The following is a 55,212-nucleotide window of genomic DNA, read 5'->3' as shown; positions in this document are numbered from 1 at the left end:
GACCAGGATCTTGTAGGGATAGGCTTCCGCATGCCGGCCCGGCGTGTGGAACAGGATCTCGTCGCTATACCGGTCGGTCATTTTTGCGCAGGCCGATGATGCAATCTGTTGCCTGCGTTGTAGCGGCATGTGGATGACGATGCGAGTTTTATCCATCATTGCGCGACTGCGGTGCATTCCTATCGGCAGGATTGCAGCTAGCCTGGGCAGGCTGCCGCATAGCGGCGGCAATCCATATCCATTGGAGCGACCAGATGGCGACCGCTACCCCAAAGGCAAGCGTATCCGGCACGGCATTCGAGCCGCTGTCGACCGCCTTCGCCCAGAACCCGTACCCGGCCTATGCGGCGCTGCGCGACATGGGCGAGCCTCAGTTCTTCCCCGATTTCGGCATGTGGCTGGTCGCCCGCTTCGACGACGTCGCTGCAATCGCCCGCGACAATTCCATGGTGCGCTCGCCCGAGTTCTTCATGTCGCATCAGGAGATCGAGGCCGAGAAGCGCGCCCAGAACTGGCACGACATGCCGCACCATTCCCGCTTCGTGCAGTTCTCCATGCTCGACAGCGACGGCGCGGTGCACGACCGGCTGCGCAAGCAGGTGTTCCGCGAGTTCACGCCCGCCTTCATCGCCCGCCAGCGCGGCATGATCCAGAGCTTCGTCGACAAGCTGATCGACGGCCTGATCGACAAGGGCGAGATCGACTTCGTCGAGGACCTCGCCGCCCAGGTGCCGGGCCACATCATCGGCCGCGTGCTCGGCGTGCCGGACGAGGATTGCCCGCAACTGCGTGGCTGGTCGGAAAAGGTCGTGCAGTTCTTCGACATCAACCGCACCGACGTGCGCAAGGCGCTGGCCGAAAAGGCGACGACCGAGTTCTATCACTATCTGCAGAAGCTGATGGCCGAGCGCCGCGCAGCCCCGCAGGAAGACCTGATCACCCGCCTGATCGCGGCGCAGGATGCCGGCCACCTCAACGAGGACGAACTGGTCTCCACTTGCATGCTGATCCTGATGGCCGGCCACGGCTCGACCATCGACGTGTTGGGCTCGGGCATGCATGCGCTGCTGCGCTTTCCCGACCAGATGGAGCGCCTGCGAACCGACCCGGGCCTGATCCACACGGCGATCCAGGAGATGTTCCGCTTCGAATCGCCGCTACCGTTCTTCCATCGCTATTCGACCACCGACTGCGTCGTCGGCGGCAAGACGTTTGCGCGCGGCACCAAGTTCGGCCTGCTCTACGGTGCGGCCAACCGCGACCCCCTGGCCTTCGGCGACGATGCCGGCAGCTTTGATGTAGGCCGCAACCCCAATCGTCACCTCGCCTTTGGCGGCGGCGCCCATTTCTGCCTCGGCAATCATCTGGCGCGCCTCGACATGGAGGTGATCTTCACCACGCTGATCAAGCGGCTGAAGTCGGTCTCGCTGGCCGAAGCCGAACCCCAATACAAGCCCGGCCTGTCCGTGCGCGGCCCCAAGGCGCTGCGCCTGACGCTGACCCCGGCCTGATCAAGGAGATAGTTCATGTACCGCGTAACCTTCGTCGACGCCGACGGCCAGGCAACCGAGCTTTCGGCCAATGAAGGCCAGAGCGTCATGTCGGTGGCCGTCGCCAACGGCATCGACCAGATCCTTGCCGAATGCGGCGGCTCCTGCGCCTGCGGCACCTGCCATTGCTATGTCGACGACAGCTGGACCGGAAAGCTTCCGGCGCCCGACGATTCCGAGCAGGGCATGATCGAGTGCCTGATGAACCCGACGGAACGCAGCCGCCTGACCTGCCAGCTCAAGATGTCGGCCGCTCTCGACGGCCTCGTCGTGCACCTGCCGCGCGAGCAATATTGAGCGTGGCCGCCCCGGCCTAAAGGCGCTATCTCTAGGGCTTCCCGGCAACAGGAGGCTCTGATGACGCTGCAACTGACGGGTATCCACCACCTGACCGCGATCACCGCCGACGCCCCCGGCAATTTGCGTTTCTACACGCAGGTTCTGGGCATGCGGCTGGTCAAGAAGACCGTCAACCAGGACGACACCAGCGCCTATCACCTGTTCTACGCCGATGGCAAAGCGAGCCCCGGCTCGGACCTGACCTTCTTCGACTGGCCGGTGACACGCGAGCGTCGCGGCACCCACAGCATCTCGCGCACCGGCCTGCGCGTCGCCAGCGAGGCATCGCTGTCCTGGTGGCGCGCGTATCTTTCCGACAGGGGCATCGAGGCGTCGGAGATCAGGGAGGTCGGCGGCTACCGGTCGGTCGATTTCGACGATCCCGAGGGCCAGCGCCTGCGGCTGGTCGACGATGGCGGCAAGGGGCCGGCCAACGAGTGGTCGGGCAGCAGTATTCCGTCGGAGCACCAGATCAGGGGGCTCGGGCCGATCACCATCAGCGTGCCCGACCTAGCCAACACCGAGCTGGTCCTGACGAAGGTGATGAACCTGCGTCAGGTGCGCGATTTCGCCTCGCCCGACGGCGAGGGCCATGTCCATGCCTTCGAGATGGGCGAGGGCGGGCCGGCGGCCGAACTGCATGTCGCCGTCCAGCCGAAGCTCAACCCGGCCATGCAGGGCGCCGGCGGCGTCCACCACGTCGCCTTCCGCACACCCGATGTCGAGCAGATCCGCCAGTGGACGGCGCGGCTGCAGGAATTCCGCCTGCCGTCGAGCGGCGAGGTCGAGCGCTACTATTTCCGTTCGCTCTATTTCCGCGAGCCCGCCGGCGTGCTGTTCGAGATCGCCACCGACGGCCCGGGTTTTGCCGTCGACGAGCCGATGGAGACGCTGGGCGAACGCCTGTCGCTGCCGCCGTTCCTGGAGGGCAAGCGCGCGGCGATCGAGGCCAAGCTCAAACCGCTCAGCTAGCGCATCGTCGTCGCTAGAGACCGCGGGCGGCGACCCACCCCCTGACGATCCCGATATCGGCGTCCTCGATGGCGTGACCGGAGGAGATCGTGCGGGCGTCGACCTCGGCGCCGGCATCGCGCAGCATGCCGGCAAGTTCGGGGCCGTAGCTGCTGAACACGTCGACGTCGCCCGACACCAGCAGCACCTCGGCATCCGACAGGTCCACGGCAGGCGGCTGCTCCAGCACCATCGCCGCGCGTAGAAGCGCGGCGCGGCGGATGACGTGCGGGTGCAGCAGCATGGTCGCGGCAATCATGTTGGCGCCGTTGGAATGGCCGAGGAACACGAGTTTTTGCGGGTCGAGCCGGTAAGCCTCGACGGCGCCCTCGACGAAGGCGGCAAGCGCCTCGGCCTCCGACCTGACATCCGCCTGGTCGAACCTGTTGGCCGAGAAGCGGCGGAACCAGCGCGGCGTGCCCTCCTCGGTGGCGCGGCCGCGCAGGGCAAGCAGCGTGGCGTTGGGCGCGGCCTTGGCGGCGAACGGCAACAGGCTGGTCTCGTTGCCGCCGGAGCCATGCAGCAGCACGATGGTCGTGCCGTCGGGATTTTCCGGCGTGTAGAAGCGGTGCACGAAGGGCAGGTCGCGGTAGATGACGCGCTCTTCGCCCGGCCAGGAAAACTGCGGCAACATCGTCTTCAGCTCATCGATCTTGTCGGCGCGTTCGGGCGGCACAAACAGATGCATGCCGAGTTCTGACGGAGCCTCGTCCACCGCCATGCCCGGCGCGTCGGTCGCCAGCTCGAACAGCGTGCCGCCCGGCTCGCGCACATAGAGCGAGTAGAAATACTTGCGGTCGTGCACGTTGGTGATCGAGGAGTTGCCCTTGGCGAGCTCGGCATGCACGGCCTCGACTTCCTCCGTGTCGCGGGCACGGAAGGCAATGTGGTCGATGGTGCCGGTGCCCGGCGCGCTCGACCAGAAGCCCTTGGCGTCCCTGACGTCGATGATGTCGCCGGAATCCGAGGCCAGCCGCCGGATGAACTCGGTGCTCTTCTCCGGCCGGTAGCCGAAATGCCTGGTGACGAAGCTCTCGGTCAGCTCCGGCACCTCGGTCATGATGGTGGCGCCGCGGATGCGGCGGATGGCGTGCTCCTGGGGAACGGTCGAGCCGTCCCAGTCCGCCGGAGCCGGGAAGCCGGTCACGCCGACCAGCTTGACGATCACCCCGTCGGGGTCCTTCAGCCGCAGCGTCGGCTCGCCCATCTCCTCGCTCGGCCCAGAAATATCGACGTGGTGCGACAGTGCCCGCGTCAGCCAGAAGCCGATGCTGGCGGGATCGATGGCGAGAGAGATCTCGCTCGGTTGGCCATGGCCGACACGCCCAGGGGCGCCGTCTTCCCAGACCAGGAAAGTGATCAGCGTGCCCGGATTTGCCGCGCCGTCGCCGTAGAACACGTGCAGCTGCGTGGCGTCCTCATAACCGCCGGTCTGCTTGACCAGCCGGAGCCCGAGGAAGCCGACATAGAAATCGACATTGGCCTGCACCTTGCGGGTGATGAGCGTGATGTGGTGGATGCCCGCGCCCATGACGCACCTCCGGCCGATTTGCTTCCGGCCGACATTCCATCAGCGGGACCAACCGCGCAACCCGGCGAGCCATGGAGCCAAAGAGAAAGGCCCCGACGAGGGGCCTTTCGATCTTGCGCCTCTGCCTCAGGCTGACATCGCCTTGGCCTCGCGGCGGCGGGCGTGCAGCACGTGCTCGGTGTAGCCGTTGGGCTGGGTGCGGCCCATGAACACCAGGTCCTCGGCCGCCTTGAAGGCCGGGCTGTCGAAGCCTGGGGTCAGCGGCCAGTAGCCTTCGGTCGCGGCGTTCTGCCGGTCGACCACGGCCGCCATGCGCCGCATCGTCTGGCGCACCTCGGCCTCGCCGACGATGCCGTGGTGCAGCCAGTTGGCGACATGCTGGGAGGAGATGCGCAACGTGGCACGGTCTTCCATCAGCCGGACGTCGCCGAGGTCGGGCACGGTCGACACGCCGACACCCTGGCCGACCCAGTGCACGACATAGCCGAGCAGGCCCTGCAGGTTGTTTTCGAGCTCGGCCTCGATCTCGTCGGTCGTGTAGCTGCGGGTCGCCAGCGGGATGGTCAAAAGGTCTGCGAGCGACGCCTGCTCCCTGCCGCGCAGCTCGTCCTGGACCGCCGACACGTCGACCAGATGGTAGTGCATGGCATGCAGCACGGCGGCCGTCGGCGTCGGCACCCAGGCGGTGCTGGCGCCGGCGCGGGGGTGGGCGATCTTCTGCTCGACCAGTTCCGCCATCTGGTCGGGTGCCGCCCACATGCCCTTGCCGATCTGGGCGCGGCCGGGAAGGTCGCGGGCGATGCCGACGTCGACATTGTTGGCCTCATAGGCCGCGAGCCAGACGGTGTCCGCCATCTCGCCCTTGCGCAGCATCGGGCCCGCTTCCATCGAGGTGTGGATCTCGTCGCCGGTGCGGTCGAGGAAGCCGGTGTTGATGAAGACGGTGCGGTCGCGCACCTTCGACAGGCAGGCGGCGAGGTTGGCCGAAGTGCGGCGCTCCTCGTCCATGACGCCGATCTTCATGGTGTATTTGGGCAGGCCGAGCAGTTCCTCGATGCGCTTGAACAGGAGGTCGGAGAGGCCGACCTCGTCGGGGCCGTGCATCTTGGGCTTCACCAGATAGACCGAGCCGGTGCGGCTGTTGCGCATGGCGTTCTCGCCGCGGATGTCCTGCGCGGCGCTGGCAACGGTGACGGCCGCGTCGAGGATCGCCTCGGGCACCGGGTTGCCGGCCGCGTCGAGCACGGCGTCGGTGAACATGTGGTGGCCAACATTGCGCACCAGCATGGTCGAGCGGCCATGCAGCGTGAGCGTGCCGCCGCCGGGGGCGGTGAAGACGCGGTCGCCAACCAGCCTGCGGCTGACGGTCTTGCCGCCCTTGGTGAACTCCGAGCTCAGGCTGCCGTCCATCAGGCGCTGCCAGTTGCGGTAGACGATGACCTTGTCCTCGGCGTCGACGGCGGCCACCGCGTCCTCGAGGTCCATGATGATCGAGATCGCCGCCTCGATGACGATGTCGGCGATGCCGGCGGCATCGAGCTGGCCCACCTGATGCTCGCGGTCGACCACCAGTTCGACATGCAGCCCGTTGTTGACCAGCAGCACGCTCTTCGGCTCGTGGCGCGGGCCGGTGAAGCCGGCGAACTGCGCCGCCGACTGTAGCCCGGTCTTCGTGCCGTCGGCCAGCGTCACCTGCAGCCTGCCGCGCTCGACGATGTAGCTGGTGGCATCGGCATGGCTGCCCGAAGCCAGAGGTACCGCCTGGTCGAGGAAGGCGCGGGCACGGGCGATGACGTTTCTGGCGCGGGCCGGGTTGAAGGCCGCGCCCTTCTCGGCGCCGTCGGTCTCGGCAATGGCGTCGGTGCCGTAGAGCGCGTCGTAGAGCGAGCCCCAGCGTGCGTTGGCCGCGTTCAGCGCATAACGCGCATTCGACAGCGGCACCACCAGCTGCGGGCCGGCAACGGTGCCGATCTCGGCGTCGACGTTCTTGGTGGCGACCCGGTAGGCGTCCGCCGCCGGCGCGGGCACCAGATAGCCGATGTCGCGCAGGAACTGCTCGTAGGCGCTCGCGTCGTGTGGCTTGCCCTTCCGCTCGCGGTGCCATGCGTCGATCTGCGCCTGCAGGTTGTCGCGAATGGCAAGCAACTCGCGATGGCGCGGCGCCAGGTCGCGAACGATCTCTGCCAAGCCCAACCAGAAGGCCGCCGGATCGACGCGAGCGCTCGGCAGGACTTCATCGTCCACGAAGGCGCGCAGGCCCGGGTCGACCGACAGGCCGGCGACGCTTTCATAATTCCTGGTCATCTGGGGCTCCTTCCAAACTCGGTTCTGTCGATGCTGATGGCAAAGATTGTATCCATTGACAAGGATTTTATGATACAAGATAGTGCACATACGCTGCAAATGCCAGCCGCGTGACTGTGGCTCGCGAACAGGGCGTGGCACATCCAGAGTTTGTCCGACGAGGTCGCAGCATGATCGGCATCATCAAGAGTTCCCTGCCGAACGGCCGCACACTCAAGGCGACCGAGGCGCTCCGCCAGGTGGCGGAACTTGGCCTGGAAGGGCTCCTGTTCAATTCGCTCTTCGACGTCAGTGCGACGCTCGACGCGGCCGAGTTGGCGATCGTCCGTGCCGAGGCCGACAGGCTGGGGCTCGAAATCTCGTCCATGCTCGGCATCGTCAATCCGGCGCTGCCGGCTCGAAGCAAGCCGATCGTCGAGGCGGGCCAAGGCGACATGCAGGCCGGTATCGAGCGCTTGGTGGAACTGGCGGCCGGCATCGGCATCCGCGACATGTTCTTCATCATCGGCATGATCGAGGACCGCTTCGAGGCCGATGTGAGTTGGCAGGCACAGCTCGACGGCGTTGCCGAGTTGCTTTTGCGATGTGCGCCCGTCCTGCGCCGGTTTGGCTCGAAGCTATTGCTCAAGACCCATGAGGAGATCGCGACGGCCGAGATCGTATCCCTTGTCGAGCGGGTCGGCCCCGACGTGATCGGCATAGCCTTCGATCCGGTCAACGTGCTTTGCCGCCTCGAGGATCCGGTCGCCGCCGCACGGCGCGTCGCGCCCTATGCCGGCCAGATCTATGTCGACGACGCGGTCCTGCGGTTCCAGGAGGACGGGATCCGGCGCTTCCTCGTACTGCTGGGCGACGGCTTCGTCGATTGGGACGCGATCCGATCCGTCCTTCCGGGCAGCAGGGTCTGGTTCGAGATGCATGCCGGCCAGTTCGCCATGCCGGTCTTCGATCGGGCTTGGCTGAAGCGGCAGCCGCCCGTCGCTCTCGAGGAGTTTGCAGCGGTCTTGGCAATGGCCGCAAAATTCGGGACGCGCGACGTTCCGTGGGACCAGGCCATGCCTGTCGCGCGGTTGCCGCAGGCTATCACCAACTGGCCCCGATAGGCTTTCCGCCGAATGTTCGTCGACGATCTCAGGCAACGATTTCAGCCCGCTACTGGGCGCCCACACCTTACAAGCACCAATTTTGCGCGGTAGGCGACCGCGCCGTCACCGAAGGAGAGCCGAGTGTCCGTCAGTCCCTCTAGCAACAGCTCAACCCAGCCGCTGCCGTCGCGGATGCAAAGACAGGCATTCCTCGAGACGTTCGGCAATTGCTTCCGCAATGGAACGACGCTGGCCGGGCGCGCCTTCGACAAGGGGACCGATGCTGCCGCCGACACGTCTCACGGTCTGTTCGAAATCCTGCGCGCGGAATTTCGCGCCGCAAGCGACGCCGAGAAATTCGATGTGCTCAAGGGCTACACGCCGCTCGACCCGCGGATCGAGGCGGCGAAGATCGTCGCCGACGAAAGCCAGTCGGCGAGCCTCGACGCCATGACCGCCGATCAGAAGGGCCGCCTGCTGGAACTGCTCGGCGCCTATGTCGAGAAATTCGGCTTCGACGCCATCTTCGTGGTGCGCAACTACACGACTGCGCAGCTCCTGGCCGCGCTGGAGGCGCGCATGCAGACCGATCGCCAGACCGAACTCGCCGTCACCTATGGCGAGGTCGAGCGGCTGGCCGAGATACAGGTCTCGGCGCGCTTCGCGGGCCAAGCCTCGAAGGACGCACTGAAGACGGCTCAGGCGTAGCGGGCCAGGATCTCGCTGAGATTGCGCTTGGTGCGCTTGGTCTGGCCGATATTGGCCTGTTCGAACACCTGCTGCAGGTGATCGACGATCGCCGCGGCACTCGCCTGCGGGTCGCGGGCCCGCAATGCCTGCAGGATCGCGACATGCTCGTCGACGCTGCAGTCGGTCTCCTGGTGCGTGCTGTGCTGCGCGAGGATGAGCGAGGTGCGCGAGATCAGCGACTTGAGGAAGCCGGCGAGCACTTCGTTGCCGGCCATGTGCGCGGCAAGCAGGTGGAACTCGCCGGACGCCACGATGGCTGCGGTGTGGTCGCCGGAATGGCTTATGCTGTGCTCCCTTTCGAGGTGCTCTTCCAGCATGGCGATCTGCTTGTCGGTGATGATGGCGGCGAGCTTGGAAAAGATCTCGCGTTCGATGGCGTTGCGCGCCTCGAACACCTGCCGCGCCTCGTCGGGCGTCGTGCTGGCGACGAACGCGCCGCGGTTCTGCCGGAACTCGACGAGCGATTCGGAGTGCAGCCGGTTGAGCGCGGCGCGCACGATGGTGCGGCTCACCGAAAACAGCGACCCGATCGATTCTTCGCTGAGCTTCGTCCCCGGCATCAGCTCGCGCGCCAAGATTGCCCTGAACAGCGCCTGGTAGATCGAGTCGATCTTAGAGCCGGCTTTGTCGTCGAAATCAGTATTCGCAGCTTTTGCCATTCCAACACCAGACAATGTTACACGGGCAGCACGCAAGAATGCCACGTCTCAGATGCATCGGCTGGGGGCTGAAGACAAGAAGAATGCTGGCTCTTGCCATGATCCCGGTAATGCTCTAGCCGGACTGAAAACGCCGCCTGCTGCTCTCCCTTGCAGCAGCCCGCTTCGCTGGCCGTCAGAACCTGCAGTCGCCAGGACGGTTTGCGGCGTGCGGCTACCAAGCTGCGCAGCGGCACTTTAGCACAAGTTGACGGATACAATAGAGAAAACTATCGCGCTCAATATATAGGTGTTTTGAATACGATTTTATAATGACGCATTTCGGCGCCAATGCGTTCCCTTTTCCGTAGGTCAGCGGCCGCCGGCCATGCGTCGAACCGGGGCGGGCGATTTGCCGAGAAGCTTCGCGAGGTGCGGCGACAGACCCGAGGTCTCGCTTGCGGCCGGCGTCGCGCTCGTGACTGGTCGCGGCAGGGCCGCCAATCTAAGCGCCTTGCCGATGGCGACGCGATGTGGGTCGAGAACCGGCATCGGCGACAGCTCGGCCACCTCCGGCAGCGACGGAATCAGGCCTGCGCCGCCCAGCACGATGCGTTCGGCACCCAGAGCCTCGGCCTCGTTCGCCAAAAACGCGGCAACGGCCGTTAGGTCGTCGGCGACATCCTCGATTGAACGGATACCGGCTATTCGGTCGCCGATGCCGAGCTTCAGCACCAGTTCGGAGAGCATCTCGCACCAGACGGTGCCGTTGGTGGCGACGAGAGATGTTCCCGGCAGATCGACTGCCGCCAGCAGCCCCGCTTCGGCGAACCCGACGACCGGAAGCCCCGTCATCTCCACCAGTGCCTCCCGGCCAGGATCGCCGAAGCAGGCGAGCAGGATCGCGTCGGGCGCAGCGCCTTCGGCGATCGCCCTAGCTGCTGCGTCCAGAACAGCATGCGCGGCAATCGACACCGCCGCGCGCGTGGAGATGTAGCTGAAGCCGAAATCGGCCGTCACGGTCCGGATGTCGGCCAAGCCTGCCGTCTCGGCGCGCACGAGCGTGTCGATCGTGTTGCTGACGCCGGTCGACGTGTTCGGATTGATGACGAGTAGGCGACGCATCGATTCCCTCGGAAAGCAGCGGACGGTGGCCGCACCAGTGCGGCGCGCGGCCGGCGATCTGGGCTGACCCTCAGTGTTGCACCGCTTTTATCATTGTATCATATAGTATGTAAAGTTTGTATCCAAATTTGCCTGTCGCCCGCTTCATGTATGCGACGGTAGGCAGATGTATGATTTCCGGATTTGGACATCCGGAAGCGCATGAATTGAGCGCCTGACATGGTCAGAATCCGTGTCCAAGCTTGCGGATCGCCATGTCCGAAATAAGTATAGTCATATTAAGGCATTGAGTCTGAACGGAAATTTTCTACGTGCCCGCTGTCGGAATCATTTTGCATCCGCAGGATAATATTTGTGTATCCACTGATGTGGAAATCGGATACAAAAGCTCTAGGGAGAGCCTTTGCCAAAAGGCAGTGTCAGTTCAGCCAACGGGAGAGACAAACATGCATTCGTTCCTGTCCGCCTTTTCCACGCTGTCGCATGGGCGGCGGCAATTCCTCGCGACCGTTGGAGGCGCGGCGATCGCCGTGGCGATCGGTTTCGGCGGATCGGCCGCAATGGCGGCCGATCGCGAGCACACGATCATCGTGGGCCTCGGCGGCCAGATCAACACGCTCGACCCGCTGCGCGCCGACTACAACCAGACCAACACCATCATCAGCGCCGTCTACGATACGCTGGTGACGTATGACGAGACCAAGCTCGTCGGATCCCTGGCCACCGAATACGCCTATGGCGCCGATGCCAAGTCGATCACTTTCACCCTGCGCCCCGACGTGAAGTTCCATGACGGCTCGGCGCTGACCGCCAAGGACGTCGCCTACACGCTCGATCGCCTGAAGCGCCTCGGTACCGGCGTCGCCTCGCTGATCGGCGGCTACGAATCGACCGCGGTGACCGACGACAGGCACCTGACCATCAATCTCTCCAAGCCCAACACGCTGTTCCTGCCGTCGCTGAGCAAAGTGTACATCGTCAACTCCGCGATGGTCGAAGCCAACAAGGGGGGCGACGACGGCCAGGGCTGGCTGCAGGCGCATGACGCGGGCTCGGGTCCCTATGTGCTGGGCGACCAGTCGCAGGCCGTGGTGATCGACCTGTTCCCGGGCTATTGGGCCGCCGAGGCCGGCCGTCCCGAATCCATCGTATTCCGCCGCATCGACGAAAGCGCGACGCGCCGCGACGAACTGCGTGCCGGCAGCATCGACGTCGCCTTCGGCTTCGCCGACCGCGACGCCGCCGCCATGGCCACCGATCCGGCACTGAAGGTCGTGCCGATCAACACCAGCTACCAGACCGAGGTGCTGTTCAACACCAAGGTCGGCCCGACCGCCGATCCCAAGGTGCGCAAGGCGCTGCGCATGGTCTACGACTATGCCGGCGGCCTGCGTGGCATCCGCGGCGGCAATGGCAAGATCGCCAACGGCCCGCTGCCGGCACGCCTCGACTGCCGTCCGGAACTGCCCGAGGTCAAGCGCGACCTCGACGCCGCCAAGGCGCTGCTGGCCGAGGCGGGCGCTGCCAACCTGAAGCTCAAGATGAACTTCCAGCCGGTGTTCGAACTGCAGAAGCAGGAAGCGACGCTGTTCCAGTCGAACCTGCGCGAGATCGGCGTCGAGCTCGAACTCGAGCCCATCGCCTTCCCGAACTACCTCGCCAGCCTCAAGGACCCGAACTCGATCCCGCAGATGATGCTGCTCGAGGACTTCGCCCAGTTTCCGGATGCCGGCATCATGCTGGTCAAGGGCTACAAGTCGGACGCCATCGGCACCAACCGCACCGGCTATGCCAATCCGGAAGTCGACAAGCTGCTGGACGAGGCCCTCGCCACCGCCGACGACGCCAAGCGCTGCGACCTCTACAGGCAGGTCCAGACCATTCTCGACAATGACTCCGTCATGGTCGACATGTATGGTGTCTACAAGCCGGCGGCCTATCGTGTCGGCACGCTCGCCGACCTCAAGGCCAGCATGCTCGCCACGCCCGCGGAGCCGGCGGATTTCCGTCTCGCCAAGCCGTAAGCGAGGCCGACAATGCTCGCGTTCCGCGCCTACTCCTGGTTCCTGGGTCGACGCCTGGGCCTGACCCTGCTGACCCTTTGGGGACTGGCGTCGCTGGTCTTCCTGATGATCAAGCTCATGCCCGGCGACGAGGCCCAGATGGCTGCCGGCGCGGACGCCTCCGCCGCCCAGATCGAGGCGGTGCGCGAACGGCTGGGGCTCGATGCCCCGGTCGTCATGCAATATCTAAGCTTCCTGGGTCGCCTCCTGCGCGGCGACCTGGGCACCTCCATCGTTACGCTCCAGCCGGTTCTGGCCGACCTTGAAAAGGTCCTGCCGAGCACGCTGGAACTCGTCTTCATCGCCATGCTGCTCAATCTGGCGGTGGCCATCCCGGCCGGCATCGTGGCGGCCTACCGTCAGGGCGGCATCTTCGATTCGACCAGCCGCATCGCGGCCGTCATGCTCGGCGGCATGCCCGCCTTCTGGCTGGCGCTGGTGCTGCAATATGTGCTGGGCAGCGTCTGGCGCGTGGTGCCGATCTCGGGCCAGCAGGGCTACGGCATGAACTCGCCCGTGGTTTCCGGGGCGCCGACGCTCGACGCGCTGATGGCCGGTAACTTCGCCGGCTTCTTCGACGCGCTCCACCACATCATCCTGCCGGCGGCGGTGCTGGCCGCGCTGTTTGCCACCCAGATCTTCCGCACCCTGCGGGCGGCCCTGCTCGGCGTGTTGCGTTCGGATTTCATCATGGCCGTGCGCGCCAAGGGGGCGACGGCCCGCCACATGCTGGTGCGCCACGCGCTGCCCAACAGTCTGAACCCGGTGCTGACGCTGTCGGGCACCCAGGCCGGTGCCATGATTGGCTCGGCCGTGCTGGTCGAAACCGTCTTCGCCCGCCAGGGCATCGGCGCCTACATGTTCAATGCGGTGGCCCAGAAGGACGCCTTTGCGGTGCTGGGTTCCGTGATGTTCATCGGCACCGTCGTCTGCCTCGTCAACCTGATCGTCGACATCCTCCAGCTTCTGGTCGACCCGCGCATCCGCGCCGCACAACTGGGGAGCCAAAGCCAATGACCGCCCCCACCATCGCCCCGCCTGCAACCGCCCGCCGCAAGGACGGCTTCACGCCGTTCGAGGCGTTCGTGATCGCGCTGGTGGTCGCGCTGCTGGCCATTGCCATCGTCGGCCCGTTCTTCGCGCCCGACAGCGTCTATAACTCCGACATCGCCAACTCGCTGATGCCGCCCTCCGCGCAGAACTGGTTCGGCACCGACGACCAGGGTCGCGATGTATTCTGGCGCCTCATCGTCGGTGCCCAGATGACGCTGCTGTCGGCCTTCCTGGTGGTGACGCTCTACTCGCTGATCGGCGTCACCATCGCCACCGTCGCCGCAGCCGGCCCGCGCTGGCTCGACGAGGGCCTGATGCGCCTTACCGACATCGGCCTGGCGCTGCCCGGCATGATCGTGGCCCTCGGCTTCGCCGCCGCCATGGGCGCCAGCCTGCGCTCGGCCGTCATCGCGATGGCCATCACCGGCTGGCCGATCACCGCCCGCATGCTGCGCGGCATCATGCGCCAGACCATGGAGCAGCCTTTCGTCGCCGGCGCCCAGGTGCTCGGCGTGTCGAAATGGCGGCTGATGACCAAGCACGTGCTGCCCAACTCGCTCGACGTCTTGATCGTCAAATGGGCCGGCGACATCGGCACCACGGTCCTGGTCCTTGCGAGCCTCTCCTTCATCGGCGTCGGCGCCCAGCCGCCGAGCGCCGAGTGGGGCGCCACCATCGCCGCCGCCCGTGGTTACGTTTCGACCGCCTGGTGGACCGTCGTCGCCCCCGGTGCCGCCGTCGCCATCACTTCGATCGCCTTCGGCCTGCTCGGCGACATCATCCAGGTCCGCCGCGACCCGTCGCTCAGGGGCAACTGAGATGAGGACCGTGCACCCCATGCCCGACCAGTCCACCCTCACCCCCGTTCGTCCTCCTCTCGTCACCGTCGACAAGCTCACCGTCGACATGCCGCTGGGCCGCAGCGGAGCCAGCGTCCGCATCGTCGACGGCGTCGACTTCACCATCGGCGTCGGCGAGCGCGTGGCGCTGGTCGGCGAGTCCGGCTCGGGCAAGTCGCTGACGGCACGCGCCCTGATGCGGCTCGACCGCCTGGCCAAGCTGTCCGGCCGGGTCGACTTCGACGGCACCGACCTGCTCAAGCTCTCCGACCGCGACATGGGCAAGCTTCGCGGCAGCTCCATCGCCATGGTCTTTCAGGACCCGATGAGCTTCCTCGACCCGCTGATGACCATCGGTGACCAGGTAGCCGAGACGCTGCGCATCCGTGGCATAGGCAAGGTCGAGGCACGCAAGCGGGCGCTGTCGGTGCTCGACGAGCTCGGCGTCGACCGCGCCGCCGAGCGGCTCGATTCCTATCCGCACGAATTCTCGGGCGGTATGCGCCAGCGCGTCGTGCTGGCCATGGCGCTGGTGGGCGAGCCGCGCCTTTTGATCGCAGACGAGCCGACGACCGCGCTCGACGTGCGCGTCCAGGACCAGGTGCTCGACCTGCTCGACGACGTCTCGACGCGCCGCGGGCTGGCGGTGCTGTTCATCACCCACGACCTCGGCGTCGTCGCCGGCTTCGCCGAGCGCGTCATGGTCATGTATTCGGGCCGCATCGTCGAGGACGGCGAGGTCGGCAGCGTCTTCGCCAGGCCGAGCCATCCCTACACGCAAGGCCTGATCAAGGCGGTGCCGCGCATCGACCAGGATCTGGCCACGCTCTACGCCATCCCCGGCGCGCCGCCGCCGCCGCTGGCGCGGCCGAGCGGCTGCCCGTTCCACCCGCGCTGCGACCAGCGTTTCGACCGCTGCGACCGGGAACTGCCGGCGCTGCTGCCGGTCGGCCGGACGCGCGTCGCCTGCCACCTGCATGACGGGAAGGGTGCCTGACCATGCTCATGTCCATCGACCGCATCAGCAAGTCCTACCACGCCTTCCCCAACCCGCCGGCCAAGGTGCTGCACGACGTCTCCATCGACGTCGACACCGGCGAGGCCATCGGCCTTGTCGGCGAATCCGGCTCGGGCAAGTCGACCATCGCCAAATGCATGCTGGCACTGATCAAGCCGGAAGAAGGCGCGATCACCTATGACGGCATCGACGTGACCCACGCCAAGGGCGAGGATTTGCGCCGCTTCCGTCGCGAAGTGCAGATGGTGTTCCAGGACCCCTATGGCAGCCTCAATCCGCGCATGACGGTGGAAGAGCTGATCGGCGAGGGCCTGCTGATCCACAAGCTCGAGGCCACCGCGGCGGCACGACGTGCCCGTGTCGCCGAGATGATGGAGATGGTCGGCCTCAACCCCAACGACATGGACCGTTACACGCGCTCCTTCTCCGGCGGCCAGCGCCAGCGCATCGCCATCGCCCGCGCGCTGGTTATCCGCCCGCGCATCCTCGTTTGCGACGAGCCGGTGGCGGCGCTTGACGTGTCGGTGCAGGCGCAGGTCATCAACCTGCTGCAGGACATGCAGAAGAAGCTCAACCTCGCCATCGTCTTCGTGGCGCACGACCTCGCCGTCGTCCGCCACCTCTGCGAGCGGATCGTCGTGCTGCACAAGGGCAAGGTGGTCGAGCAGGGCACGCGCGAGGAGATCTTCGGCAACCCGCAGCAGGAATACACGCAGTCGCTGCTGGCCGCCGTACCCGTGCCCGACCCTGTCGTCGGCCGTGCCCGCCGCGCGGCGCGCCACCTCGAGCCTGCCAACTGACATAGAGAACAAGGAGACTGCCGATGCGTATCGGTGTCGACGGCCGCAAGATTCCCGAAGCCGCCAAGCGCGGCCCGGTGGCCAGCTTCGATCATGGCAAGGAACTGGGCATGGAGGGCCTGTTCTTCCGCACCGTGCTCGACATGAGCCCGACGCTCGACGCCGGTTATCTCCTTGAGATCAAGCAGCGCGCCGACGAGCTCGGCATGTATCTCGAAACCGGCCTCGGCAAGGTCAATCCCTACGCGACGCCGGAAGGACCCGAGCTCCGGCTGATCGGCGACGGCGACATCGTGCTCGGCTTCCGCCGCATGATGGAGGCGTGCGCCGCCATCGACTGCCGCGAACTCTGGGTGGCGACCGCCAACTACAAGCCGGCCTATACCGGCCGCTTCGCCTATGACCGCTTCCGCACCGACGTGACCTGGACCGAACAGCTCCAGGCCACCGCCCGCTTCCTGAAGAAGCTCGCGCCGATCGCCCGCGACCTCGGCATCCATATGAACCTCGAGACCCACGAGGAGATCACCTCCTTCGAGCTGGTGCGGCTGGTCGAGGAGGTCGGGCCCGACACGACCGGCATCGTCTTCGATACGGCCAACGTGCTGCAGCGCGCCGAGCATCCGGTCTGGGCGGCGAAACGCGTCGCGCCCTATGTCCGCCAGACCCACATCAAGGACGCGCTGATCGCCTATGACGGCGAGGTGCTCGATTTCCAGATGCGCCCCTGTGGCGGCGGCGTCGTCGACTTCCGCGCCATCATGCCGATCCTGGCCAAGGCCAAGCCCGACCTCAACCTGTCGATCGAGAACTACGAGTCCTTCTCCGACCGGCCGCGCAACCCGCCGAAGATGATCATCGAGATCGCCGACCCGAAATGGCTCGAAGGCCATCCCGACCTCGGCGTCGAGGAATATGCCGACTACATGAAGATGGTGCAGGACTATGCCGCCCGCATCGCTAGCGGCGAGGTCATGGACCGCGAGAGCTTCGCCGCCTGGGCGGTGAAGAACTACCACTATGATGAGACGGTCGCATACATCAAGCAATGCGCCGCCCACGTCAGGGGCATCTGCGAGGAGCTCGGCCTGCCGCTGAAGAACGCGGCGTAAGCCGGCTCAGCGCGTGTGAATGCCAAAGCCCGGGGAAGGCAGCTTCAGCAGTCTGAAGGCCGCGCACTGGGCGCGGCCTTTTTCGTCTTCAGCAGGTGCGAAACCCTACCATTCCAGCACGATCTTGCCGGCTTCGCCGTTGGCGGCGTTGTGGAAGGCGGTCTGGTAGTCGTCGGCCTTCATGCGGCTGGTGATCACCTTGCGGATGTCGAGGCCGCTTTCCAGCATCGCCAGCATCTTGTGCCAGGTCTCGAACATCTCGCGGCCGTAGATGCCCTTGAGCGTGATCATCTTGAACACGATCTTGGCGAGGTCGATGGGGAAGGGCTTGGCCGGCACGCCGAGCAGCGCGATGCGGCCGCCCATCAGCGTGTGCTCGATCAGTTGGTCGAAGGCGGCGGGCGAGCCGCTCATCTCGAAACCGACGTCGAAGCCCTCGCGCATGCGCAGGCGGGCCATCGCGTCGCGCAGCTCTTCCTGGGCGACGTTGACTGGGGTCACGTCGGCCACCTGGGTGGCCAATTCGAGGCGCTTGGGGTTGACGTCGGTGATGACGACATGGCGTGCGCCGCAATGGCGGGCGACCGCCGCACCCATGATGCCGATGGGCCCGGCACCGGTGATCAGCACGTCCTCGCCGGCGACGTCGAAGGAGAGCGCCGTGTGCACGGCATTGCCGAGCGGGTCGAGGATGGCGCCGAGCTCGTCGTCGATCGAATCGGGCAGCGGCACCACGTTGAAGGCGGGAATGCGTACATATTCGGCAAAGGCGCCTGGCAGGTTGACGCCGATGCCCTGTGTTTCCGGATCGAGGTGGAAGCGGCCGGCCCGGCTGGCGCGGCTGCGCATGCCGATGACGTGGCCCTCGCCCGAGACGCGCTGGCCGACCTTGAAGCCGCGCACATGGGCGCCGAGCTCGACGATCTCGCCGGCATATTCGTGGCCGGTGATCATCGACACCGGCACGGTCCTGGCCGCCCATTCGTCCCACTTGTAGATGTGGATGTCGGTGCCGCAGATGCCGGTCTTGTTGACCTTGATCAGCACGTCGTCGGGGCCGACTTCCGGCACGGGCCGATCTTCCATCCAGATGCCGGGTTCAGCCTTGGCCTTGACCAGTGCGCGCATGGGGAAACTCCTGAATGTCAGATGATGCCGAGCGACTTGCCGGCGTCGGCAAAGGCGTCGATGGCGAAGGTGATGTCCTGGTCGTCGAGGGCGGCCGACATCTGGGTGCGGATGCGCGCCTTGCCCTGCGGCACGACGGGATAGAAGAAGCCGGCGACATAGACGCCGCGCTCGTCGAGCGCCTTGGCCATTCGCTGCGCCAGCACCGCGTCGCCCAGCATGACCGGGATGATCGGCGTCTCGCCGGGCAAAAGCGTGAAGCCGGCCTGGGTCAGGCCCTCGCGGAAGCGCGTCGTGTGGCGGCCGAGTTTTGCGCGCAGATCGTCGGCGCCGCGGGCGATCTCGATGGCCTTGAGCGACCCGGCGGCAACGGCAGGAGCGAGCGAGTTGGAGAACAGGTACGGGCGGGCGCGCTGGCGCAACAGGTCGATGATCGGCTGCGACGCGGCGATGAAGCCGCCCATGGCGCCGCCAAGCGTCTTGCCCAGCGTGCCGGTGACGATGTCGACGCGGTTGCCGGCGCCGGTCAGCACCGGCGTACCGCGCCCCTCTTCGCCGATATGTCCCGTCGCATGGCAGTCGTCGACGGCGACGATCGCGCCATAACGCTCGGCGAGATCGCAGATCTCTTTGAGTTTGGCGATATGGCCGTCCATCGAGAACACGCCGTCGGTGACGACCATTTTGAATCGGGCGCCGTCGGCGTCGGCCTGCTTGAGCTGGGCCTCGAGGTCGTTCATGTCACCCTGGGCGTAGCGGAAGCGTTTGGCCTTGGAGAGGCGCACGCCGTCGATGATCGAGGCGTGGTTGAGGCTGTCGGAAATGATCGCGTCCTCGGCGCCGAGCAGCGGCTCGAACAGCGCGCCGTTGGCGTCGAAGCAGGCGGCGAACAGGATCGCATCGTCCTTGCCGAGATAGTCGGCGATGGCGCGTTCTAGCTCGCGGTGGAGCGTCTGGGTGCCGCAGATGAAGCGCACCGAGGCCATGCCGAAGCCGAACTCGTCGAGGGCTGCGGCCGCCGCCTTGCGGATATCGGCATTGTCGGCGAGGCCGAGATAGTTGTTGGCACAGAGATTGACCATCTGGCGTTCGCCCGCCGCACCCTTCACCTTGATGCGGCCGGCCTGCATGCCGGCGATTTCTCGCTCGCGCTTGTAGAGGCCGTCGGCCTCGATGCCCCGGAGAAGGTTCGATATGTGGGAAAGGAAATCCTGGCTCATCGGCGTCAAAATCCATTAAGATGGAAATTCCGATATATTGGATGATTTGGAAAGTCCAGTGGAATCGCTGTGGCGCAGGCGAGGCGGCAAATGGCTCGCGACGCGCCTGCCGCAGTGCTATCAGTCGGCCCGCATGAGGGGATCGAGATGGAACTGAACGACGCGCCGAAGATCGGCCCGGTGATCCAGAAGGAACGCAAGGAGCGCCACCTGACGCTCGACCGGCTGGCGGCGATCTCGGGCGTGTCGCGATCAATGCTGTCGCAGATCGAGCGCGGCGAGGCCAACCCGACCTTCGCCGTGCTCTGGGCGCTGACCCAGGCGCTCGGCATCGACTTTTCCCAGCTCGTCGCCGGTGGCGTCGCCCAGCAGAGGAAGGCGGATGCCATCGAGCTGGTGACGGCGGCGCTGACGCCCGAAATCAAGAGCCCCGACGGCGCCTGGCGCCTGCGCATCCTGAGTTCGCCGGCGCTCGCCGGCCGCATCGAATGGTACGAGGTGGAGATCGCGCCCGGCTCGAAGCTGCAGAGCGCCCCGCATGCGCCGGGCACCTTCGAACACCTCACCGCCCATAGCGACGGACTGACCGTCGAGACCGAATACGGCACCCAGGCGCTCGCCACCGGCGAAACCGCCCGATACCGCGCCGACGTCGCTCACGAGATCGCCAATAGGGCCGACCATACCGCGCGGGCATTGATGGTCGTGCTCTACGACCAGGGCGGCTGATGGCCGCCGCTATGCTCCCGCGGTCGACGACGCGCGCCGAAATCGGGGTAAGAATCAGTTCCGGTAAGCCGGTTCCTGCTCGTCGAGGATCGCCTTGAGCTCGGCGAGATGACGCTCGGCCTGGCCGGGGTAATCTTCCTGCTCCAACGCCGCCTTTTCGGCGATCTCGTCGGACAGCACCCGCAAGGGTCGGCCGGTCCACAGCGCCTTGATGTAGGTCTCGCAGGCGCGCTCGAAATAATAGAGCCGGTTGAAGGTGTCGGCGACGCTGTCGCCGATGACCAGCACGCCGTGGTTGCCCATCACCATCACCTTGACCTTGGGGTCCGCAAGCAGCTGCGAGCAGCGCTCGCCCTCCTCCTCGAAGGCGAGCCCGCCATAATGGCCGTCGACGACATGGCGGCGGAAGAAGATCGCCGTGTTCTGGTCGATGGGCGGCAGGGTGGAATCGGCGAGCGATGCGAGCACCGTGGCGTGGATCGAATGCACATGCATGACGCAGCGCGCGTGCGTGCAGTTGCGGTGTACCGCGCCGTGCAGGCCCCAGGCGGTGGGGTCGGGCGCGTTGGGCCCAGTCATCGTTTCGGGGTCGTTGGCGTCGATGAGCAGAAGATCGCTCGCCTTGATGCGCGAGAAATGCACCTGGTTGGGGTTCATCAGGAACTGCGTGCCGTCGTCGTTGACGGCGAGGGAGAAATGGTTGGCGACCGCCTCGTGCATGTTGAGCCGCGCCGTCCAGCGGAAGGCGCAGGCGAGGTCGACGCGCTCCTGGTAGAATGGAAGGTTTGTCTGCTTGAGCTGCGTGACGGCCATCACTTCCTCCCTCTGGCTGGAAGGAAGAATGCCGCGCCGGGGCCGGCGCGGCAACCGCCGTTCAGGCGGATTTCCGCTGGTCCAGCCTGAGCCCGCCGGTTTCGACGATGAAGTCGATCACCGCCTCGAGCCCCTTGCCGCGCGAAAGATCGGTGAAGCCGAACGGCCGCTTGCCGCGCTGGCGGGCGGCGTCGCCCTCCATGACGTCGAGATCGACGTTCACATAGGGCGCGAGATCGCTCTTGTTTATGACCAGGAAGTCGGAGCGGGTGATGCCCGGGCCGCCCTTGCGCGGGATCTCCTCGCCCTGGCAGACCGAGATGACGTAGAGCGTGATGTCGGCGAGGTCGGGCGAGAATGTCGCCGCGAGATTGTCGCCGCCGGATTCGATGAAGACGATGTCGAGGTCGGGGAACTTCCTGTTCATCTCGGCGATGGCCTGCAGGTTGATCGATGCGTCCTCGCGGATGGCGGTGTGCGGGCAGCCGCCGGTTTCAACTCCCATGATGCGCTCTTCGGGCAAGGCCTGGAGGCGCGCCAGGATCAGCGCATCCTCCTTGGTGTAGATGTCGTTGGTGACGACCGCGATGGAGAATTCGTCGCGCAGCGCCTTGCACAGCTTTTCCGTCAGCGTCGTCTTGCCCGAGCCGACGGGACCGCCGATGCCGATGCGAAGCGGGCCGTTTTTCGAGGTCATGACTGGAATCCGTTGATGGCGAGGATGACGAAGCCCGTGCCGATGAGCAGGCAAAGCGGCGAATAATACTGCCGGTCGAGCCGGGCGAAGGGCATTTCCGGCGTCAGCCTGCGCCATGCCGGCGTGAAGCCGGCGATGCCGCGGCCGAGGAACACCAGTGCGATCATCAGCGCCGAGGCGGCAAGGCCCGCCTTGGGGAAAGGCGTGGCGAAGACGCCGACAAGCGCCAGCGGCCACAGCGCCGCCAGGACGAGGCAGGCGGTGACGGCGAAGCTGGCGAAGGCGTCGGGCATGGTCTCGACGCCACGGAACCCCGCGACGGTGCGCGCGCAGGAGGCCTGGTCGGTGCCCGGCCAGACGCCGCCGAGGCCCCAATAGGCATGGATCGACGCGATCAGGTAAAGCACGGCTGCGAGGGCGAAGGCGACTGGCATCATGAGCGGAACAGTCTCGAATGTTGGGTCTCGTGGCGCATCGCCATGATGTCGGAAGTTATGGCGGCGGACCCCAGATCGTCGAGTGTCGAAACTGCCGCAAGCGCGGCTACAGAAAGCGCCACAGGCTCGAAGCCTGCGACGATGCCGGTGGCAGCGGTCTGGCCGACGACGCCGAGCCGGATCGCCGCCTGCACGAGATTGGTGGCGAAGGCCTGCAGCCACGCCGCCAGCGCGTCTTCGAGTACGATGCCATGCGCGCCGGCAACCGCCCCGACGGAGACACAGTAAGGGCACTCCGCCGGCAACCCCTCGATGACAGGATGCGGCCAGGCGGCTGCTGCGGCCAGGAAGGCCTGTCCCTGCAGCATCGATTCCATGTGGCGTTCGCGCGAGCCGGCCAGCGCCTCGGCGAGCTCCGCAACCTCGCGCAGGTCGCCGTCGGTGCCGGCACGGCGCCAGCTCTCGGCAAACAGCACCGTATCGTTCCAGCCCGAGCCGATTTCGGCCAGTGCCGTAAGCCATGCGGCGAGGTCGTCGCGGTTGGCGATGAGGTCGTCATGCACGGCGCGTTCGAGCCCGTGGCTGTAGGAGAAGCCGCCCACCGGAAAGGTGGGCGACAGCCAGGCCATCAGGCGCAGCAGCGCGGTGTTGCCGCGCTCAGTCATGGTGGTGATGGTGGTCGCCACCATGGTGGTGATGGTGATCGTCGTGATCATGCGAATGATCGTGGGAATGGCCGTGATCGTGGTGGCCATGCGAATGGCTGTGGCCGGAATAGGCGCCGCGCACCGGATCGAACGGCGCGACGATGTCCGTGACGGTGGCACCCAGCCCTTCCAGCATCGCCTTGATGACATGGTCGCGCAGGATCAGGATCCTGTCGGCCGCGATGGCGGCCGCGAGGTGGCGGTTGCCGATGTGCCAGGCGAGCTGCGTCAGGTGCACGGCGTCGCGGGCGCGGATGTCGTAGAGTTCTTCCTCGGCGGCGACGATGCCGGCTGTGCGGCCATCCTCGAGCACGAGCAGGTCGCCGGTTTCGAGCACCACCGGCTCGGGCAGGTCGACGAGCACGCGTTCACCTCTCGACAGCTCGATGGCGCGGCGGCGGATATAGCGCTCGTCATGGGCGAGCACGGCGACGTCGAAGGCGGCCGCCTGGCCACTAGCGGCGTCGGCACGGATGATCTGGACAGCGCGCAGCATCGGTATCCTCGTTCTTCTCGGCGTAGTGTCGTGGACGTGGTGGCTCAGACGATGGCGCCGAACGGCGTTCGGGTCCACGATATCTGGTAGATCAGAGTCGCCACTACGAAAGCCAGAGAATATCGCCTTTCGCTGGTCACTGTAACGATGAGGCAAAGTGCCACCGGGGATAGATTGGGTTACGGAAAATACCCTCTCCTTCGGCAGTCCTTTGCAAACCCGCTGGATTGCCAGCGATCGCTTGCCTTACTCGGGAAGGAATGCCGGGTCGAGGACCTGGGTGATCGAAAGGGGACATTCGGCAGGGAAGCTGTCCTCCGCCAAGCCGGTCTCGGTGGCTGCTGCCGAGCGGGCAATGGCATACTCACCGGCGAGAACTTTGCGCGGATAGCTGCCCAGGCTAGGGCTGTCCTCGATCACCCGCGAAATGCGCCACCGCTGTTCCGTGATCGTCGCCTTCCAACTTGCCGTCCGTCGGTCCGGCTGATGCTGCCATTTGAGCAGGTGCACAAGCAGGACGTTGAGCCGGCTCTCGATCTCGCGTTTATCGCTCCGCCCCAAGCTTTCGACCTCCTCCGCAAGATTCTCCCGGTCCAGTGCCTCGAGCTTCCCGTCGCGCAACAGCGCAGCTTGCTCGGCACACCAGCGAGCGTAGTCGGCCTCATAGGGCGTCAATTGCGACTTGCCGAAAATCTTGTTCATGCCGGTCATCTTGCGCTGAAACAGGCGATCCGCCAACAGAATTGGCGCGAATGGAGGCTGACAAGGTCAGGGACAAAGGTCAAATCACGCATCTTGCCTGCGAGGCTGATGTTTGTAAGATCTCGCAATTGTCAAATTGCATGCGCTGGAATCATTCAAGATGAAAAACCCCGGCGCGCTGTCGCGGCCGGGGTTTCGTGTTCAGCGAAGACGCCGATGCTCAGGCGGCTTCGGCAACGCCGTCGTTCTTCAGCGCCGCGAGGATGTTCTGCGGCGACGACACGCCATAGGGGTCGCTGTCGCAGTTGTCGGCGAAGCCCTCTTCCTCGAACCACTTCTCGACCTGGCCGTCGTTGATGACGGCGGCATAGCGCCACGAGCGCATGCCGAAGCCGAGATTGTCCTTGGCGACGAGCATGCCCATCTTGCGGGTGAACTCGCCCGAGCCATCCGGGATCAGCTTGACGTTGGCGAGGTTCTGCGACTTGCCCCAGGCATTCATGACGAAGGCGTCGTTGACCGAGATGCAGTAGATTTCGTCGATGCCCTCGGCCTGGAACTCGCCGAACAGCTTCTCGAAATCGGGCAGCTGGTAGGTCGAGCAGGTCGGCGTGAAGGCGCCCGGCAGGGAAAACAGGACGACGCGCTTGCCGGCGAAATAGTCCGCCGAGGTCTTGTCTTCCCAGCGGAAGGGGTTCGGGCCGCCGACGGCCTCGTCGCGCACGCGCGTGCGGAAGGTGACGGAAGGAACGTTCTTCCCGATCATGTGAAACTCCATTTCCAAGATAGCCGGATGCCCCGATCTTGGGTTCGAGGCAACTTGCCGAATTTTTAGCTAGCGCCGGCACCATAGTGTCTGGTCTGGACCTGTCCAGCATTGCCGCCGTGGCATCCAGTCGCGGGCAGCCCGCGCATCGGCCCGAAAGGTCGATGCGCGGGTTCGCGAAGCCTCAGAACAGGAAGTAGCGCTGCGCCATCGGCAGCACCGTCGCCGGCTCGCAGGTGAGAAGCTCGCCGTCGGCGCGCACCTCGTAGGTCTCGGGATCGACCTCCATGTGCGGGGTGGCGTCGTTGAGGATCATCGAGTGCTTGCCGATGCCGCCGCGGGTGTTTTCCACCGCCGCCATCTGCTTCTCGACGCCGATGCGCTCGCGCAGGCCGCCTTCGAGACCGGCCTTCGAGACGAAGGTGATCGAGCTGTTGGTCAGCGCCTTGCCATAGGCGCCGAACATCGGCCTGAAATGGCTCGGCTGCGGCGTCGGGATCGATCCGTTGGGGTCGCCCATGGGGGCCGTGGCGATCCAGCCGCCGAGCATGACCATGTCGGGCTTCACGCCGAAGAAGGCCGGGTTCCACAGCACCAGGTCGGCTCGCTTGCCGACTTCGACCGAGCCGATTTCCCTGGACATGCCGTGCGCGATCGCCGGGTTGATGGTGTATTTGGCGATGTAGCGGCGGGCGCGGAAGTTGTCGTTGTTGCCCGTCTCCTGCCCAAGCGCGCCGCGCTGGCGCTTCATCTTGTCGGCCGTCTGCCAGGTGCGGATGATCATCTCGCCGACGCGGCCCATGGCCTGGCTGTCGGACGAGATCACGGAGAAGGCGCCGAGGTCGTGCAGGATGTCCTCTGCCGCAATCGTCTCCTTGCGGATGCGGCTCTCGGCGAAGGCGATGTCCTCGGGGATCGACGGCGACAAATGATGGCAGACCATCAGCATGTCGAGATGCTCGGCGATGGTGTTGACCGTGTAGGGCCGTGTCGGGTTGGTCGAGGCCGGGATCACGTTGGGATACTGGCAGACCTTGATGATGTCGGGGGCATGGCCGCCGCCGGCACCCTCGGTGTGGAAGGAGTGGATGGTGCGGCCCTTGAAGGCGGCTACCGTGTCCTCGACGAAGCCGCCCTCGTTCAGCGTGTCGGTGTGGATCGCCACCTGGATGTCGTAGGCGTCGGCGACCGAAAGGCAGGTGTCGATGGCCGCCGGCGTCGAGCCCCAGTCCTCGTGCAGCTTGAGCCCGCAGGCGCCGGCCAGAACCATCTCCTCCAGCGCGCCCGGCAGCGAGGCGTTGCCCTTGCCGAACACGCCGATGTTCATCGGCAGGCCGTCGAAGGCCTGGATGATGCGGGCTATGTTCCATGGGCCGGGCGTGCAGGTTGTGGCGAGCGTGCCATGCGCCGGACCGGTGCCGCCGCCGACCATGCAGGTGACGCCAGAATTCAGTGCCTCGTCGACCTGCTGCGGTGAGATGAAGTGGATATGCGTGTCGATGCCGCCGGCGGTCAGGATCTTGCCTTCGCCGGCGATGATCTCGGTGCCCGGGCCGATGATGATGGTGACGCCGGGCTGGGTATCGGGATTGCCTGATTTGCCGATGGCGGCGATGCGGCCGTCCCTGAGGCCCACATCGGCCTTGTAGACGCCGGTGTGGTCGAGGATCAGCGCATTGGTGATGACGCAGTCCATGGCCCCCTGGGCGCGGCTCAGCTGGCTTTGGCCCATGCCGTCGCGGATGACCTTGCCGCCGCCGAACTTCACTTCCTCGCCGTAGACGGTGAAGTCCTTTTCGACCTCGATGAACAGCTCGGTGTCGGCGAGCCGCACCTTGTCGCCCACCGTCGGGCCGAACATCTTCGCATAGGAGGCGCGGGAGATTTGAGCGGGCATCAGAGTTTCCCCATCACCTTCTTCTGGAAACCGTAGACCTCGCGCTTGCCGCCATAGGGCACTAGCATCACGTCGCGTTCCTGGCCGGGCTCGAAGCGCATGGCGGTGCCGGCGGCGATGTCGAGCCGCATGCCGCGCGCCAGCTCGCGGTCGAATTTCAGGCCGTTGTTGGTCTCGTAGAAATGGAAATGGCTGCCGACCTGGATCGGCCGGTCGCCGGTATTGGCGACCTTGAGCGTGATCGTCGGCTGGCCCTTGTTGAGCTCGATCGAGCCCTCGGCGGGAATGATCTCTCCGGGGATCATGGCTCTGTCCTCAGGCGCCGAGCAGCGGATGAAAGTCGCCGGCGGGCAGCGAGCCGTGCGCGGCCGGATCGAGGTGTGCAAAGGCAGGCGCGACCGAGAGCGAAGGTGCCGAGAGGGCGAGCGTGAGGCGCGTAAACATCGTGAGTACCTTTCAAATCAAACAATCAGGCGACCGACCTCGGCGCGCAGCCTTCGGCTTTCAGCACGCGTTTGGTCGATGCCGGGTATTTCAGAAGCATTGCCGCCGGCCGGATCGGCCGCGCGGAGAAATTGCCGCCGCAATTGGGGCAAGTGCCGCCGAGAACGCCCTCGGCGCAATCGGTGCAGAAGGTGCATTCGAACGTGCAGATCACGGCATTGGTCGCCGCGGGCGGCAGGTCGCGGTCGCAGCATTCGCAATTGGGGCGCAGCTCGAGCATGGGGGCCTCAGCGGACGGGTTCGTGCACCGTCACCAGCTTGGTGCCGTCGGGAAAGGTCGCTTCAACCTGCACGTCGTGGATCATCTCGGCCACGCCTTCCATCACCTGGGCGCGGGAAACGACATGCGCGCCTGCCTCCATCAACTCGGCGACGGAGCGGCCGTCGCGGGCGCCTTCGACGATGAAGTCGGAGATCAGCGCCACGGTTTCGGGATGGTTGAGCTTGACGCCGCGCTCCAGTCGTCGCCGTGCCACCATGGCGGCCATGGCGATCAACAGCTTGTCCTTTTCCCTCGGCGTCAGGTTCATACGCGCACCAAAAATCCTAGAGTGACCACAGTCTGGGCAGGCCTGCCTGTCCATTGAGCAGGGCCACCAGTGGCATGAGTCGCTTACGTAGCTCGTAGCCGTCTTCGGCGTAAAGCCTCGCAAGAAGCTTGCCAGTCTCTCCCACTGTCCAGAAACTCGCGCCGCCAATGGCGTCGACGATTTGCCGCGCAGGCTCAAGCCGCGTTTCGGCGTCAGGGGAGACCAGCAGAACTGTTGCGAAGGCGATCCTGCCACCGGCGGATGCAGCCTTGGAAAGAGTTGATTCGATGTCCGGGCCAAGCGAAAGATCCTCGGCGTGGATCAGCCTGTCGCCCTGCCGTACCCGCCAGCGATCGCGGAACGTGCCGTATCGGGCGCGCTCGCCCATGGCGCTGCGGCCGAAGATCGTCGCCTCCACGATCAGAGCCTCCGCTCCCGGTGCCAGGTCGACGTCGAGCCGGCGCGAAAAGGCGGCACGGTCGAAGACGATGGTTTCCTGCGGTAGCCAGCCGAGGAAGCCGCCTTCGCCGACGCTCAGGCGCACATCGACCTCGGCCTGACCGGCGAGCGCGCGATAGACCTTCTCGCAGGCCTGGGTGGTGAGCGTCGCCCTGGCCTGTGCGCCCACGGCAGCCTCCCACGCGATCCTGTCGCCGCCGGTCAGCCCGCCGGCCATGTTGATCAGCACCGCCTCGAGCGGGTCCGAGCCGGTGTCGGGAAGCCTGATCTTGGCCGCACCCTCTTGAAACAGCCGGGAGAGGCGGCTGCGGACGTCGCGCCACTGAACCTCGAGCCTGCCGGTCGCGGCGACGCGTTGCGAGGACATGGCCGCGGCGTCGGTCGCCGCGGATGGGGAAATGCCGATGGTCATGATGCCCTGAGGTTAGCCGAGACGGCGGTTTTGTCGATATATAGCTTGTTGCCTCCCTGCGTTTCGGTTTCTATAGAGAAACGACGTCTTTGGCTCATATCGGGGGCTGGATTGCCCGAAGGCCTCATTCAGGCCCGCCGCGGGAATGGGCGATTGCCTGACAATGAAAAGTTCTGGGGAAGGGTGCTTATGGCCGATCAACTGGCAACGGACATCATCGACAAGATCAAGGCCCACGCCGAACCCGGTGGCGAAGAGATCACCCTGGACACCGAACTGACGTCGCTCGGCATCCATTCCCTCGAACTCACCGAGATCATCTTCGACCTCGAAGAGGAATACGGCATCGAGATCGAGATGAATACGGTCGAGGCCTGGAGCAGCCTCAAGAATGTCGGCGACATGGTGGAAGCCGTTCGCGGCCTGATTGCCCAAAAAGCCTGACATGAACCGCCAGCGTATCGTCATCACCGGCATCGGCGGGCTGTGCGCGCTCGGCAACGGTGCGTCCGCCATCTGGGATGCCATGCGCAATGGCCGCTCGGCCATCGGCCAGCTGGTCCATTCGCCGCTGCATGACCTGAAGACCCGCAGCGGTGCCGAGATCACCGAGCTGCCCGATCATGGCATCGAGCGCAAGCAACTGGTATCGATGGACCGCTTCAGCCTTCTGGCGGTGATCGCGGCGCGCGAGGCGATGGCGCATGCCGGGCTCGTTTCCGACGAGACCAATACCTACCGCATGGGAACCATCGTCGGCGTCGGCGTCTGCGGCTGGGAGGCGATCGAGGAGAACTACCGCGCCATCCTGCTCGACGGCAGGAACCGCGCCGGCATCTTCACCGTGCCCAAGGTCATGCCGGGCGCTGCCGCTGGCCAGGTCAGCATGAGCCTCGGCCTGCGCGGCCCGGTCTTCGGCGTCACCTCGGCCTGCTCTTCGTCAAACCACGCTTTTGCCTCGGCCGTCGACCAGCTGCGTGCCGGCCGCGCCGACGTCATGGTCGCCGGCGGCACCGACGCGCCCCTGGTCTGGGGCATCGTCAAGGCCTGGGAAGCGCTGCGCGTGCTTTCGCCCGACACCTGCCGGCCGTTCTCGGCCGACCGCCAGGGCCTGGTGCTCGGAGAGGGGGCCGGCATGGCCGTGCTCGAGACCTACGAACATGCCGTTGCCCGTGGCGCGACCATCCTGGCGGAGTTGGCGGGCGCCGGCATGTCGGGCGATGCCTCCGACATCGTTGCCCCCACCGTCGACGGTCCTGCCGCAGCCATGCGCGCCTGCCTGCTCGATGCGGGCCTGGCGCCCGAGGAGGTCGACTACATCAACGCCCACGGCACCGGCACAAAGGCCAACGACCAGATCGAGACGGCGGCCATCAAGCGGGTCTTCGGCGCCCATGCCGGCAAGCTGTCGGTGTCGTCGACCAAGTCGATGCATGCCCACTGCCTCGGCGCGTCGGGTGCGCTGGAGATGATCGCCTGCGTGATGGCCGTGCGCGAGGGCCTGGTTCCGCCGACGGCCAATTATCGCGAGGCGGATGCCGATTGCGATCTCGACGTCACGCCGAACGTCGCCAAGCGGCGCGAGGTGCGCGTGGCGCTGAGCAACGGTTTTGCCTTCGGCGGCACCAATGCCGTCGTGGCGGTCAAGGCGGCCTGAACGGACTGAACGCCTTGCGGGTTGGCTGGCTGGGTTTGTGCGCATTTGCATATTGATGCGGCGCGCGACCATGCCTAACTCTTGCGTGCCCCCACCTTCCTGGCCGGCGCGTCGCGCGGGCATCACCCCAAGGAACCGTTTTTTATGAGCGATCTTACCCCTTTTCCTGTTGCCCTGCGGTGGCCGGCCAAGCATCCCGACCGCATCCAGCTCTATTCCTTCCCGACGCCGAACGGCGTAAAGGTCTCCATTGCGCTCGAAGAACTCGACCTGCCCTACGAAGCGCACGCCATCAACATCGGCAAGAACGAGAGCTGGACGCCCGAGTTCCTGTCTTTGAACCCGAACGGCAAGATCCCGGCGATCCTCGATCCGAACGGTCCGGGCGGCAAGCCGATCGCCCTGTTCGAGTCGGGCGCCATCCTGCTCTATCTCGCCGAGAAGACCGGCCGCCTGATCCCGGCAGACCGCGCCCGTCACTATGAGACGGTGCAGTGGGTGTTCTTCCAGATGGCGTCGGTCGGCCCGATTTTCGGCCAGCTCGGCTTCTTCCACAAGTTCGCCGGGCGCGAGATCGCCGATAAGCGCCCGCTGGAGCGCTATCGCGACGAGTCGCGGCGTCTGCTTGGCGTGCTCGACAAGCGGCTCGAGGGCCGCAAGTGGATCATGGATGACGACTATACCATCGCCGACATCTCGATGCTCGGCTGGGTGCGCAACCTGATCGGCTTCTACGAGGCGGGCGACCTCGTCGGCTTCAAGGATTTCAAGAATGTCGCTGCCTGGCTCGAGCGTGGCCTTGCCCGCCCCGCCGTACAGCAGGGCCTGAACATTCCGGCGCGGCCCTGACGACCGCGCCCGCCGTCAGGCCAAATTCAAAGGCCGGGACCGCATTGCGGTTCCGGCCTTTTCCTTGCTTCAGATCTCGAGATCGGCCCGCCGCCGCGCATGCAGCACCCGGTCGATGTTCGGCATGTCGTTGGTGTCGATCCAGTTGCGCGCGTCGGCGTCCGAGCGGCCATGTTCGCGCCAGCGCTCCACCAGCCGCCGTTCGAGTTCCTCGCGCGGCGTGTCGACGAAAATGGTGAAGTCGAACAGCGGTGCGAGCCGCCGCCATGGGTCTTCGTCGAGCAACAGGTAATTGCCTTCGACGAGGATGAACTTGATGTCGGATCCGACGACGGCAGCGGCCGCGCGCGACAGTTCGATGCTGCGGTCGAAAACCGGGATGGCGATGTCGGGCTCGGCGCTGCGCAGGCGCTTGAGCAGCACTTCGAAGCCGGCAAAGTCGAAGGTTTCCGGTGCGCCCTTCCGCGCCCTGAGCCCGCGCTGTTCGAGCACGACGTCGTCAAAGTGGAAGCCGTCCATCGGCACCACGGCAGCCGCGCCCTCCGGCAGCACGTCATGCAGTGCCGTCGCGAGCGTCGACTTGCCTGAGCCCGGCGGCCCGGCGATGCCGACGATGAACCGGTCGGCGTGGTGGGCGCGCTTGAACAGGGTTGCGGCGATGTGGGCGATCTCTGACATGGGCCTCCTCAGGAAAGTTTGGCATCCTGCCCCGGCTAACGTCAAAATTGAGGCCGCGGTGCCCTCAATTCAAGGGCGATTGTCCGATACGGAGGAACTTGCCGTCGAAAGGCACAAGCTCTTGCGCGCCATCGGCGAATTCCACCCACAGTTTTCCGTCTGCCGAGGTGACCGAAACCGGCGCGTCGCCGCCGCGCGCGGGAATGGCGCCGACGACATGGCGGAAGGCGACTTTTCCACCCAGTTCGAAGGCGGTTGCCACGCCCTCGCGCCGCAGCCAGTTGTCGCCGAGCGAAGCCGCGTGCCCGACGGCGGTGCGGCCATCCTCCATGCCGATTACGCCGTGGCGGCCGTTCCATGGCGAATAATAGCGTCCGCCGTTGCTGATCCACAGCATCGTCACCGGCAGTTCTTGCGGGTTCTTCATCACCAGAACGACGTCGGCTTCGGCACGTCTGGCTGCCGCCGTCCAGCCGATGCCGCCATGTGCCGCCTCGACGAGCGTGATGAAGTCTTCGTGTCGCAAGTCGGCCCTGAAATCGGCGAGATCGACCGTGCCTCCCGCGGCCGTCGGGAATCGGCCGAGGTCCTCGCTGCGGGCGGGATAGGACAACATGCTCTTGCCGCGCGCGGGATCTGGCTCCGGCGCATTCTCCGGCGTGGCGGCAAGCCGCTTCGGCGAAAACGCCAGCCTGCCGCCGTCGCGCATCTCCGTCATCGGGTGGCACGCCACGGGGATCGATCCGGAACCGCCGGTGAAGACATGTTCCTCGTAGAGGAAGGGATGGTGGTCGCGCAGCGTCAGTACCTTGTCCACTGTCGCGCCCATCACCTTGCGCAGCAGCCTGAACCTGGCCTGCCTGCCGCCCTCGACGGCGTCGTCGGAAACCGGCTCCCAGGCACTATTCGCCGACCAGCCATGCAAGGGCGCTTCTTCGATGTCGCTGCGCGAGAAGGGAGCGCAGAGAAAGTCGCCTGAAAGCCGCGCCACGCCGGGCGACAGGTCCGGCGGCAGCTGGTCTTGCGGGCCGTCGGCCCACGAAGCCCGATGCAAGGGGCGGAGCAGCCGTCCGTCCCGTTCGATCGCAAGGTCGGCGATGTGGCCGACCGCGAGGTCAAGCTTCGCCGCAATTCCCTCTGCTCGAAATGCATATTCGTTCATCGCAGGACCTTCCGTTGCCGCATGTTTTGGAGACAAGCCGATTTGGGGGCCGTGGCGCAAGGCCCGTGCAAGCGGCCGGGTGTAACCAATGTTCAACACTGTGGCGCCAACATGTACCGGACCGAGTGAGCCAAATGGACGGCGCGTCGCGCGTTCTGTAGTTTCCCGGCTTCCGCCGCCCGAAGACGACTGCTTCGGCCGGTTGGGATCGTCAACGACAGGGTTTGCTTTGTTAGCCCAGGCGCTTTCTCCTTCATCTTCGATCGGCTGTCGTCGGCCGCTGTGGTCCGGCCTGTTGCGCCGGGTGGTGGCGCTGTTCGCCCTGGCTGCGCTCACTGCCGGCTGCGCCACGACGGAGACGCTCAGCGTCGCGCCGCCGCCGGCCGCGCCGGACAAATACGCGGCCATCGTCGTCGATGCCGGCAATGGAAAGACCTTGTTCCAGGCCTATGCCATCGCCCCGCGCTACCCGGCCTCGCTGACCAAGATGATGACGCTGTATCTGGTCTTCGAGGCGATGCAGCAGGGGCGGCTGTCGGGCTCGACGCTGATTCCCGTGTCCGACAATGCCGCTTCCCAGCCTCCGTCGCGGCTGGGCCTCAAGCGCGGCGGGCAGATCGACGTCGATTCGGCGGTCCAGGCGCTGGCCACCAAGTCGGCCAACGACGTCGCCGTTGCGGTCGCCGAATATCTTGGCGGCTCGGAGGATGGCTTTTCCAGGCAGATGACCGCGCGGGCGCGGCAGCTTGGCATGACCGGGACGGTGTTTCGCAATGCCTCCGGCCTTCCCGATCCGGAGCAGCGCACGACGGCACGCGACATGGCCGTGCTCGGCATGGCGCTGCGCCAGCGCTTCCCGCAGTACTATCACTATTTCTCGGCGACCGAGTTCAGCTACCGCGGCAAGCGCATCCGCGGCCACAACGACACGCTTGGCAGGATCGACGGCGTCGACGGCATCAAGACCGGCTACATTCGCGCGTCCGGGTTCAACATCGTCACCTCGGTGAATGCCGGCGGACGCAAGCTGGTCATCGTGGTCATGGGCGGTGAAACCGCGCGCAAGCGCAATGCCCATGTTGAGGAACTCATCGCCCGCTACTTGCCGCAGGCCTCCGGCGGCAGCCTTGCGACTTCGCTTTACCAGGCGCCGGCCGCGTCTGCCGTTGCGCAGGTGCCGGCCCAGGGCCTGGGGATGCCCATGCCCGTGCCCGCGGCGCTGACGCTGCCGGACGGTTCGCCCGTGCCGGAAGCCGAGGTCCGTTAGGAAGTCTGGGCGGCAAGCGTCAGGCAACGGGTGTGCGCCCTTGGCCATGAGCCTCGGCGCTCGCGCGAAAATTCTCACTCCGAATGTCACATTCCGCTCGTTCCAGTCGTCATGTCTCCGGAAGTCCCTGAAGTGGAGATGACGATGACATTTGGACTGAACCCCGCCACCGCCGATTTCGAAGGGCGTGATCATGCCGGCAAGATCCTGGTCGTCGGCGGTGGATTTGCCGGCTTCTGGGCGGCGCTCGCGGCCCGGCGGCTCGCTGGCCCCCGAGCGCATGTGAGCTTGGTGTCACCTGAGCCGATGCTCCAAATCCGGCCGCGGTTGTACGAAGCGCTGCCTGAGACGCTTGGCGTTCCGCTGTTGCCCCTTCTGCACAAGGTGGAAGTCGCCTTCGTGCCCGGCGAGGCGGTCGGACTGGACACTCCTGCCAGGACTGTGAAGCTCTCTGGCGGTGAGCGGCTCACCTATGACCGCTTGATCGTCGCCACCGGCAGCCGAATGCGCCGCCCCCCGGTGACGGGCGCCGAGACTGCGTTTTCGGTGGACACCCAGACTGAGGCGATCACCTTCGATCGGCGCCTGGGCGGCATCGTCCGCAAGGTTGCGTCTCCGACCATCGCCGTCGTCGGTGCGGGCTTCACCGGCATCGAACTGGCGCTTGAGTTGCGCGACCGGCTGGTTGCCCACGGCGGCGATGATGCCGCCGAGCGGCTGCACATTGTGCTGATCGATCGGGCCGAGACCGTGGGACCCGAGCTTGGATCCGGGCCGCGAGCGGAAATCGAGGCGGCGCTGGTGGCAGCCGGCGTAGAGCGGCGCCTCGGTGCTGCGGTGCGAGCTTTGGCTGCGGACCGTGTGAGCTTTGATGACGGCACCGTGCTTGCCGCCGATGCCGTGGTTCTGGCGACTGGGATGGCTGCCTCTGCTTTCGCGGCGCAGGTCCCGGGCGCGCATGACAGGCTCGGCCGGGTCGTCGTCGATACCGCACTCAGGGCACCCGCCGCGCCTGAGGTCTTCGTTGCCGGTGACGCCGCGACGGCCGATACCGGCGATGGGCACCGGACGTTGCAATCCTGCCAGCACGCGGGGCAGCTCGGCCGTGTCGCTGGCGAGAACGCCGCACGTGACCTGCTTGGCCTGCCGACCGTGCCCTACACGCAACTGCGCTATGTTACCTGCATTGACCTCGGCCGCTCCGGCGCGGTCGTCACCCAGGGCTGGGAGCGGAGGGTCGAGAAGACCGGCAGCGAAGGCAAGGCGGTGAAGCGGCTGGTCAACACGCAGGTCATCTATCCACCGGCCGATGGCTCGGCCGAAGCGTTGCTTGCGAGTTCGAGCATCGACCTAGCCGAAAGGGCTCGCCGGGTAGACGGCCCGAAGGCCGATCTCGAGCCGGTGCGGCGAAAGGCAATCTGATGGCACCCGTCTCGAGCCAGGACGCTGCCGCCGTCTTCGATCCGCTTCGGCCGGCCCTTGTCCGCGTTGCCTATCGGATGCTGGGCTCGGTCGCGGAAGCCGAGGATGTGGTCCAGGACGCCTTTCTGCGCTGGCTCGGTATCGACCGAGGTGCCGTGCGCGAGCCGACGGCCTTCCTGCGCCGAGTCGTCACACGCTTGTGTCTGGACCGGCTCAAGACGGTCCGGCGCGAGCGTGCGGCATATGTCGGCTCGTGGCTGCCGGAGCCAATTGTGGAATCGGGCGAGGATGTGGTGGACGACGTCACCTTGCCGCTGCTGATGGCGCTGGAGCGTCTGTCGCCATTGGAGCGCGCAACCTTCCTGCTTCACGACGTGTTCGGACTCGGCTTCGAGGAGGTAGCGGCCACGATCGGGCGAGACCCGGCCGCGTGTCGGCAGCTGGCAAGTCGCGCCCGTGCCCATGTTCGTGCGGATCGTCCGCGCTATCCAGTGCCGAAGGAATGGGGCCTCGAGATCGCGAAAGCCTTCTTCACCGCGTCCCGGGACGGTGAGATGGAGTGCCTGCGCGCGCTGCTCGCCGCGGACGTCACCGTCTATGCCGATGGCGGCGGCAAGGCGACGGCTCGCGGCGCGCCGCTCTCCGGGCTCGACAGCGTCATGCAGCTGTTCGCGACCTTCGCGTCCGCATTCGCCGAAAGCAGGTCCCGACTGGTGCGCTATGGCTTCATCAACGGCCTGCCCGGATTCGTCACCGTCGAGCGGGGTGACATCCTCCAGACCACGGCTCTGGACATTGAGAATGGCCGCATCGTTGGCATTTATGTCGTGCGCAATCCGGACAAGCTGAAGCACATCGCGCAAACGATGCATTGATCGATGCCGGCCGGCTATCCGTGCCGCCTCAGATGGCCTCCGTGTCGGCGGCCAAGCTGCGGTGAGCCGGCGCAGGCAATTCGGTCGTCAGTTTGACGGGCCAGTCGTCCTCGATCGACCCTGGACGTTGGGCCGTGACCGCGGCGCCGATATTGCCGGACGGTTCGCCCGTGCCGGCCGTGAGGCCCGGTCGGGGAGGGGGTGTCAGGCCGGCGCCCGGTACTGTTCGTCCGACACGTGTTCGAGCCAGTCGACGGCCTTGCCGTCCTGCGCTTCCTGGATGGCGATATGGGTCATCGCCGTGCTGGCGGTCGCGCCGTGCCAGTGCTTCTCGCCGGGCGCGAACCAGACGACGTCGCCGGCTCGGATCTCCTCGATCCGACCGCCCCAGACCTGGGCCCAGCCGCAGCCCGATGTGACGACCAGCGTCTGCCCGAGCGGATGGGTGTGCCAGGCGGTGCGCGCGCCGGGCTCGAACGTCACGGTCACGGCACGCATCTGCGCGGGGGCAGGGGCCTCTATGATCGGATCCTGGCGCACCGCGCCGGTGAAGTAGTCGGGCGACGGCTTGGCCGACGGCCTTGATCCGCAGCGCTTGATCTCCATCTGATGTCTCCTTCCGACTCCCGTCACATAGGTCGAGCCAGTTCACCCTATCCGCTTGCGCCCGGCCGAAAAAGGCAAACGGGTGCGGCCGGCTTTGATCAATCCGCAAACCTGATCGTTGCGCGCCCGCTGGTCAGGTCGGCGATCAGCCGGGCGATTGCCACCGCCTCTGCTTCCGGCACCCTGACCGTCAAGTCGGCTCCTGTCGCGTTGAAACTTTCGGCTTGGATGCGTGTGCCCGGCGACGCGGTGAGCCTTGCCTTGACCAGCGCCAGGTCGGCGAAGTCGCAGCTGACGCGGGCGTCCGTCGTCGCCACCAGTGCGGTCTTATCCGCCGCCCGCAGGCAGGCGGCGGCGGTACCGCCATAGGCTCGCACCAGCCCGCCGGAACCCAGCAGCACGCCGCCGAACCAGCGCGTGACGACCACCGCGACGTTGTCGAGCGACTGGCCGTCGAGTGCCTGCAGTATGGGCTTGCCGGCCGTGCCGCTCGGCTCGCCGTCGTCGCTGAAGCGATAGGTCTGGCCGACACGCCAGGCCCAGCAATTGTGGTTGGCGGCGGGCTCCGAACGTGCCGCAATGAACTCCTTTGCCGCGGCCTCGCTCGCCACCGGCCCGGCGGCGGCCAGGAAGCGGCTCTTCTTGATCTCCTGGGAGAACTTCTCGAGGCGCGTCAGCGTGAACATGTCTCCCCGATACACAAGCGGCGCCCCGATCGCCAGCAGGCCTTTATTTCGCCAGGCGAAACGCCCGCCGCCTGCCGCGGCCGCTAGCCCTTCGGACTCCAGCCTTCGCCCGCCGCCTTCGGAGCAGCCCTCATTCCATTTCCCCCGTTGAAGCCGGCGACCGCTTCGGCTATGACGGCTGCGTCGTCCGGCGCGCCGGGCGTGCTTCGCGGCTTGGCCGCGGGCGAGCACCCGTAGCTCAGCTGGATAGAGCGCTGCCCTCCGAAGGCAGAGGTCACAGGTTCGAATCCTGTCGGGTGCGCCAAAGCATTTCAATCAAATCAATGGCTTGAGTTGGCGCTCCTCCGCGGCTTGCGGATATTCGCGATTTATTGGCACAATTTTGGCACAGCTGCGGAAGCAGCGGCCGGAACGCTTCAGGCTCAACCCGCTCCAGCAAATGCCGGGACTGAACATCTAGGGTCTGGTCGGTCAATTGCCGGAGAGCGCCGCAAGGTTTCCCGGCAGTGGCTTTTTCTCCTTCCCGATCATGAGCACACTGCTGTCTGGCACGAAAAGAGCCGAAAATGGCAGCATGGCGGCACCGATCGGAGAAGCTTCATGTCCGAACCGGCCGGAGAGAATCTGGGGCGCCACGATGCCGATCGCCTTCGATTGGCTGAACTCGCCCTGGACCTTGGACACCAACTCGCGATGAATAGGGCGGGGCAGGATGCTTTCCAATATGATCGCCTCGATGTCGATTATCGATGTGATCGCGATAATCGCCTCGGACACGGCGCTGGCGCAGTCGTCGAGCCATTCGGCAAGCGGTTCGCGCGCACCTGGCGGCAACGGGTCCAGTTCGCGTACCCGATTGATGGAAACGCCATGGGCCATGAGATGGTCCATCAGGACATAGATCGACGCTCGATGCAGAAGGCTCTGGTATCGAACTGAAGTGGCGGACGACGGCTTGAGCCTTGACGGCGAAACAGGAAGGGGGCCGAGCGCCGCGCTGTTGCCGTGGGGACCGGTGTTGACCTTTCCGCCCTGCACCAGACCGCCGCCGACGAAGGTATCGATGGAAATATGCATGAAATCGCGGAACTCCACGCCCGGTCCAAAGGTGAGTTCCGCCAAGGCAGCGGCAGAAGCATCGTTCTCGATGAAGACCGGCATCTTCGCGTCAACTTCGAAAAAGCTGGTCAGCTTTATGGATTCCCACCGTGGCCCCAAGTCTGTCGGAAAACCGAGTTCCTCGCTCCAGCCACCCAAGAAATACGGCGAAGCGATGCCAAGGCCGACGATCACGGCGTCCTCGATCGTCTCGACCTGCGCTCGGAATGTCCGCAGCGCAGCATTCCCGGCGCGGAGCACAATGTCCGGATCGGGATAGCGGTATTCATGGGAATAGCGCGCACTGATCTCGCCCGCATAATCGACAAGAACCGCGTCAAGCGCTCGTCTGCCGATCTTGATCCCTACACTGAAATTGCGATGCGGCGCCAGTCGGTAGAGAACTGAAGGGGAGCCGCGCTGGCCTATTCTTTTACCTATTTGCTTTATTAATCCGGCAGCCTCAAGTCCGTCTACAATGCCGGCTATAGCCGCAGGGGTCAAATTGGCAACGCGGGCGAGGTCGGACTTCGATACCTCGTTGAGGCGCCGGATCTCCGAGAGGACAAACCGCTCATTGTAGTGCCGAAGCTTGATCGAATTGCTGCCTTTGCCGAGCAAAATCAGGCACTCCAAAGTTTCGGCCATGGCAGCGAAACGGCCTTTCCAAGGCGATTGCGCGCCGCCGCCACGGCTCTCATTCCAACATCCCGCGACATTGCCCCAACGAGGCCGACGGTGTCAATTTGCGCTTGCAGGTGTCATCTATTTATTATAGTGACTTAAAAAAATATATAGGTTTTGGGAGGAGCCTTGAACGCGTCGACCACCATGGGAGCCTGGGAGGGAGAGGCCATGATGGGCCCATCCCCCGTGGCCTTGAGCGAAGTTACGAAAGCGTTCGGCGGGACCATCGCCTTGCGCTCTGCCACATTCGACCTTCGTGCCGGCGAGGTGCTTGCGCTGCTCGGAGAGAACGGTGCCGGCAAGAGCACCTGCGTGAAGCTGATTGCCGGGGTCTATGCTCCAACCGAGGGCAGCGTCTTGCTCGATGGCCGCCCGGTTGCCTTTCATTCCCCGCAGGACGCCCAAGCCGCGGGTATCGCGGTGATGCACCAGCACCCTGGACTGTTTCCGGATCTGTCGCTGGCGGAGAACATTTATCTCGGCCACATGCCTCGAGACCGCTTCGGCGGCATCGACGGCGCCGCGATACTGGATGGCGCGCGCAGGGTCCTGACCATGGTCGGGCTCGACGCGCCTGCCGGAACGCGACTGGGCGAACTGAGAACGTCCGAGCAGCAGCTTGTGGAGATCGCTCGGGCGCTGTCGCTCGACGCGCGCGTTCTCATCATGGATGAGCCGACGGCCGCCCTGTCGCAGCGCGAAGTGGAGCGCTTGTTCGACGTCGTGGACAATCTCCGGCGGCGGGGCGTGGCGATGATGTTCGTCGGCCACCGGATGGATGAGATCTTCCGCATTGCGGATCGTATCGCCGTCCTCCGGGACGGCAGGCTGATCGACGTCCGCCCGAAGGTCAATCTCGGCCGCGGCGCTGCCATCGCCATGATGGTCGGCAGGGAGATGGGCGATCTCTATCCCGAGCGCGATCGGCGCCCCGGCAATTTGATCCTCGAAACCCGCGGCCTTTCAAAAGACGGCGTGTTCTCCAACATCGACCTCACCCTGCATGAAGGTGAAGTGCTCGGTCTCGGGGGCCTGGTCGGCAGCGGCCGCACCGAAATCGCACGTGTCCTCTTCGGCATAGACCGGCCGGATGCCGGCGAAATCCTCATCGACGGTCGCAAAGTTGTTTTCAACAACGCCCGCGACGCGATGGACCATCGCATCGCCTACGTGTCGGAAGACCGGCTCGGCCAGAGCCTGGTCATGGATTTCTCCATCCTCGACAACGCCGTGCTGCCGATCGTCGGGCAAGCGGCGGCGCGTGGCCTCTACTCCAGGGAAGGTGCGATCGGGCTGGTGGCGGACTGGCTCGGACGCATGAAGCTTCGCTTTGCCGGCTACGATCAGCCGGTCAACCAACTGTCCGGCGGCAACCAGCAGAAGGTGGCGCTGGCCAAATGGCTGCGGACCGAGCCGCGGATCCTGATCCTGGACGAGCCCACGCAGGGCATCGATGTCGGCACCAAGGCCGAAGTACATGCCATGATTGCCGAGCTTGCGCGCCAAGGCCTCGCAATCATCCTGATCTCTTCGGAGATGCCGGAACTGATCGGCATGTGCGACCGTATCGTCGCGCTTCGGGAAGGTCAAAAGACGGGTGAGTTCGACGGACGAACGGCAACGCAGGAAAAAGTCCTGGAGGCGGCCACCAGAAGCAGCGACCGTGAACAGGCGGCTTCCGCATCGGTCGAGCCGGGAAAGCGGGCCGATACCGGGGCGCTCGATTTCCTCAAACGGCGCGAATTCGGACTGCTGGCGGCGATGATCGCGGTGGTCGTCCCGGTGACCATCGTGAACCCCCGGATGCTCAGCGCGGCCAACATCACGGCTGTCGCCATGGATGCATCCCTGCTCATTGTCGCGGCGCTGGCACAGATGCTGGTACTGCTGACGCGCAACATCGACCTGTCGATTGCGTCGGTGATCGGCTTGTCCGCCTACATGGCCGCCAGCATGGTTCAGGCTCATCCTGGCATCGACATTGCCATAGGCATCTCTGCCGCCTGTGCCGTCGGGCTGGCGGCGGGCCTGATCAATGGCCTCGTCGTCACCAGGGGCAAGATTCCGGCGATTGTCGTGACCCTCGCGTCGATGTCGATCCTGCGCGGCTTCAATTCGCTGTGGGCTGCGGGAGACCAGGTCAGCGCCGACGAAGTGACGCAGACCTGGCTCGACATGACGTCGCACAAAATTCTGGGGCTGCCGCTGATCGTGGTACTTGCGGCCGTCATTCTGGCAGCAAGCTACGTCCTGCTCTATCGCACGGCTTTTGGGCGGGAACTCTACGCAACCGGATCGAACCCGGACGGCGCCCGCCTGATCGGCATACCCGCCGACCGGCGCATCATCGCAGCCTTTGCGATAGCGGGTTTGCTGGGCGGCATATGCGGTGCGCTCTGGGCGTCGCGCTACGCCACCGTCGACGCCAGGGTGGCCCTTGGCTTCGAGCTGACCGTCATCGCCTCGGCCGTCGTCGGCGGGGTAGCCATTCGCGGCGGCTCGGGCACATTGCTCGGAATCGTACTGGGTTCGTTGACGCTGCTCGTCATCAAGAATGGGCTGACCTTGGTCCGTGTCGATCCGCTGTGGCTGCAGGGGGTCTATGGGCTGGTCATCCTCGTTGCCGTCAGCATCGACGCCTTCATCGTCCGCCGGGCCCACCAGCTTCGCCAGCGGAGGCCGAAATGAGAAAGCTCCTGGCCACTATCGACTTCTGGGACTTGCTGCTAGCGTTCGCCTGCCTGGCGGCCTTTGCCTACGCGGCATTTTCCATTCCAAATTTCCTTTCCGGGTTCAACCTGTCGCAACTGGCGGCAAGCGCCTCGGAAAAGGCCCTGCTCATCCTGCCGATGACGCTGCTCGTCATTGCCCGCGAGATCGACCTGTCGATCGCTTCGGTTCTAGCCCTGTCTTCCGTAGTTTTCGGACTGTTGACCCAAGCCGGCGTGCCGACGCTCGCCGCGATCCCCGCCACGGTAGCTTTCGGCGGGCTGCTCGGTGCCTTCAACGGCTTCCTGGTGACGGCGCTGGGGCTGCAGTCGCTGGTCGTCACCCTCGGCACGATGGCGCTCTACAGGGGTATTGGCTACATCCTGCTCGGTACAGGGTCGATCAACCTTCTTCCCCCATCCGTTGTAGAGTTTGGCATAGGTACCGTGCCGGGCACACAGGTGCCGTGGACGATCCTGCCCTTTCTGGCCTTGGCTCCGGCCTTTGCGGTCGTGCTCCAGCGGACGCCGGCCGGCAAGCGCCTCTATGCGCTCGGCGGTAGCCCTGAAGTGGCGCGCTACTCCGGCATCGACACCCGTCGCATGGTTTTCCGACTGTTCGTGCTCTCCGGACTGGTCGCGGCGGTGGCCGGGATCGTCTACACGGCCCGCCTTTCCAATGCGCGCGCCAACAACGCGTTCGGCATGGAGCTGGACGTCATCACCATTGTGCTCCTCGGCGGCGTCAGTGTCTTCGGCGGCAGGGGACGACTGACAGGCGTGGTGCTGGCATTGGTGCTGATCGCCATCATCCGCAACGTACTTGCGCTCAATCAGATCGGCGGCGACGCCCAGGGAATGATCATAGGCTTGCTGCTGATCGTCACGCTGCTGGTCGGCAATTTCTGGCGCTCCACTCAAGAGGCGCTCTCCAGGACGCGCGCGATGCGCCAAACGCAAAGGGTGGATTCGGCCCCTGCACTGAAGTCCGAATAACAACGGAGGAGAATATGAAGAGTTTTCAGTCGGTACTTCTCGCATCGGCGGTACTTCTGATTTCGGCGTCCTTTGCGTTCAGTCAGGAATGCGCCAAGGAAGCGGTGACTGTCGGTTTCTTGCCAAAACTCGATACCGATCCCTATTTCAAGGTCGCGCAGCAAGGCGCAGAAGAGGCTGCTAAGGAGATCGGCGGGAAGGCCATCCAGGTCGCGCCATCCCAAGCGACGGCTGAAGCCCAGATCGACTTCATCAACAGCCTTGTCTCCCAGAAGGTTGGTGTGATTGCCATCTCCGCAAACGACGCAAATGCTGTCCACCGGCGCTGAAGCGCGCAGCGCAACAGGGCGTGCGCGTCATCTCCTACGATTCCGACGTCGCCGGTGATGCACGCTCGGTCTTCGTGAACCAGGCGAAAGGCGATAGCCTGGCAGAAATGATGCTGGAGAGCGCCTACAATCTTATCGGCGGCGAAGGCGAATTCGCCATCCTGTCCTCCACGCCTACGGCAACCAACCAGAATGCGTGGATCGATTTCATGAAGGCCAAGATGGCCGCCGAACCCAAGTTCGCCAAGATGAAACTCGTTCAGGTTGCCTATGGCGAAGAGAGCGAGCAGATCAACCAGCAGCAGGCGCTGGCGCTCGTCCAGGCATTCCCCGACATCAAGGCAATCATCGTTCCGGCCGGCATTGGCCTCCCCGCCGCCGCCCGCGCGCTGGAAGAAGCCGGCATGATCGGAAAGGTCAAGCTGACAGGTCTGGCGCCTGCCACGTTGATCTCGAAATACATCAAGGATGGCGCGGCACAGGACATCTGGTGGAATGTCTCCGATCTCGGCTACCTGACATACCAGACAGCCCAGGCACTCGCCCAGTGCAAGATCACGGGCAAGGAAGGCGACAAGTTCAGCGCCGGCCGCCTTGGCGAATATACGATCGGCGCTGGCGGCGAACTGATCCTCGGACCGGCGAAGATCGTCACGCCTGACAACCTGGCGGAATTCAAGTTCTAACTCCCAAGCAAAAGAGTGGGGGCGCCTGTCGAGGCCGGCGCCCTCCAGAACAGCTCCCGCCGGCAATGGACTTCAGGGCACATGGATATCCTTCTCGCAGGAGAAACTTTTTCGGCCATCAATTCGGTGGCGACAGGGGCCAGCGTCGTGACGAACTCGACCTGGTCGAACGGAGCCACTGCCTTCATCTCGGCCTTGTCCGCGGCTGGCCATACGGTCACTCAAATTGGCGGCGAGCGCTGCAGCTCGGAGTTTCCGATGGATTTGGATGGCCTTCAGAACTACGCGGCCGTTGTCCTGTCGGACGTCAGCGCGCTGACACTCCTTGTGACGCCGGAAACACGCGCAGGCAGGGTGAGTGTCAATCGCCTAGAGCTGCTCAAGACATATGTGGATCGTGGCGGCGGCCTGTTGATGGCCGGTGGCTACATGAGCTTCCAGGGAATGTTTGGAAACGCTCATTTCTACAATACCGCCATCGAGGACATTCTGCCGATCAGATGCTTGCCTTGGGCCGACGGTCTTGAGGTTCCCGAAGGCGCGCGCCCTTCAGTCTGTCTGCCAACGCACCCGATAGCCGCCGAATTGGATCTGTCTTGGCCGCCCGTGCTCGGTTTCAACAAGGTCGATTTTCGCCAGGACGGCACTTGCCGATTAATCGCCACCGCACGATGCCGGGGGCATGAGTGGCCACTGCTGGCTACGCGCGAATATGGCAAAGGTCGCTCCGCCGCCTGGATGTCCGACATCGGGCCGCACTGGATTTCGGAACAATTCCTGCAATCCCAAGTGTACCAGCGCCTGATGGTGAACATTATTCACTGGTTGTCAAAATCAGAATGACGGTGCGGGATCACCGCATTCGTCGCGCGCGTCACGAACACTCCAGAGCATGAAAGATGCAAGCATGAAATTCTTCGTCGATACGGCAGACATCAAGGACATCTCCGAACTCAACGATCTCGGCCTAGTGGACGGCGTTACCACCAACCCGTCCCTGATCCTGAAGTCGGGCGGAAAGATCGCAGACGTCACCAAGCAGATCTGCGACATCGTTGACGGGCCGGTTTCGGCCGAAGTGGTGGCGACCGAATACGCCAAGATGATCCGGGAAGCGGAAACGTTGGCGCAGATAGCCGACAACGTGTGCATCAAGGTGCCACTGACGCTGGACGGGCTGAGGGCATGCAAGACGATCCGCACCGAGATGAAGCGCCTGGTCAACGTCACGCTCTGCTTCTCGGCAACCCAGGCGCTGCTGGCTGCCAAGGCCGGTGCGTCCTTCGTCTCGCCCTTTATCGGCCGGATAGACGACATCGGTCTGGACGGTATGGAACTGATCGCCGAGATCCGGGCGATCTACGACAATTATGGCTACTCGACCGAGATCCTGGCGGCCTCGGCGCGCACCGTGAACCACATCAAGCAATCGGCGATCATCGGCGCTGACGTCGTCACCGCGCCGCCCGCCGTCCTGAAGGCGCTGGTCAAGCACCCGTTGACCGATATCGGGCTGAAGCAGTTTCTCGCCGACTGGGAGAAGACCGGGCAAAAGATCGGCTGAAATCATGCGAAAGATAACAAAGCTTGTCGACGCGGTGCTCGCCCAGTCCCGCCACGCGGAGCGCTTCGTCATAGCCATTGCCGGACCGCCCGGTGCGGGGAAATCAACACTTTCGGCGGCCCTGGAAAAGAACCTTCCGCAGTCCGCGGTATTGCCTGCGGACGGGTTCCACTACGACAACATGCTCCTGGATCAGTTAGGTCGACGCGCATACAAGGGCGCACCGGATACGTTCGACACGCGGGGGCTGGAAATTGTTCTGCGCCGGATTCGCGCACGCGAAGCGGAAACCATCGTTCCGGTCTTCGACAGGACCCACGATGTGTCATTGGCGGGAGCGAAGAGCATCCCTCAAGAAGCCAAACACATAATCGTGGAGGGAAACTACCTTCTCGTGAAGCGAGGCGACTGGGCAAGGATGCGCCCGTTCTTCGACTTCACGATTTTCATTTCCACTCAACGAGAGGAGCTGGAGCGCCGGCTGATTGCTCGGTGGGTGGGCCTCGGCCACGACATGGCATACGCCTCAGAGCGGGCATTTTCGAACGATTTGCCTAACGCAGACTATGTGCTCGGCAACAGCGAAACCGCGGACATGGTGTGGGAGCAATAGAAGCGCGGCCCCGTCCGCGGTCATGACTACACGGACACTCCAACCTCAAGAGGCACCAGACCGTCCTCGCAGATGTCGATCGGCAGCAGTGTGCGTGCCAGCCCAAGCACGGCTGTGCCGCTCGCTTTCTCATGCTTGAGCAAGCATTCATCCTGAAGTCAGCCGAGCGGATTGCCGCCATCGACCTCTCTATGAGCAGATCGAAGTTGCGCCCCAGCGCCTGAGAGGATTGCGGAAAAAACGTGGCGGCCCGTACCGGCGAGGACCGCCCGGTCCAACGCGGCGCCGCCGTCGTCGGCTGCGACGGCATCCACTCGGTGGTGTGCCGCAAGCTCGTGCCCAACGATGGCGGGTCGATCTATTCGGGCGTCGACATGTGGCGCGGGATGACCTGGTGGAAGCCCTTTCTGACCGGCGCTGGGTGGCAGGCAGCAGCGCCCTTGGAACGTGTCGACCCGCAGGCGTCGCAGTTCTATGATCGTGAGCATTCCGATTGCCTTTCGGCAATCCTATTCCGTCCGCGTAGAGACACTTGCACACGATGGCCAGCGGACGGTTCGGAGGAGCGTCCGCCATGCCCGACACACGCCTTGCCCACAACCGGATCGAGGTTCATGACCGCGACGCGCTTGCCGCCGCCAGCGCCCTGCTGGATGCCTGCGCAGATGCGCGCGACATGGGTGAGGCGGTGAAAGCCGCCGTTGCCCGCAATGCGCAATGGCGCGGCCAGGACTGCATCAACCTGTTGGCGCCGGAGGCGCCGACCAGCCCAGGCGTGCGCGCCCTGCTGGGGGCGGAAATCGGCACGCGAGCGGCCGAAGGGCATATCGGCAAGGTCAACCGCTGGTTTGCCGGCACGCGTCACATTGACGAACTCGAGGCCCTCTGCGTCGAGCTGCTGAAGCGCTATTTCCGCTGCAACTACGCCGATCACCGCATGTGCGCGAGCATGATCGGCAATGCCGTCGTCTACACGGCGCTGTCGCAGCCCGGCGACGTCGTCATGAGCGCGGCGCAGCCGGTCGGGGGGCATTCGTCCAATCGCCTCGACGGACCGGCTGGTGTCATGGGCCGCAAGATCGTCGACATTCCCATCGACCCGGATGAACTGGTCGTCGATGTCGATACGTTTCGCAAGATTGCGCTCGCAGCGCGTCCGCCGCTGGTGGCGCTCGGACTGTCGATGACGCTGTTCCCGCAGCCCCTGGCGGAGATGAAGGCCGTGATCGGCGAATGGGGCGGACGCCTGTTCTTCGACGCTGCCCATCAGCTCGGCCTGATCGGCGGTCGGCAGTTCCAGGACCCGCTCAAGGAGGGGGCGGACATCATGACGGGTTCGGCCGGCAAGACCTTCGCCGGTCCGCAATCGGGCATCATCGTCTGGGACGACCCGATGATCACCGAGAAGGTGACGACGGCCGTCTTCCCGATCTGGGCCGCCACGCATCAGGTCAATCGCGTCGCCGCACTTGCGCTCGCAACCGCCGAGGCGATCGCCTTTGGCGAGATGTTCATGGCGCAGGTGGTCAAGAACGCCCAGGCGCTTGCCCGCGGGCTCGACGTGCGCGGCCTGCCGATGCTGGGCCGCCACAAAGGCTTCACGACAACGCATCAGGCAATCGCCGACGCGCGCGATTTCGGCCGCGGGCTGGAATGCGCCCAGGCGCTCGAGCGGGCCAACATCATCGTCAACAAGAACCTGATCCCGAGCGATACCCCCAGGGATTGGGACTATCCGGGCGGTCTGCGCATGGGCACGACCGAAATGACGCGCTACGGCATGAAGGAAACGGAGATGGACGAGATTGCCGATCTCATCGCCCGCGTCATCGTGCGCCACGAGAGCCCGGAGAGCGTGAAGCAGGACGCGCTCGCCCTGCGTTCGGGATTTCGCACGCTCTACTACTGTTTCGAGACTGGATTGCCGGCTTAGACGACGGCGGCGGTGTCTTCCACGATGGCGAGATGCAGTGCTCATCGTGAAGAGCCGCCCTCTCAAGGAGATAAGCGAGTCGGAAGGATCGGAGATGGCTGGTCAGTGGCTGTTCAAGAGCGAGACTTACGACAACTTCGAGTTCACCTGCGCGGAGATCGGGCTGGGCACGACCTCGGTTGCAGGCGATATGGAGATGGCCTTCGCAGATTCATGGGCGCATTTTTGCGTTCACCACTTCGATCAGAACGGCCTGGTTCGAGAAAGATCGAGGCTCACCGCATGGCTCGAGCGAATGGGGCCGCGTTCGCGTGAATGAGGCGCAGTCGGGCTGTAGCGCCTGATCACGTTCGAGCCTGCGTAGCGGTTCATGCCGTCGCCGCACTTTCGCGGCGTTTTTCCACGACGCAATGTTGCTGCAAGACTGTGACTGTAGTCGGGTGTCGGCGAAACCGTAATTCTTGAGCTGATCCCTGAGAGCGTCGGCTTTCGCGGCCTCATGAAGAGAGCATGCCACATGAGCATAGCCAGCGACGCCCGCTTCTGGGACCGGACCTCGCGGAAGTACGCCGGGTCCTCGATTGCCGATCGTGACGGATACGCAAGGACGCTGGACAGGACGCTGGCGCTGCTGGGCGCCACCGACAGGGTGCTGGAGTTGGGGTGTGGCACCGGCACGACCGCGCTGCGCCTGGCCGGCGAGGTGGAGAGCTATCTCGCCACCGACTTTTCCGAGGGCATGATCGCGATTGCCGAGGAAAAGCACCTGGCGAACCCCGTGCCGGGGCTCGAATTCCGTATCGCCACCGCGGACTCGCCCGAACTCCAGATCAGGCGGTTCGACGCGGTCCTCGGCTTCAACTATCTCCACCTGGTGCGCGACCTGACCGGCACCTTGCGGCGCATCCACGCCCTTCTGTCGCCGGACGGCCTGTTCATCTCCAAGACGCCCTGCCTCGGCGACATGAACCCGCTGATCCGCCTTGTCCTGCTACCTGCGATGCGCGCCACCGGACTGGCGCCCCATGCCGGTGCGTTCAGCGCGGCGGAACTGGGCCGGCTCATTTCCGCTGCCGGCTTCGACATGCTTGCCACCGAAATCCACTCGACCGGGGGCAACGACAATCGGCCCTACATCGTCGCGATCAGGCGCTAGCCGCTCCTAGCATGCGTCGGCCTGCAGGCTCGGATGGGCTGGGGCAAAGGCGGGCAGGGCGGCAGCGGTGCCGGCGATCTCCACCGAGAGCGGGAATGCGGAAAAATTGCAGTCGAAGCGTTGGGGTTGGCCACTTGTGGCACCAGGCAGATGTCGGCAATGGTGATGCTGTCGCCGAGGCAATAGCGCCCGTGTCGGCCGGCGACGGCAAGCGTCGCTTCGAAGGACTTGAGCGCGAGCGCGATGCGCAGCCGGTACGAGGTCGACTGCCTGAAGAAGGCATGGAGCGTGCGCAACGCAAGGGGTCAGGGGGCCTGCGTTGAGGACCTCGTCGGGCGCCGAGGAGACGACCTCGACATATTTGGGCACGAACTGGCGGCCCTCGATCAGGCCGACGAAGGCGGGCTTGATCTCCTCGGCCAGCACCTTGCGGATCTTGGCGTGCTCGACGATGTCCGACCACTCGGCGATGAGGAAGAAGCGCTGCGGATCCTCGGTGTCGCGGCGTGGAAGCGGCCGGGCTATCTCATCCGCCGGCTGCACCAGGTTCACTACGCCCTGTTCTTCGAGGAGTGCGAGGGCCTCGGCATCACGCCTGTGCAACAAGGGCTGCTCACCATCCTCTCGGGCAATCCCGATTCCGACCAGATCTCGCTCGCCCAGGCGCTCGGTATCGACCGCACCAATGCCGCCGACGTGCTGTCGCGTCTGGCCCAGCGCGGCCTGGTCGAGCGCACCCGCAGCACCGAGGACAGGCGCCTGGTGCTGGCGCGCCTCACCGCCGAGGGCGAGAAGCTGGTGGCGGCCATGCATCCGGCGATGAGCCGCGCCCAGGAGCGGCTGCTCGACACGCTCGGCGACGAGGAGCGCGAGGCATTCCTTGCCACGCTGCTGAAGCTGCTCGAAGCCAACAACAAGTTTGGCCGCGCAGCACTCGCGACCGCCAAGTTCGGCGATTGAGGCCGGTTGCGGCCTAAGCCGATCGATCCTCGCCGGGCGCAAAATCACGGCGCGCGACAGCAATGCCAAGGTTCTTCACTACCCTTGACGGATCGGTTGCGCTCCCGCTTCCTCGCATCCGGGCGTATCGTCGGTTGCCCAAACGCGTTGCAGGTCGGGAGAGCGTCATGTCGGGCAAATGGGATTTCTGGATCGACCGTGGTGGCACCTTCACCGACGTCATCGGCCGCGACCCTGAGGGCGGCCTCCATCCGCGCAAGCTGCTGTCGGAGAATCCCGAGGCCTATCGCGATGCCGCGATCCAGGGCATTCGCGACCTGCTAGGCCTCGAGCCCGGCGCACCCATCTCGCCCGGCAGCATCGGCGATATCCGCATGGGCACGACGGTCGCCACCAATGCGCTGCTCGAGCGCAAGGGCGACCGTGTCCTTCTTCTCATCACCAAGGGCTTCCGCGATGCCTTGCGTATCGCCTACCAGGCGCGACCCGACATCTTCGCCAAGGAGATCATCCTGCCCGAGCAGCTCTACGAGCGGGTGGTCGAGGTCGACGAGCGGGTGCGGGTCGATGGATGCGTCGAGCGGCTGCTGGACATTGCCGAGATCAAGCCGATCCTGATGCAGGCCAAGGCCGACGGCATCGATGCGGTGGCCATCGTCTTCATGCACGCCTGGAAATTCCCCGAGCACGAACGCGCCGTCGCCGCCGTCTGCCGCAAATGCGGCTTCTCCCAGGTGTCGGTCAGCCATGAGGTCTCGCCGCTGATCAAGCTGGTCGGGCGGGGCGACACGACCGTCGTCGATGCCTATCTGTCGCCGATCCTGTCGCGCTATGTGCGGCAGGTGGCGGGTGAGCTGGGCGCAACGCTGATCTCCCCCCTTGCGGGGGAGATGTCGGCGGAGCCGACAGAGGGGGGCGCTGTCCCGCCGGCCTCTCCGGAGAGCGTCGAAGGTCAGCGATCCACGTTGCCCCCCTCTGCCCTGCCGGGCATCTCCCCCACAAGGGGGGAGATTGGCAGCTCGGCCGGCGCTGACGATCCTGTAGCCTTGGGGCGCGGAGGAGCTGAAGGCGTGATCTCCCCCCTTGCGGGGGAGATGGCCGGCAGGCCAGAGGGGGGCGAGACAGATCAGCCCCGCCTCATGTTCATGATGTCCTCGGGCGGCCTCACCGCCGCCGACCTGTTCCAGGGCAAGGATGCGCTTCTGTCGGGTCCCGCCGGCGGCGTCGTCGGCATGGTCGAGACCGCAAAACTCGCCGGTTTCGACAAGGTCATCGGCTTCGACATGGGCGGCACCTCCACCGACGTCGCGCACTATGACGGCGAATACGAGCGCAGCTTCGACACCGAGGTCGCGGGCGTACGCGTGCGCGCCCCGATGATGCGCATCCACACGGTCGCCGCCGGCGGCGGATCGGTACTGCATTTCGAGGCCGGCCGCTTCCGTGCCGGACCCGATTCCGCCGGCGCCAATCCAGGCCCCGCCTGCTATCGCCGCGGCGGCCCGCTCGCCGTCACCGATGCCAATGTCATGCTCGGCAAGCTGCAGCCCGATTTCTTCCCGGCGATCTTCGGCCCCGGCCAGGACCAGCCGCTCGATGCGTCGGTGGTGCGCGAGAAATTCGCTGCCATGGCAAACGAGATCGGCGACGGCCGTTCGCCCGAAGCCGTCGCCGAAGGCTTCGTCACCATCGCCGTCGAGAACATGGCCAACGCCATCAAGAAGATTTCCGTCCAGCGCGGCTACGACGTCACCGAATACCTGCTCAACTGCTTCGGCGGCGCCGGCGGCCAGCATGCCTGCCTGGTTGCCGATGCGCTCGGCATGGAGGCGGTTCTGATCCATCCCTTCTCCGGCCTGCTGTCGGCCTATGGCATCGGCCTGTCCTCGGTCTTCGCCTCGCGCCAGCAGGCGTTGCTCAAACCGCTGGCCGAAGGCGCGCGGGACGACATCGATACCTTGATAAGCGGCCTGCGCGCCGAAGTTCTGGCCGAACTCGTCGGCCAGGCCATACCGGAAGCCGATGTCGTCGTGCGGCCGATCCTGCACATACGTTATGACGGCACCGACACGGCCCTGCCGGTCGGCTTCGAACATGGCGCGATCGCTGACGCCAAGGCCGCTTTCGAGGCCGCCCACAAGGCGCAGTTCGGCTTCATATATAAAGACAAGCCGATTGTGGTCGAAGCGGTGGCGCTCGAAGGCCGCGACGGCAGCGCCCGGGGGCTCTCCGAACGCGAGGCCCCGCTGGACGACAGGCCGGCCGAAGCGTCCGAGGCGAGAAAGATCTTCACCGAGGGCGCCTGGCACGATGCCGGCGTCTTCCGCCGCGCCACCATGAAGCCCGGTCACAGAGTGCCGGGGCCCGCCCTTATCATAGAGAGCCACCAGACGATCGTGGTCGAGCCCGGCTGGCAGGCCGAGATCACCGCCCGCGACCACGTGCTGATGCGGCGCATCGAGAAGAAAGAGCGCCGCGCCGCCATCGGCACCGCTGCCGACCCGGTCATGCTCGAGGTGTTCAACAACCTGTTCATGTCGATTGCCGAGCAGATGGGCGTGACGCTGCAGAACACCGCCTATTCGGTCAACATCAAGGAGCGGCTCGACTTCTCCTGCGCCGTCTTCGACCGCACAGGCGCGCTCGTCGCCAACGCCCCGCACATGCCGGTGCATCTCGGCTCGATGGACCGCTCGGTCGAGACCATCATCCGGCTCAACGAGGGCGACATTTCCCCCGGCGACGTCTTCGCGCTCAACGCTCCCTATAATGGCGGCACGCATCTGCCCGACATCACCGTCGTCACGCCGGTGTTCGAGGAAGAAGCGTGCCGGATCTCCCCCCTTGTGGGGGAGATGTCGCCGGAGGCGACAAAGGGGGGCGCTGTCCCGCAATCCTCTCAGTCGGCCAGTCCCGCCGGTCAGCCCTCCACGTTGCCCCCCTCTGCCCTGCCGGGCATCTCCCCCACAGGGGGGGAGATTGGCCAGTCGCGGAAAATCCTCTTCTGGGTCGCAGCCCGCGGCCATCACGCCGATGTCGGCGGCACCGCCCCCGGTTCGATGACGCCCTTGGCGACGACGGTCGACGAGGAGGGCGTGCTGTTCGACAACTTGCGCCTCGTCGAGCGCGGCACCTTCCGCGAGGCGGAGCTGTTTCGGCTCCTGACCGACCATCCCTATCCGGCGCGCAATCCGGGCCAGAACATCGCCGACCTCAAGGCCCAGATCGCCGCCAACGAGAAGGGCGTGGCGGAACTCAGGAAGATGGTCGGCCATTTCGGCCTCGACGTCGTCGAAGCCTATATGGGCCATGTCCAGGACAATGCCGCCGAAAGCGTGCGCCGCGTCCTCGACCGGCTGCCCGACCAGTCCGGATATGAATACCCGACCGACACCGGCCAGGTGATCAAGGTTAGGATCTCGGTCGACCGTGCGGAGCGCAAGGCAATCGTCGACTTCACCGGCACCTCGCCGGTCATGAAGAACAACTTCAACGCGCCCGAGCCCGTCGCCCGCGCCGCCGTGCTTTATGCCTTCCGCGTCATGGTCGAGGACCAGATCCCGATGAATGCCGGCTGCCTCCGGCCCATCGACATCATCATCCCGGACGGCTCCATGCTGCGCCCGGCCTATCCGGCCGCCGTCGTCGCCGGCAATGTCGAGACCTCGCAGCATGTCACCAACGCCATCTTCGGTGCCATGGGTGCGCTGGCCAATGCCCAAGGGACGATGAACAACCTGACCTTCGGCAACGCCACCTATCAATATTACGAGACGATCTGCTCCGGCTCGCCCGCCGGCCGCATGAATGATGGGCGCGGCTTTGCCGGTACGTCGGGTGTCCACACCCACATGACCAACTCGCGCCTCACCGACCCCGAGATCCTCGAGCTGCGCTTTCCCGTCCTGCTCGAGGACTTCCGCATCCGCGAGGGCTCGGGCGGCAAGGGCCGCTGGCCGGGCGGCGACGGCACCAGGCGCACGATCCGCTTCCTGGAGAGAATGGAGTGCTCGATCCTCTCCTCGCACCGCTCGCATCCGCCGCTCGGACTCGATGGCGGTGGTGCCGGCGAGAAGGGCGCGACCAAGGTTCGCCGCAACGACGGAACGGTCGACATGCTCAAGGCCTGCGATCAGACGGTGCTCGAAGCGGGCGAAGCCGTGGTGGTGATCACGCCGACACCGGGCGGATTCGGTCCCGCATGAGATCACGGATGAATCGCCGAGCGATTCATCCGTGGATTCGCCGCGTGAATCGGCCCTGAATCATTTTGCTGGCGGCCGGACGCAGCTTTTTCGCGTCCGGTCGAACTTTTTTGGGCCTCCAGATTCGGGATTCGTTTGCCGGTTTCCCGTCCAGGGATGAATCAAGTCTTTGATTTCCCGCTGAGATTGCGGCTGCCCTGCAGGTCGAGCGAGTGCGTCTGCACATTCTTTGTTGCCCTTACGCAGGGTTTTTCTGGGGTTTGTGGTTTTGTCGCAAAAAATTCGCAAAAGTCGGAAAAAGGTCGTTGACAGTTTGAAGGGGGGGCGACTATATACGCCTCAACAACGAGGGCGGCGCGC

Annotated in this window: 55 protein-coding genes, 1 tRNA gene and 2 pseudogenes (1 of these 58 only partly in view); 32 read left to right on the top strand and 26 right to left on the bottom strand. The window is 65.1% G+C overall.

Translation table 11 applies throughout. The annotated features are described in order from the left end of the window. On the bottom strand, positions 1-81 hold the 5' end (the start) of the coding sequence (locus J2X50_RS16210) for an AraC family transcriptional regulator (RefSeq protein ID WP_429096540.1). Its footprint begins 750 nt before the window's first position; the window shows 81 of its 831 coding nt (coding positions 1-81); it begins with the start codon at positions 79-81; the stop codon falls past the left edge of the window. A 173-nt stretch (positions 82-254) separates the two neighbouring features. Here J2X50_RS16210 and J2X50_RS16205 point away from each other — a divergent pair, with 173 nt between their 5' ends. The 3 genes from J2X50_RS16205 to J2X50_RS16195 are packed head-to-tail and all read left to right on the top strand — an operon-like array spanning position 255 to position 2,861. Continuing rightward, the gene (locus tag J2X50_RS16205; RefSeq protein ID WP_429096538.1) at positions 255-1,511 is read left to right on the top strand and encodes a cytochrome P450; all 1,257 of its coding nucleotides are present in this window, start codon (positions 255-257) and stop codon (positions 1,509-1,511) included. Positions 1,512-1,526: 15 nt separating this feature from the next. Beyond that, on the top strand, positions 1,527-1,847 hold the full coding sequence (locus J2X50_RS16200) for a 2Fe-2S iron-sulfur cluster-binding protein (protein ID WP_347965566.1): 321 nt from the start codon (positions 1,527-1,529) through the stop codon (positions 1,845-1,847). 60 nt (positions 1,848-1,907) lie between these two features. Further along, positions 1,908-2,861, top strand: a complete 954-nt coding sequence (locus tag J2X50_RS16195; protein ID WP_429096537.1) for a ring-cleaving dioxygenase — start codon at positions 1,908-1,910, stop codon at positions 2,859-2,861. Positions 2,862-2,874: 13 nt separating this feature from the next. Here the strand turns inward: J2X50_RS16195 and J2X50_RS16190 are convergent, their stop codons facing one another. Together J2X50_RS16190 and J2X50_RS16185 are read right to left on the bottom strand one after the other, a co-directional pair. Continuing rightward, positions 2,875-4,431 (bottom strand): VOC family protein, encoded by a 1,557-nt coding sequence (locus tag J2X50_RS16190; protein ID WP_429096535.1) that lies wholly within the window; start codon positions 4,429-4,431, stop codon positions 2,875-2,877. Positions 4,432-4,557: 126 nt separating this feature from the next. Further along, positions 4,558-6,735 (bottom strand): malate synthase G, encoded by a 2,178-nt coding sequence (locus tag J2X50_RS16185; RefSeq protein WP_429096534.1) that lies wholly within the window; start codon positions 6,733-6,735, stop codon positions 4,558-4,560. Positions 6,736-6,905: 170 nt separating this feature from the next. Here J2X50_RS16185 and J2X50_RS16180 point away from each other — a divergent pair, with 170 nt between their 5' ends. Both J2X50_RS16180 and J2X50_RS16175 read left to right on the top strand, forming a co-directional pair. Continuing rightward, positions 6,906-7,838, top strand: a complete 933-nt coding sequence (locus J2X50_RS16180) for a sugar phosphate isomerase/epimerase family protein (RefSeq protein WP_429096532.1) — start codon at positions 6,906-6,908, stop codon at positions 7,836-7,838. Between the two features lie 174 nt (positions 7,839-8,012). Continuing rightward, positions 8,013-8,528: a 2-oxo-4-hydroxy-4-carboxy-5-ureidoimidazoline decarboxylase gene (locus J2X50_RS16175; protein WP_429096530.1), complete on the top strand. Its 516-nt coding sequence runs from the start codon at positions 8,013-8,015 to the stop codon at positions 8,526-8,528. Here the strand turns inward: J2X50_RS16175 and J2X50_RS16170 are convergent. Next, positions 8,519-9,229, bottom strand: coding sequence for a GntR family transcriptional regulator (locus tag J2X50_RS16170; protein ID WP_429096528.1), 711 nt, complete (start codon positions 9,227-9,229; stop codon positions 8,519-8,521). The two genes, J2X50_RS16175 and J2X50_RS16170, sit on opposite strands and share 10 nt — an antisense overlap. 351 nt (positions 9,230-9,580) lie before the next feature. After that, positions 9,581-10,333 (bottom strand): aspartate/glutamate racemase family protein, encoded by a 753-nt coding sequence (locus tag J2X50_RS16165; RefSeq protein WP_429096526.1) that lies wholly within the window; start codon positions 10,331-10,333, stop codon positions 9,581-9,583. A gap of 446 nt (positions 10,334-10,779) precedes the next feature. On the opposite strand from J2X50_RS16165, the gene J2X50_RS16160 reads away from it, so the two are divergent. From J2X50_RS16160 to J2X50_RS16135, 6 genes are read left to right on the top strand one after another with little or no spacing between them, the layout of a single operon-like run. Beyond that, positions 10,780-12,357: an ABC transporter substrate-binding protein gene (locus J2X50_RS16160; RefSeq protein ID WP_429096524.1), complete on the top strand. Its 1,578-nt coding sequence runs from the start codon at positions 10,780-10,782 to the stop codon at positions 12,355-12,357. Positions 12,358-12,369: 12 nt separating this feature from the next. Next, complete coding sequence (locus J2X50_RS16155) at positions 12,370-13,413, top strand: ABC transporter permease (protein ID WP_429096522.1); 1,044 nt, start codon at positions 12,370-12,372, stop codon at positions 13,411-13,413. Then, positions 13,410-14,267: an ABC transporter permease gene (locus tag J2X50_RS16150; RefSeq protein ID WP_429096521.1), complete on the top strand. Its 858-nt coding sequence runs from the start codon at positions 13,410-13,412 to the stop codon at positions 14,265-14,267. The genes J2X50_RS16155 and J2X50_RS16150 overlap by 4 nt, the downstream gene beginning before the upstream one ends. 19 nt (positions 14,268-14,286) lie before the next feature. Beyond that, entirely contained in the window at positions 14,287-15,285 is a 999-nt protein-coding gene (locus tag J2X50_RS16145; protein ID WP_429096519.1) for an ABC transporter ATP-binding protein, read from the top strand. A 2-nt stretch (positions 15,286-15,287) separates the two neighbouring features. Further along, a complete protein-coding gene (locus tag J2X50_RS16140; RefSeq protein WP_429096517.1) occupies positions 15,288-16,106 on the top strand; it encodes an ATP-binding cassette domain-containing protein in 819 nt (272 codons plus the stop codon). Positions 16,107-16,129: 23 nt separating this feature from the next. Beyond that, a complete protein-coding gene (locus tag J2X50_RS16135) occupies positions 16,130-17,218 on the top strand; it encodes a sugar phosphate isomerase/epimerase family protein (protein ID WP_429096515.1) in 1,089 nt (362 codons plus the stop codon). 105 nt (positions 17,219-17,323) lie between these two features. On the opposite strand, the gene tdh is transcribed toward J2X50_RS16135, so the two are convergent. After that, the gene (gene tdh, locus J2X50_RS16130) at positions 17,324-18,346 is read right to left on the bottom strand and encodes an L-threonine 3-dehydrogenase (RefSeq protein WP_429096513.1); all 1,023 of its coding nucleotides are present in this window, start codon (positions 18,344-18,346) and stop codon (positions 17,324-17,326) included. 17 nt (positions 18,347-18,363) lie between these two features. Next, positions 18,364-19,566, bottom strand: a complete 1,203-nt coding sequence (locus tag J2X50_RS16125) for a glycine C-acetyltransferase (protein WP_429096511.1) — start codon at positions 19,564-19,566, stop codon at positions 18,364-18,366. A gap of 147 nt (positions 19,567-19,713) precedes the next feature. Between J2X50_RS16125 and J2X50_RS16120 the strand changes: the two genes are divergently transcribed. Then, entirely contained in the window at positions 19,714-20,295 is a 582-nt protein-coding gene (locus J2X50_RS16120) for a helix-turn-helix domain-containing protein (RefSeq protein WP_429096510.1), read from the top strand. A 54-nt stretch (positions 20,296-20,349) separates the two neighbouring features. Here the strand turns inward: J2X50_RS16120 and J2X50_RS16115 are convergent, their stop codons facing one another. The 13 genes from J2X50_RS16115 to J2X50_RS16055 form a co-directional block, all read right to left on the bottom strand. Continuing rightward, positions 20,350-21,108 (bottom strand): class II aldolase and adducin N-terminal domain-containing protein, encoded by a 759-nt coding sequence (locus tag J2X50_RS16115; RefSeq protein ID WP_429096509.1) that lies wholly within the window; start codon positions 21,106-21,108, stop codon positions 20,350-20,352. Between the two features lie 61 nt (positions 21,109-21,169). Beyond that, the gene (gene ureG / locus J2X50_RS16110) at positions 21,170-21,805 is read right to left on the bottom strand and encodes an urease accessory protein UreG (protein ID WP_429096508.1); all 636 of its coding nucleotides are present in this window, start codon (positions 21,803-21,805) and stop codon (positions 21,170-21,172) included. Then, a complete protein-coding gene (locus tag J2X50_RS16105; protein ID WP_429096506.1) occupies positions 21,802-22,242 on the bottom strand; it encodes a DUF3995 domain-containing protein in 441 nt (146 codons plus the stop codon). Before J2X50_RS16105 ends, ureG begins: the two co-directional genes overlap by 4 nt. Continuing rightward, positions 22,239-22,958, bottom strand: coding sequence for an urease accessory protein UreF (locus tag J2X50_RS16100; RefSeq protein ID WP_429096505.1), 720 nt, complete (start codon positions 22,956-22,958; stop codon positions 22,239-22,241). The genes J2X50_RS16105 and J2X50_RS16100 overlap by 4 nt, the downstream gene beginning before the upstream one ends. Then, entirely contained in the window at positions 22,900-23,445 is a 546-nt protein-coding gene (locus J2X50_RS16095) for an urease accessory protein UreE (RefSeq protein ID WP_429096503.1), read from the bottom strand. The genes J2X50_RS16100 and J2X50_RS16095 overlap by 59 nt, the downstream gene beginning before the upstream one ends. Before the next feature lie 246 nt (positions 23,446-23,691). Continuing rightward, positions 23,692-24,147 (bottom strand): DUF29 domain-containing protein, encoded by a 456-nt coding sequence (locus tag J2X50_RS16090; protein ID WP_429096502.1) that lies wholly within the window; start codon positions 24,145-24,147, stop codon positions 23,692-23,694. Positions 24,148-24,367: 220 nt separating this feature from the next. After that, positions 24,368-24,913 carry a peroxiredoxin gene (locus tag J2X50_RS16085; RefSeq protein ID WP_429096501.1) on the bottom strand — a complete coding sequence of 182 codons (546 nt, stop codon included), beginning with the start codon at positions 24,911-24,913 and terminating at the stop codon, positions 24,368-24,370. A gap of 184 nt (positions 24,914-25,097) precedes the next feature. Further along, a complete protein-coding gene (ureC, locus tag J2X50_RS16080) occupies positions 25,098-26,810 on the bottom strand; it encodes an urease subunit alpha (RefSeq protein WP_429096500.1) in 1,713 nt (570 codons plus the stop codon). After that, the gene (locus tag J2X50_RS16075) at positions 26,810-27,115 is read right to left on the bottom strand and encodes an urease subunit beta (RefSeq protein ID WP_429096498.1); all 306 of its coding nucleotides are present in this window, start codon (positions 27,113-27,115) and stop codon (positions 26,810-26,812) included. Before J2X50_RS16075 ends, ureC begins: the two co-directional genes overlap by 1 nt. 10 nt (positions 27,116-27,125) lie before the next feature. Then, entirely contained in the window at positions 27,126-27,254 is a 129-nt protein-coding gene (locus J2X50_RS16070; RefSeq protein WP_429096496.1) for a hypothetical protein, read from the bottom strand. 25 nt (positions 27,255-27,279) lie between these two features. Then, entirely contained in the window at positions 27,280-27,534 is a 255-nt protein-coding gene (locus tag J2X50_RS16065; protein WP_429096494.1) for a DUF1272 domain-containing protein, read from the bottom strand. A gap of 7 nt (positions 27,535-27,541) precedes the next feature. Further along, positions 27,542-27,844 (bottom strand): urease subunit gamma, encoded by a 303-nt coding sequence (locus J2X50_RS16060; protein ID WP_340038433.1) that lies wholly within the window; start codon positions 27,842-27,844, stop codon positions 27,542-27,544. Positions 27,845-27,860: 16 nt separating this feature from the next. Next, positions 27,861-28,715, bottom strand: coding sequence for an urease accessory protein UreD (locus J2X50_RS16055; protein ID WP_429096492.1), 855 nt, complete (start codon positions 28,713-28,715; stop codon positions 27,861-27,863). 189 nt (positions 28,716-28,904) lie between these two features. Here J2X50_RS16055 and J2X50_RS16050 point away from each other — a divergent pair, with 189 nt between their 5' ends. The 3 genes from J2X50_RS16050 (at position 28,905) to J2X50_RS16040 (ending at position 31,221) form a co-directional block, all read left to right on the top strand. Further along, a complete protein-coding gene (locus J2X50_RS16050) occupies positions 28,905-29,159 on the top strand; it encodes an acyl carrier protein (protein WP_429096490.1) in 255 nt (84 codons plus the stop codon). A 1-nt stretch (position 29,160) separates the two neighbouring features. Beyond that, entirely contained in the window at positions 29,161-30,372 is a 1,212-nt protein-coding gene (locus J2X50_RS16045; RefSeq protein ID WP_429096489.1) for a beta-ketoacyl-[acyl-carrier-protein] synthase family protein, read from the top strand. 144 nt (positions 30,373-30,516) lie between these two features. Next, complete coding sequence (locus tag J2X50_RS16040; protein WP_429096488.1) at positions 30,517-31,221, top strand: glutathione S-transferase N-terminal domain-containing protein; 705 nt, start codon at positions 30,517-30,519, stop codon at positions 31,219-31,221. Positions 31,222-31,290: 69 nt separating this feature from the next. On the opposite strand, the gene J2X50_RS16035 is transcribed toward J2X50_RS16040, so the two are convergent. Further along, the gene (locus J2X50_RS16035) at positions 31,291-31,899 is read right to left on the bottom strand and encodes a nucleoside triphosphate hydrolase (RefSeq protein WP_429096487.1); all 609 of its coding nucleotides are present in this window, start codon (positions 31,897-31,899) and stop codon (positions 31,291-31,293) included. Positions 31,900-31,963: 64 nt separating this feature from the next. Further along, the gene (locus J2X50_RS16030) at positions 31,964-33,061 is read right to left on the bottom strand and encodes a hypothetical protein (protein ID WP_429096486.1); all 1,098 of its coding nucleotides are present in this window, start codon (positions 33,059-33,061) and stop codon (positions 31,964-31,966) included. 307 nt (positions 33,062-33,368) lie between these two features. Here J2X50_RS16030 and J2X50_RS16025 point away from each other — a divergent pair, with 307 nt between their 5' ends. The 3 genes from J2X50_RS16025 (at position 33,369) to J2X50_RS16015 (ending at position 36,625) form a co-directional block, all read left to right on the top strand. Next, positions 33,369-34,328 carry a D-alanyl-D-alanine carboxypeptidase family protein gene (locus J2X50_RS16025; protein WP_429096484.1) on the top strand — a complete coding sequence of 320 codons (960 nt, stop codon included), beginning with the start codon at positions 33,369-33,371 and terminating at the stop codon, positions 34,326-34,328. Positions 34,329-34,472: 144 nt separating this feature from the next. Further along, positions 34,473-35,750 carry an NAD(P)/FAD-dependent oxidoreductase gene (locus tag J2X50_RS16020; protein ID WP_429096483.1) on the top strand — a complete coding sequence of 426 codons (1,278 nt, stop codon included), beginning with the start codon at positions 34,473-34,475 and terminating at the stop codon, positions 35,748-35,750. Then, on the top strand, positions 35,750-36,625 hold the full coding sequence (locus J2X50_RS16015) for a sigma-70 family RNA polymerase sigma factor (RefSeq protein ID WP_429096481.1): 876 nt from the start codon (positions 35,750-35,752) through the stop codon (positions 36,623-36,625). The genes J2X50_RS16020 and J2X50_RS16015 overlap by 1 nt, the downstream gene beginning before the upstream one ends. A gap of 204 nt (positions 36,626-36,829) precedes the next feature. Here the strand turns inward: J2X50_RS16015 and J2X50_RS16010 are convergent, their stop codons facing one another. Both J2X50_RS16010 and J2X50_RS16005 read right to left on the bottom strand, forming a co-directional pair. Then, a complete protein-coding gene (locus J2X50_RS16010) occupies positions 36,830-37,231 on the bottom strand; it encodes a (R)-mandelonitrile lyase (protein WP_429096479.1) in 402 nt (133 codons plus the stop codon). 98 nt (positions 37,232-37,329) lie between these two features. Then, a complete protein-coding gene (locus J2X50_RS16005; protein WP_429096477.1) occupies positions 37,330-37,917 on the bottom strand; it encodes an IMPACT family protein in 588 nt (195 codons plus the stop codon). A 227-nt stretch (positions 37,918-38,144) separates the two neighbouring features. Here J2X50_RS16005 and J2X50_RS16000 point away from each other — a divergent pair. Beyond that, positions 38,145-38,221: transfer RNA gene (locus tag J2X50_RS16000), tRNA-Arg, on the top strand. A gap of 167 nt (positions 38,222-38,388) precedes the next feature. Here the strand turns inward: J2X50_RS16000 and J2X50_RS15995 are convergent. Further along, complete coding sequence (locus J2X50_RS15995) at positions 38,389-39,663, bottom strand: ROK family protein (RefSeq protein ID WP_429096475.1); 1,275 nt, start codon at positions 39,661-39,663, stop codon at positions 38,389-38,391. Positions 39,664-39,828: 165 nt separating this feature from the next. Here J2X50_RS15995 and J2X50_RS15990 point away from each other — a divergent pair, with 165 nt between their 5' ends. The 13 genes and pseudogenes from J2X50_RS15990 to J2X50_RS15930 all read left to right on the top strand — a co-directional run. Further along, positions 39,829-42,390, top strand: a complete 2,562-nt coding sequence (locus J2X50_RS15990; protein WP_429096473.1) for an ATP-binding cassette domain-containing protein — start codon at positions 39,829-39,831, stop codon at positions 42,388-42,390. Then, complete coding sequence (locus tag J2X50_RS15985; protein WP_429096472.1) at positions 42,387-43,406, top strand: ABC transporter permease; 1,020 nt, start codon at positions 42,387-42,389, stop codon at positions 43,404-43,406. The genes J2X50_RS15990 and J2X50_RS15985 overlap by 4 nt, the downstream gene beginning before the upstream one ends. 14 nt (positions 43,407-43,420) lie before the next feature. After that, entirely contained in the window at positions 43,421-43,735 is a 315-nt protein-coding gene (locus J2X50_RS15980) for a substrate-binding domain-containing protein (RefSeq protein WP_429096470.1), read from the top strand. 20 nt (positions 43,736-43,755) lie between these two features. Then, entirely contained in the window at positions 43,756-44,421 is a 666-nt protein-coding gene (locus J2X50_RS15975) for a substrate-binding domain-containing protein (protein ID WP_429096468.1), read from the top strand. 81 nt (positions 44,422-44,502) lie between these two features. Beyond that, positions 44,503-45,264, top strand: a complete 762-nt coding sequence (locus J2X50_RS15970; RefSeq protein WP_429096467.1) for a glutamine amidotransferase — start codon at positions 44,503-44,505, stop codon at positions 45,262-45,264. Positions 45,265-45,328: 64 nt separating this feature from the next. Next, the gene (fsa, locus tag J2X50_RS15965) at positions 45,329-45,985 is read left to right on the top strand and encodes a fructose-6-phosphate aldolase (protein ID WP_429096465.1); all 657 of its coding nucleotides are present in this window, start codon (positions 45,329-45,331) and stop codon (positions 45,983-45,985) included. 4 nt (positions 45,986-45,989) lie between these two features. Then, entirely contained in the window at positions 45,990-46,598 is a 609-nt protein-coding gene (locus tag J2X50_RS15960; protein ID WP_429096463.1) for a P-loop NTPase fold protein, read from the top strand. A gap of 574 nt (positions 46,599-47,172) precedes the next feature. Continuing rightward, on the top strand, positions 47,173-48,531 hold the full coding sequence (gene glyA / locus J2X50_RS15955) for a serine hydroxymethyltransferase (RefSeq protein WP_429096461.1): 1,359 nt from the start codon (positions 47,173-47,175) through the stop codon (positions 48,529-48,531). 37 nt (positions 48,532-48,568) lie between these two features. Continuing rightward, positions 48,569-48,850: a hypothetical protein gene (locus J2X50_RS15950; RefSeq protein WP_429096459.1), complete on the top strand. Its 282-nt coding sequence runs from the start codon at positions 48,569-48,571 to the stop codon at positions 48,848-48,850. A 198-nt stretch (positions 48,851-49,048) separates the two neighbouring features. Then, positions 49,049-49,687, top strand: coding sequence for a class I SAM-dependent methyltransferase (locus tag J2X50_RS15945; RefSeq protein ID WP_429096457.1), 639 nt, complete (start codon positions 49,049-49,051; stop codon positions 49,685-49,687). Between the two features lie 243 nt (positions 49,688-49,930). Continuing rightward, positions 49,931-50,647, top strand: coding sequence for a MarR family winged helix-turn-helix transcriptional regulator (locus tag J2X50_RS15940; RefSeq protein ID WP_429096455.1), 717 nt, complete (start codon positions 49,931-49,933; stop codon positions 50,645-50,647). A 167-nt stretch (positions 50,648-50,814) separates the two neighbouring features. Continuing rightward, positions 50,815-51,504: pseudogene (locus J2X50_RS15935) on the top strand (hydantoinase/oxoprolinase N-terminal domain-containing protein); the annotation flags it as partial. Positions 51,505-51,546: 42 nt separating this feature from the next. Further along, positions 51,547-54,852: pseudogene (locus J2X50_RS15930) on the top strand (hydantoinase B/oxoprolinase family protein); the annotation flags it as partial. Positions 54,853-55,013: 161 nt separating this feature from the next. Here J2X50_RS15930 and J2X50_RS15925 read toward each other — a convergent pair. Beyond that, a partial coding sequence (locus J2X50_RS15925; protein ID WP_429096453.1) for a hypothetical protein occupies positions 55,014-55,212 on the bottom strand: 199 nt, incomplete at its 5' end.

The sequence above is a fragment of the Aminobacter sp. BE322 genome (assembly GCF_050433525.1).
Lineage (GTDB): Bacteria > Pseudomonadota > Alphaproteobacteria > Rhizobiales > Rhizobiaceae > Aminobacter.
Note: the sequence above shows the minus strand (reverse complement) of the source record. Positions and strands in the feature narration are given on the sequence as shown.

Excerpts from the sequence above, each read along its gene's own strand:
- J2X50_RS16205 (WP_429096538.1), top strand. The coding sequence starts at position 255 with ATGGCGACCGCTACCCCAAAGGCAAGCGTATCCGGCACGGCATTCGAG.
- J2X50_RS16200 (WP_347965566.1), top strand. The coding sequence starts at position 1,527 with ATGTACCGCGTAACCTTCGTCGACGCCGACGGCCAGGCAACCGAGCTT.
- J2X50_RS16195 (WP_429096537.1), top strand. The coding sequence starts at position 1,908 with ATGACGCTGCAACTGACGGGTATCCACCACCTGACCGCGATCACCGCC.
- J2X50_RS16190 (WP_429096535.1), bottom strand. The coding sequence starts at position 4,431 with ATGGGCGCGGGCATCCACCACATCACGCTCATCACCCGCAAGGTGCAG.
- J2X50_RS16185 (WP_429096534.1), bottom strand. The coding sequence starts at position 6,735 with ATGACCAGGAATTATGAAAGCGTCGCCGGCCTGTCGGTCGACCCGGGC.
- J2X50_RS16180 (WP_429096532.1), top strand. The coding sequence starts at position 6,906 with ATGATCGGCATCATCAAGAGTTCCCTGCCGAACGGCCGCACACTCAAG.
- J2X50_RS16175 (WP_429096530.1), top strand. The coding sequence starts at position 8,013 with ATGCAAAGACAGGCATTCCTCGAGACGTTCGGCAATTGCTTCCGCAAT.
- J2X50_RS16170 (WP_429096528.1), bottom strand. The coding sequence starts at position 9,229 with ATGGCAAAAGCTGCGAATACTGATTTCGACGACAAAGCCGGCTCTAAG.
- J2X50_RS16165 (WP_429096526.1), bottom strand. The coding sequence starts at position 10,333 with ATGCGTCGCCTACTCGTCATCAATCCGAACACGTCGACCGGCGTCAGC.
- J2X50_RS16160 (WP_429096524.1), top strand. The coding sequence starts at position 10,780 with ATGCATTCGTTCCTGTCCGCCTTTTCCACGCTGTCGCATGGGCGGCGG.
- J2X50_RS16155 (WP_429096522.1), top strand. The coding sequence starts at position 12,370 with ATGCTCGCGTTCCGCGCCTACTCCTGGTTCCTGGGTCGACGCCTGGGC.
- J2X50_RS16150 (WP_429096521.1), top strand. The coding sequence starts at position 13,410 with ATGACCGCCCCCACCATCGCCCCGCCTGCAACCGCCCGCCGCAAGGAC.
- J2X50_RS16145 (WP_429096519.1), top strand. The coding sequence starts at position 14,287 with ATGCCCGACCAGTCCACCCTCACCCCCGTTCGTCCTCCTCTCGTCACC.
- J2X50_RS16140 (WP_429096517.1), top strand. The coding sequence starts at position 15,288 with ATGCTCATGTCCATCGACCGCATCAGCAAGTCCTACCACGCCTTCCCC.
- J2X50_RS16135 (WP_429096515.1), top strand. The coding sequence starts at position 16,130 with ATGCGTATCGGTGTCGACGGCCGCAAGATTCCCGAAGCCGCCAAGCGC.
- tdh (WP_429096513.1), bottom strand. The coding sequence starts at position 18,346 with ATGCGCGCACTGGTCAAGGCCAAGGCTGAACCCGGCATCTGGATGGAA.
- J2X50_RS16125 (WP_429096511.1), bottom strand. The coding sequence starts at position 19,566 with ATGAGCCAGGATTTCCTTTCCCACATATCGAACCTTCTCCGGGGCATC.
- J2X50_RS16120 (WP_429096510.1), top strand. The coding sequence starts at position 19,714 with ATGGAACTGAACGACGCGCCGAAGATCGGCCCGGTGATCCAGAAGGAA.
- J2X50_RS16115 (WP_429096509.1), bottom strand. The coding sequence starts at position 21,108 with ATGGCCGTCACGCAGCTCAAGCAGACAAACCTTCCATTCTACCAGGAG.
- ureG (WP_429096508.1), bottom strand. The coding sequence starts at position 21,805 with ATGACCTCGAAAAACGGCCCGCTTCGCATCGGCATCGGCGGTCCCGTC.
- J2X50_RS16105 (WP_429096506.1), bottom strand. The coding sequence starts at position 22,242 with ATGATGCCAGTCGCCTTCGCCCTCGCAGCCGTGCTTTACCTGATCGCG.
- J2X50_RS16100 (WP_429096505.1), bottom strand. The coding sequence starts at position 22,958 with ATGATCACGACGATCACCATCACCACCATGGTGGCGACCACCATCACC.
- J2X50_RS16095 (WP_429096503.1), bottom strand. The coding sequence starts at position 23,445 with ATGCTGCGCGCTGTCCAGATCATCCGTGCCGACGCCGCTAGTGGCCAG.
- J2X50_RS16090 (WP_429096502.1), bottom strand. The coding sequence starts at position 24,147 with ATGAACAAGATTTTCGGCAAGTCGCAATTGACGCCCTATGAGGCCGAC.
- J2X50_RS16085 (WP_429096501.1), bottom strand. The coding sequence starts at position 24,913 with ATGATCGGGAAGAACGTTCCTTCCGTCACCTTCCGCACGCGCGTGCGC.
- ureC (WP_429096500.1), bottom strand. The coding sequence starts at position 26,810 with ATGCCCGCTCAAATCTCCCGCGCCTCCTATGCGAAGATGTTCGGCCCG.
- J2X50_RS16075 (WP_429096498.1), bottom strand. The coding sequence starts at position 27,115 with ATGATCCCCGGAGAGATCATTCCCGCCGAGGGCTCGATCGAGCTCAAC.
- J2X50_RS16070 (WP_429096496.1), bottom strand. The coding sequence starts at position 27,254 with ATGTTTACGCGCCTCACGCTCGCCCTCTCGGCACCTTCGCTCTCGGTC.
- J2X50_RS16065 (WP_429096494.1), bottom strand. The coding sequence starts at position 27,534 with ATGCTCGAGCTGCGCCCCAATTGCGAATGCTGCGACCGCGACCTGCCG.
- J2X50_RS16060 (WP_340038433.1), bottom strand. The coding sequence starts at position 27,844 with ATGAACCTGACGCCGAGGGAAAAGGACAAGCTGTTGATCGCCATGGCC.
- J2X50_RS16055 (WP_429096492.1), bottom strand. The coding sequence starts at position 28,715 with ATGACCATCGGCATTTCCCCATCCGCGGCGACCGACGCCGCGGCCATG.
- J2X50_RS16050 (WP_429096490.1), top strand. The coding sequence starts at position 28,905 with ATGGCCGATCAACTGGCAACGGACATCATCGACAAGATCAAGGCCCAC.
- J2X50_RS16045 (WP_429096489.1), top strand. The coding sequence starts at position 29,161 with ATGAACCGCCAGCGTATCGTCATCACCGGCATCGGCGGGCTGTGCGCG.
- J2X50_RS16040 (WP_429096488.1), top strand. The coding sequence starts at position 30,517 with ATGAGCGATCTTACCCCTTTTCCTGTTGCCCTGCGGTGGCCGGCCAAG.
- J2X50_RS16035 (WP_429096487.1), bottom strand. The coding sequence starts at position 31,899 with ATGTCAGAGATCGCCCACATCGCCGCAACCCTGTTCAAGCGCGCCCAC.
- J2X50_RS16030 (WP_429096486.1), bottom strand. The coding sequence starts at position 33,061 with ATGAACGAATATGCATTTCGAGCAGAGGGAATTGCGGCGAAGCTTGAC.
- J2X50_RS16020 (WP_429096483.1), top strand. The coding sequence starts at position 34,473 with ATGACATTTGGACTGAACCCCGCCACCGCCGATTTCGAAGGGCGTGAT.
- J2X50_RS16015 (WP_429096481.1), top strand. The coding sequence starts at position 35,750 with ATGGCACCCGTCTCGAGCCAGGACGCTGCCGCCGTCTTCGATCCGCTT.
- J2X50_RS16010 (WP_429096479.1), bottom strand. The coding sequence starts at position 37,231 with ATGGAGATCAAGCGCTGCGGATCAAGGCCGTCGGCCAAGCCGTCGCCC.
- J2X50_RS16005 (WP_429096477.1), bottom strand. The coding sequence starts at position 37,917 with ATGTTCACGCTGACGCGCCTCGAGAAGTTCTCCCAGGAGATCAAGAAG.
- J2X50_RS15995 (WP_429096475.1), bottom strand. The coding sequence starts at position 39,663 with ATGGCCGAAACTTTGGAGTGCCTGATTTTGCTCGGCAAAGGCAGCAAT.
- J2X50_RS15985 (WP_429096472.1), top strand. The coding sequence starts at position 42,387 with ATGAGAAAGCTCCTGGCCACTATCGACTTCTGGGACTTGCTGCTAGCG.
- J2X50_RS15980 (WP_429096470.1), top strand. The coding sequence starts at position 43,421 with ATGAAGAGTTTTCAGTCGGTACTTCTCGCATCGGCGGTACTTCTGATT.
- J2X50_RS15970 (WP_429096467.1), top strand. The coding sequence starts at position 44,503 with ATGGATATCCTTCTCGCAGGAGAAACTTTTTCGGCCATCAATTCGGTG.
- fsa (WP_429096465.1), top strand. The coding sequence starts at position 45,329 with ATGAAATTCTTCGTCGATACGGCAGACATCAAGGACATCTCCGAACTC.
- J2X50_RS15960 (WP_429096463.1), top strand. The coding sequence starts at position 45,990 with ATGCGAAAGATAACAAAGCTTGTCGACGCGGTGCTCGCCCAGTCCCGC.
- glyA (WP_429096461.1), top strand. The coding sequence starts at position 47,173 with ATGCCCGACACACGCCTTGCCCACAACCGGATCGAGGTTCATGACCGC.
- J2X50_RS15945 (WP_429096457.1), top strand. The coding sequence starts at position 49,049 with ATGAGCATAGCCAGCGACGCCCGCTTCTGGGACCGGACCTCGCGGAAG.
- J2X50_RS15940 (WP_429096455.1), top strand. The coding sequence starts at position 49,931 with ATGCGCAGCCGGTACGAGGTCGACTGCCTGAAGAAGGCATGGAGCGTG.